Origin of the sequence: Streptococcus sp. BS35b, assembly GCF_000286475.1 — a bacterium.
Taxonomy (GTDB): domain Bacteria; phylum Bacillota; class Bacilli; order Lactobacillales; family Streptococcaceae; genus Streptococcus; species Streptococcus oralis_W.
On the sequence record NZ_ALKH01000016.1, the window covers coordinates 1 to 46,899 of the forward strand.

The window sequence follows — 46,899 nt, forward strand, 5'->3', positions numbered from 1 at the left end:
GTGTACCAGTTGTCTTGCCAAAGGCATCGCTGGGTAGCTATGTAGGGAAGGGATAAACGCTGAAAGCATCTAAGTGTGAAACCCACCTCAAGATGAGATTTCCCATGATTATATATCAGTAAGAGCCCTGAGAGATGATCAGGTAGATAGGTTAGAAGTGGAAGTGTGGCGACACATGTAGCGGACTAATACTAATAGCTCGAGGACTTATCCAAAGTAACTGAGGATACGAAGCGTGAGGTTTTCTAATTATTTGATAGATATTCAATTTTGAGTAGGTATTACTCAGAGTTAAGTGACGATAGCCTAGGAGATACACCTGTACCCATGCCGAACACAGCAGTTAAGCCCTAGAACGCCGGAAGTAGTTGGGGGTTGCCCCCTGTGAGATATGGAAGTCGCTTAGCTTTTATCCGCCATAGCTCAGTTGGTAGTAGCGCATGACTGTTAATCATGATGTCGTAGGTTCGAGTCCTACTGGCGGAGTACTGACAAAAAACGTTCAATTGAACGTTTTTTTATGTGACTATTAGTCCGTCTTGCTCCGTCAGGTGAAGTACATAGACGGGTAGTTATGACTTTTAAGTGAAGTAGATAGTTGAAAATCTAAGTCTTAGTTTTTGTACCTATAATTACCTCTTTATTTTATTTTTAGTTCGTTTAGCTTTAAATTCTTCTTTTATAGGATTTGAAGCTTTTTTAGTTCCTTTTTTTGTTAGACTAGTGTTACTAATAAGAAAGGGAATTTTTATATGCTTCAGAAATTTTATGATCGAGCATTTGTCTTTTTGAAACTAGTTGAACAAGAATATGCCTCTTTAGGCCAGAGTTGTGCAGAGTGGGAATCACTTCATCTTCGGTTTTTACTATATTACTTAATCCGATTTAAAATTAAAAGTGATAGGGACTTTTCTCTATATCACTTTAGAACAGCTTATCGTCTATATCTAGATAAATTACTGCAAGGTGGTACAAATTTCATCCAATAGGAAACATCTATATCATAATTACGAATGATAGTTATAGATATATTTTAAAAAATATAGAATTAGCTTATAATCAGAGGCTTCTGTATTTAGAAATGAAAGAATTTCCAAATCTTTTCTGCTGTTTCTTCTTGATAAAATAGTGTTTTTTTCTTATAATAAACTGTAAGATATAATTGCGGGTGAAATTCCTGCCATGTATATGAGAAAGGACGAGCTCCTAGTAGCTCAGACGAATTTTATTATGACTTCAGTTGTTGTTGTAGGTACCCAGTGGGGTGATGAAGGTAAAGGGAAAATTACAGATTTTCTTTCAGCTAATGCAGAGGTAATTGCTCGTTATCAAGGTGGTGATAATGCTGGTCACACGATTGTGATTGATGGTAAGAAATTTAAGTTGCACTTGATTCCATCTGGAATTTTCTTCCCTGAAAAAATTTCAGTTATTGGAAACGGTATGGTTGTAAACCCTAAATCACTTGTGAAAGAATTGTCTTATCTGCATGAAGAAGGTGTTACAACAGATAATCTACGTATCTCTGATCGTGCGCATGTTATTTTGCCTTACCACATTGAGTTGGATCGCTTGCAAGAAGAAGCTAAGGGTGATAATAAGATTGGTACTACAATAAAGGGAATTGGTCCAGCATATATGGACAAAGCTGCTCGTGTTGGGATTCGTATTGCAGATCTTTTGGATAAGGATATTTTCCGTGAACGTTTGGAACGCAATCTTGCGGAAAAGAATCGTCTGTTTGAAAAATTATATGATAGTACCCCTATTTCAGTTGACGATATTTTTGAAGAATACTATGAGTATGGTCAACAAATCAAGCAATACGTGACAGATACATCCGTTATCTTGAATGATGCGCTTGATAATGGCAAACGTGTGCTGTTTGAAGGTGCGCAAGGTGTTATGCTAGATATCGACCAAGGTACGTATCCATTTGTTACGTCATCAAACCCTGTCGCTGGTGGTGTGACGATTGGGTCTGGTGTTGGCCCAAGTAAGATTGACAAGGTTGTAGGTGTTTGTAAAGCCTATACGAGTCGTGTAGGGGACGGTCCTTTCCCAACTGAATTGTTTGATGAAGTGGGAGATCGCATTCGCGAAGTAGGTCATGAATATGGTACAACAACTGGTCGTCCACGTCGTGTGGGTTGGTTTGACTCAGTTGTGATGCGCCACAGCCGCCGTGTATCTGGGATTACCAATCTTTCATTGAACTCTATAGATGTTTTGAGTGGTTTGGATACTGTGAAAATCTGTGTGGCCTATGATCTTGATGGTCAACGTATTGATTACTATCCTGCTAGTCTTGAGCAGTTGAAACGTTGCAAGCCTATCTACGAGGAATTGCCAGGTTGGTCAGAAGACATCACTGGAGTCCGTAATTTAGAAGACCTTCCTGAGAATGCACGTAACTATGTTCGTCGTGTAAGCGAGTTGGTTGGTGTTCGTATCTCTACTTTCTCAGTAGGTCCTGATCGTGAACAAACTAATATTTTAGAAAGTGTTTGGTCATAGGAGATTTTTAAGATTAGTTTAAGATAGGTCGGGTATACTATAGACAGTTACAAGAAGACCTCCTAACTTGTTGTAACAAATATCCTAAACTTTTCTTTTTCATAATAATCTCCCTATTAAGTCACCGCATTCGGTGGCTTTTTTTGTGTTGAGAATCATGATATAATAATAAAATCGACAAGTAGGAAAAGAGAAGAACGATGAATTATACAGTTGAAGAAAAAGAAGCCTTTATGAGAGAGGCTTTGAGAGAGGCTGAGATTGCCTTAGAACACGATGAAATTCCAATTGGTTGTGTGATTGTCAAGGATGGAGAAATCATTGGTAGGGGGCATAATGCGCGCGAGGAGTTGCAACGGGCGGTCATGCATGCGGAAATCATGGCCATAGAGAATGCGAACACGAGTGAAGAGAGTTGGCGTCTGCTCGATTGTACGCTTTTTGTGACCATTGAGCCTTGTGTCATGTGTAGCGGGGCCATTGGGCTTGCCCGTATTCCAAACGTAGTCTACGGGGCTAAAAACCAGAAATTTGGTGCAGCTGGGAGCTTGTACGATATTTTGACAGATGAGCGCCTCAATCATCGTGTAGAGGTAGAAACGGGAATTTTGGAAGATGACTGTGCAGCTATTATGCAGGACTTTTTTAGAAATAGACGGAAAAAATAATTTCTCTTTAAAAACAGAAGGGAATGTGGTATAATAAACAGTGGAGCAACAGTTCTGCGTGAAGCGGGTCAGGGGAGGAATCCAGCAGCCCTAAGCGATTTGAATTGTGTGCTCTTTTTTTCGTGCTTTTTCCGAATAAATAAGATAGAATAATCTAGAATAAATGATAATAGAAAAGAGAAAAATATGAAAATTCGTGGTTTTGAATTGGTTTCGAACTTTACAGATAAAAATTTGCTACCTAAGCGTGAGACAGTGCATGCAGCGGGTTACGACTTAAAGGTCGCTGTGCGTACGGTTATTGCGCCAGGAGAGATTGTATTAGTTCCGACAGGTGTTAAGGCCTATATGCAACCGACAGAAGTTCTTTATCTTTATGACCGTTCATCAAACCCTCGTAAGAAGGGCTTGGTCTTGATTAACTCGGTTGGCGTTATTGATGGGGATTATTATGGTAACCCCGGTAATGAGGGACATATCTTTGCGCAGATGAAAAACATTACTGACAAGGAAGTAGTTCTCGAAGTTGGGGAACGTGTTGTCCAGGCTGTCTTTGCACCATTTTTGATTGCAGATGGAGATGCAGCTGATGGCGTGCGAACTGGTGGATTTGGGTCAACTGGGAAATAGAGGAATAAAATGGCAGACTATTTATTAGTTGTAGACATGCAGTCAGATTACGTTGCTGTAGGAAAAGCATATCATGAAGAACTGACTGCAGCTGTAAATGACAAAATTGCTGCTTATCCCAGTGACCGAGTTATCTATATTCTCAATCGTTTTTTCTGGGAGAGAAAAGATAGAAAGAAGAAATTTGCGACCGGCTTGTTACTTGTATCTTCTCGTATCTTTGAGAAGCGTCGGGCTTCTTGCTTTACTAATCCAGATTTAAAAGATTTTTTAGAGGGAAACGGTGCTAAAAGCATAGAGTTTATAGGGGTAGATGGCAATGGCTGTGTTAAGGCTTCCGTTTTGGCAGCTGTCAAGGAGAATTATCAGGTTTCTGTCGATTTGTCTGCTGTCGGAGTTGTCAACCAGAAGAAATTTCAAAATACATTGTATAAGTGGCGCTCTATAGGAGTTGCAGTAGAAGGAGAATCATCATAGCTAAAAAAAAATCAACTTTTATTTGTCAAAATTGTGCTTATAACTCACCCAAATACCTAGGACGCTGTCCAAACTGTGGAGCTTGGTCTTCTTTTGTAGAAGAGGTTGAGGTTGCCGAGGTCAAGAATGCGCGTGTGTCCTTGACAGGTGAGAAAACCAAGCCCATGAAACTGGCTGAGGTGACTTCCATCAATGTCAATCGAACTAAGACAGAGATGGAGGAATTTAACCGTGTACTTGGAGGCGGAGTGGTACCAGGAAGTCTCGTCCTCATCGGTGGGGATCCTGGGATTGGGAAATCAACCCTTCTCTTACAAGTCTCAACCCAGTTGTCTCAAGTAGGGACTGTTCTCTATGTTAGTGGGGAGGAGTCTGCTCAGCAGATTAAGTTACGAGCAGAGCGCTTGGGAGATATCGATAGCGAGTTTTATCTCTATGCCGAGACCAATATGCAGAGCGTTCGCGCAGAGGTGGAGCGGATCCAACCAGACTTTCTCATTATTGATTCCATCCAGACCATCATGTCTCCTGAGATTTCAGGTGTGCAGGGGTCTGTTTCTCAGGTGCGTGAGGTGACTGCTGAGCTCATGCAGCTAGCTAAGACCAACAATATTGCCATCTTTATCGTCGGGCATGTAACCAAGGAAGGGACCTTGGCTGGTCCGCGTATGTTGGAGCATATGGTGGATACGGTGCTTTACTTTGAAGGGGAGCGTCACCATACCTTTCGTATCTTGAGAGCTGTCAAAAACCGTTTTGGTTCCACTAATGAGATTGGCATCTTTGAGATGCAGTCGGGTGGATTGGTTGAGGTGCTCAATCCGAGTCAAGTTTTCCTAGCAGAGCGTTTGGATGGAGCGACTGGCTCATCAATTGTGGTGACTATGGAAGGGACCCGTCCGATTTTGGCGGAGGTTCAGGCTTTGGTAACACCAACCATGTTTGGAAATGCTAAACGTACGACGACTGGACTTGATTTCAATCGTGCGAGTCTGATTATGGCTGTTTTGGAAAAACGAGCAGGGCTTCTCTTGCAAAATCAGGATGCCTATCTCAAATCTGCTGGCGGTGTCAAATTGGATGAGCCTGCCATTGACTTAGCCGTCGCAGTGGCTATTGCCTCTAGTTACAAGGACAAGCCTACCAATCCTCAGGAATGTTTTGTGGGTGAACTGGGCTTGACCGGAGAAATTCGGCGCGTGAATCGTATCGAACAACGTATTAATGAAGCGGCAAAACTGGGCTTTACCAAGATTTATGTACCCAAGAATTCCTTGACAGGAATCACTCCACCCAAGGAAATTGAAGTCATTGGTGTGACAACGATTCAAGAAGTTTTGAAAAAGGTCTTTGCATAATCCGTGACAAATCCTCTTAAAAATGATAAGATAGGAGAAATATTTGATTATCAAATTTTTGAGGAGGGAATCGTGTCGTATTTTGAACAGTTTATGCAAGCCAATCAGGCTTATGTTGCCCTACATGGGCAGTTAAATCTGCCACTTAAACCCAAAACCAGAGTAGCTATCGTGACCTGTATGGACTCACGTCTACACGTTGCGCAAGCTCTAGGTTTGGCCCTTGGGGATGCTCATATCTTGCGGAATGCGGGTGGTCGAGTAACTGAGGACATGATTCGTTCGCTGGTGATTTCCCAGCAACAGATGGGAACAAGAGAGATTGTGGTGCTTCACCATACAGACTGTGGAGCTCAAACCTTTCAAAATGAAAGTTTTCATAAACAGTTGGAACATGAGCTCGGAGTTGATGTGTCTGACCAAGATTTTCTACCATTTCAGGATGTTGAAGAGAGTGTGAGAGAGGATATGCAATTGCTTCGAGAATCTCCACTGATTCCTGATGATGTGGTTATATCAGGTGCTGTTTATGATGTGGATACAGGAAGTATGAGAGAAGTATGCTAACTTTGTCTCGAAAAAATTTCATCCTAGCATAAAATCGATTGTTAAAATGTAGGATTTTTAGTTTTAATATAACTAATATAAAATAGTATAAAACAAGGGTATAAATGTTTACTCTTGTTTTATTTTTGATTGAAAAATAAAGGAAAAAGCGCTACAATGGTAAATGGAAAATGTTGTGAAAAAACAAGTGATACATAAATACCGGAGGAAATCATGTCTTTTTCTGATTTAAAGCTGTTTGCCCTTTCTTCAAATAGAGAATTGGCAGAGCGTGTGGCGCAAGAAATTGGGATAGAGTTGGGGAAATCGACTGTTCGCCAATTTTCAGATGGGGAGATTCAGGTCAACATCGAAGAATCAATCCGTGGAAAACACGTCTTTATCCTACAATCAACTAGTTCACCTGTAAATGATAATTTACTTGAAATTTTGATTATGGTGGACGCATTGAAGCGCGCCAGTGCAGAATCTGTCAATGTTGTTATGCCTTACTATGGCTATGCACGTCAGGATAGAAAAGCGCGCGCGCGTGAGCCAATCACTTCAAAACTTGTTGCAAATATGCTTGAAGTAGCTGGAGTGGATCGTTTATTGACAATCGACTTGCATGCTGCGCAGATTCAGGGATTCTTTGATATTCCTGTAGATCACTTGATGGGTGCTCCTTTGATTGCGGACTATTTTGAACGTCGTGGTATGGTTGGATCTGACTACGTGGTTGTCAGCCCAGACCATGGTGGGGTGACTCGTGCTCGTAAGTTGGCAGAGTTTTTGAAAACTCCGATTGCGATTATTGACAAACGCCGTAGTGTAGATAAGATGAATACCAGTGAAGTGATGAATATCATTGGTAAAGTAGAAGGTAAGACTTGTATCTTGATTGACGATATGATTGATACTGCTGGAACCATTTGTCACGCGGCGGATGCTCTTGCTGAAGCAGGTGCTGTTGAAGTATACGCAAGTTGTACGCACCCAGTTCTTTCTGGTCCTGCTATGGATAATATCCAAAAATCAGCTATTAAGAAATTGGTTGTTTTGGATACCATCTACCTACCAGAAGAGCGTTTGATTGATAAGATTGAACAGATCTCTATTGCCCACCTCTTAGGGGATGCCATCGTTCGTATCCACGAAAAACGTCCTCTTTCGCCCCTATTTTGTATTGAGAAAAAGATTTAATCTTTCACTTGAAATAGATAGCTCTCCTAGCAAGTTTCTTTTCTTGCTAGGAGATTTTTATAGTCAAAACCTGCAAGCCTTTTCAAAATATGCTATACTGAGAAAAAAGGAGGATCTCTATGAGCCAAGAATTTATCAATCCAAGTGATGGTGTGATCCGCCAGTATCTGGCGACCAGTAAAACGTTAGCGGTAGTGGGCTTGTCCGATCGTGAGGAAACAACCAGCAATCGAGTGACCAAGGAAATGCAGGCTCGGGGCTATAAAATCATTCCAGTTAATCCCAAGGCTGCAGGTGGGGAAATCTTGGGAGAAAAGGCTTATGCGAGTCTAGCTGAGATTCCTTTTCCTGTGGATATTGTCAATGTATACCGACGGAGCGAGTTTTTACCAGATGTGGCGCGTGATTTTCTCCAGGCTGATGCCAAGATTTTTTGGGCGCAATTAGGACTTGAAAATCTAGAAGCGGAAGAAATCTTGCGTGCTGGAGGATGCGATGACATCGTGATGAATCGCTGTATCAAGAGAGAACATACTCGCTTAATTCTTGAGCAATAAAAAGGTAGCCTATGGCTACCTTTTTGTATTATAAAGTACCAATCAATGCTTGCATGCCAAGACTGGTAAGGATGATGGCAATCCAGCAAAGGGCTCCGAGGACAATAGATTTGCCACTGGATCTAACCATGGCAATCAGATTGGTTTTGAGACCGATAGCACTCATGGCCATGATAATAAAGAATTTAGAGAGTTGTTTGAGAGGGGTAAAGAAGCTACTGGACACACCGAGAGAGGTAAGGAGAGTCGTTAAGAGAGAGGCCAGGATAAAATAAAGGATAAAAAGTGGGAAAACTTTTTTCAGTTGTAGGCCTTGTTTATTTTCTTGCTGGCGACTTTGCCAGTAGGAGAGAAAGAGAGTGATGGGAATGATCGCTAAGGTGCGCGTGAGTTTAACAATGGTTGCCGATTCGAGGGTATTGGTCTGGTAAAGACTATCCCAAGCACTAGCTGTGGCCGTTACAGAAGAAGTATCATTGACCGCAGTTCCTGCAAAGAGAGCAAAGCCGTCATTAGATAGATGAAGCCAGGTTCCTAGAGTTGGAAAGATGAGCGCAGCCAAGATATTGAAGAAAAAGATAACGGAAATGGCTTGGGCGACTTCCTTTTCCTTAGCATGGATAACAGGCGCTGTCGCCGCAATGGCAGAACCTCCACAGATCGAAGATCCCACTCCAATCAAGGTAGCCAGTTTTGTATCCAGTGCAAAGAAGCGCTGGAAGAGGTAGGCAACAATCAAGGAAATTGAAATTGTTGATAGGATGACAGGGAGTGAAGTTTGTCCAACTGCAAAGACTTGCGAGATATTGAGACCAAAACCAAGCAAGATAACAGCATACTGGAGTAATTTTTTGGAACTAAAGGTCAAACCTGCATCTAGTTGTTTGTAGGGGGAGAGCCAGGGGTGTAGGAGCATTCCTATAAAGATTGCAAAAACGGGTGCACCCACGACGGGGAAAAGTCCTCCTAGAAACCAAGAAATGATAGAAATGAGAAGGCAGGCCAAGATGCCTGCTCCATTTTTTGATAGAAATGACATAAAAACCTCCAATCATAATCTGTTACCATTATAGACCTGTAAACAGGAAAAGTAAAATAGAAAGTGGAAAGATATTATATAATGTATTTTTGCGGTCGGGGGGCTTTTGTAGTATAATAGAGATACGTTTTGAGAGTAGGAGGTATCTATGGACTTAACTAAGCGCTTTAATAAACAATTAGATAAGATTCAAGTTTCGTTGATTCGCCAGTTTGACCAGGCTATTTCGGAGATTCCTGGGGTCCTGCGTTTGACCTTGGGGGAACCTGATTTTACAACGCCAGATCATGTTAAGGAAGCGGCTAAGCGGGCCATCGACCAGAACCAATCCTACTATACAGGGATGAGTGGTCTGTTAACATTACGTCAGGCAGCCAGTGATTTTGTAAAAGAAAAATACCAGCTAGATTATAATCCTGAAAATGAGATCTTGGTTACAATTGGGGCGACAGAGGCTTTATCGGCTACTTTGACAGCTATTTTGGAAGAGGGAGATAAGGTGCTCTTGCCAGCTCCTGCCTATCCAGGTTATGAGCCGATTGTCAATCTAGTTGGGGCAGAGGTTGTCGAGATTGATACGACTGAAAATGGTTTTGTCTTGACTCCTGAGATGTTGGAAAAGGCCATTTTGGAGCAAGGCGACAAGCTCAAGGCGGTCATTCTCAACTATCCAGCCAATCCGACAGGAATTACCTATAGTCAGGAGCAGTTGGAAGCCTTGGCGGACGTTTTACGCAAGTATGAGATTTTCGTTGTCTGTGATGAGGTTTACTCAGAATTAACCTATACAGGCGAAGCCCATGTATCTTTGGGAACTATGCTGAGAGATCAGGCTATTATTATCAATGGTTTATCTAAGTCTCATGCTATGACAGGTTGGCGTTTAGGCTTTATCTTTGCTCCTGTGGCCTTTACAGCTCAGTTAATCAAGAGTCACCAGTACTTGGTAACTGCCGCAAACACTATGGCTCAACATGCTGCGGTGGAGGCTTTGACGGCGGGTAAAAACGACGCGGAGCCTATGAAGAAGGAGTACATTCAGCGTCGTGATTATATTATCGAGAAAATGACTGCTCTTGGTTTTGAGATTATTAAACCAGACGGTGCCTTCTATATCTTTGCTAAGATTCCTGCTGGCTACAATCAAGATTCCTTTGCTTTTCTGAAGGATTTTGCTCAGAAGAAGGCTGTTGCCTTTATCCCTGGTGCCGCCTTTGGACGCTACGGAGAAGGCTATGTTCGCCTATCTTATGCAGCTAGCATAGAGACTATCAAAGAAGCCATGAAACGACTTGAGGAGTACATGAGAGAAGCATGATTCAGTCTATCACGAGTCAAGGCTTGGTGCTCTACAATCGTAATTTTCGTGAGGATGACAAGTTAGTCAAGATTTTTACCGAGCAGGCTGGCAAGCGCATGTTTTTCGTCAAACACGCTGGCCAGTCCAAACTAGCTCCGGTTATTCAGCCCTTGGTGTTGGCGCGATTTCTCTTACGAATCAATGATGATGGGCTCAGCTATATCGAGGACTACCATGAGGTGATGACCTTTCCTAAGATTAATAGTGATCTCTTTGTCATGGCTTATGCGACCTATGTTGCTGCTCTTGCAGATGCTAGTTTGCAGGATAACCAGCAGGATGCTCCCTTGTTTGCTTTTTTGCAAAAGACTTTGGAGTTGATGGAAGAGGGTTTGGATTATCAGGTTTTGACCAATATTTTTGAAATTCAAATCTTGACCCGATTTGGGATTAGCCTTAATTTTAATGAGTGTGTCTTTTGCCATCGGATCGGTCAGGCTTTTGACTTTTCTTTCAAATATGGAGCCTGCCTCTGCCCAGAGCATTATCATGAAGATGAGAGACGTTGCCATCTCAATCCCAATATCCCTTATCTACTCAATCAATTTCAAGCCATTGATTTTGAGACCTTGGAGACCATTTCGCTCAAGCCTGAAATCAAGCAAGACTTGCGCAAGTTTATAGACCAAATCTACGAAGAGTATGTTGGAATTCACCTGAAATCAAAGAAATTTATTGATTCCCTAGCAGACTGGGGACAATTACTAAAAGAGGAAGACAAATGAAAAAAATCGCAGTAGATGCTATGGGGGGCGATTATGCACCTCAAGCCATCGTTGAGGGTGTCAATCAAGCCCTAGCTGACTTTTCAGATATTGAGGTTCAACTCTATGGAGACGAAAGCAAAATCAAGCAATATCTAACAGCGACAGAACGTGTCAGCATTATCCATACGGATGAGAAGATTGATTTTGATGATGAACCTACAAAAGCTATTCGTAAGAAGAAAAATGCCAGTATGGTATTAGCGGCTAAGGCAGTCAAAGAAGGAGAGGCAGACGCTGTCCTCTCGGCTGGGAATACAGGTGCCTTGTTGGCTGCAGGATTCTTCATTGTAGGTCGTATCAAGAATATCGACCGTCCTGGACTCATGTCGACCTTACCGACCATTGATGGCAAAGGCTTTGACATGCTAGACCTTGGAGCCAATGCGGAAAATACAGCCCATCATCTGCACCAATACGCTGTTTTGGGTTCCTTTTATGCGAAAAATGTTCGTGGGATTTCGAAACCACGTGTTGGTTTGCTTAACAATGGAACAGAAAGTAGCAAGGGCGATCCCCTTCGTAAGGAAACCTACGCCTTGCTAGCAGCTGATGAAAGCTTGAATTTTGTCGGAAACGTGGAAGCGCGTGATTTGATGAATGGCGTTGCGGATGTTGTTGTGGCAGATGGTTTCACGGGAAACGCTGTGCTCAAATCTATTGAAGGGACAGCCATGGGTATCATGGGCTTGCTTAAGACAGCTATCACAGGTGGTGGTCTTCGAGCGAAACTAGGTGCTCTTCTTCTCAAGGATAGCCTTAAAGGTTTGAAAAAGCAACTCAACTATTCAGATGTTGGTGGAGCGGTCTTGTTTGGTGTTAAGGCACCGGTTGTCAAGACTCATGGCTCAAGTGATGCCAAGGCTGTGTATAGTACGATTCGCCAGATTCGTACCATGCTAGAAACAGACGTAGTCGCCCAGACTGCGCGTGAATTTTCAGGAGAATAAAAAGATGACAGAAAAAGAAATTTTTGACCGTATTGTAACCATTATCCAAGAGCGACAGGGAGAGGACTTTGTCGTAACAGAAGCCTTGAGTTTGAAAGATGACCTAGATGCGGACTCGGTGGACTTGATGGAGTTCGTCTTGACACTAGAAGATGAATTCGGAATTGAAATCAGTGATGAGGAAATTGACCAACTGCAAAGTGTAGGAGATGTGGTAGCAGTTGTCAAAAGTAAAGGATAGCAAAAAGCAACATGCAAGTCATGTTGTTTTTTATTTGCAGAAAAAGGGAAACTTTTAGTAGAAATTGCGAATAAAGATATGAGAAAGAAAAAGGAGGAACGTTTATGTATGTGACTGGTCTTTATCCGTGGTTCATTAAGTGGCTTTTAAAATAAAAATGAATGAATTGTTCATTTTCGAATTGTTTTTCGAATAGATAGATAAGGAAAAAGGAAGGAGACTACGCGATGTATTTACCAATCTTATTGCCATGGTTGATCAAATGGTATTTAAAATAAATGAAATTTACTTGTTCATTTTAAATTACTTCTCGAATAGATAAGTGAGATAAAAGGAAGGAGAGAAGAAAATGATTTCAGTAATTTACCCAATCTGGCTATTTAAGTGGCTTAGAGGTTAAGGATTAAATATATAAAAAAATAAGGAGAAAACAAATGACAAATTTTGACAACATGGAACAGAACTTTGTAGCTCTTACAGAAGAAGAGTTGACGGATGTGAATGGGGGAGCATGGCCGATTGTAGCTTGGGTGATTGCTAATCCTGTGACAGCAGCTAAAATTGCTGGTGGAATTACTGCAGCAGGAATTGCAGGTTATAATTATGTGACGAGTAGATGGTAATAGAAGGAGGAGATGATATGGAAAAATCTATTTTAAAATTTGAAACAATGACTGATATGGACTTGCAGGAAATTCAAGGGGGAGCCTTTCCCCTTCTTATCCCTGTGGCAGTCGGTTTTGTAAAAGGTTTTGTATATACAGGTGGAGCTATTTTAACAACTCGAGCACTCTTGTCAGGTAAATAGGAGTCTACCATGAAAAAATTCTTATTAGGATTTGCTGAGGGATATTTTATTGTATCACTCATTATCTACATCGCAACGTATTTGATTTTGAAAAAACCGCTCAATACCTTGTTTTATCCAGAAACCTATCCAATTCTGCTTGGTCTGTTTTATGTAGGATACAAGTACAAAACAAAAGAAAGTACGATTGGAAATTGATGAACCATCAGATCGGAGTTTGAGATGAAAGTCGTTCAATTACTACAAAAAGCTTGGTCAGAGTTTATTGTATTGTTTAGCTCTATAGCTTATCTAATGATTAGAATTGTGGCTGATGTAAACAAAATAAATCTACCTACGTGGTTTGAATGTTTTGATATACCTACGATTTCATTATTTTTGATGACATTTATCTCACTTTATAGAAGTAAAGAGAATATCATTTCAGAATAGTTTATTTCTGGACGTTCATTTTTTAACGGTTACTTTAAACAGGCAGAACTTTTGTTCTGCTTTTTTACATTTAAATGATAGTTTATGCTTTTTAAAGTGCGTTTTAGGCGCGAAAATGGTTTATTTGGGAATATTCTCCTGTTTTTATCCTTATTTGGTTAAAATAATCTTACAAATTTTTAAAGAGATTGTTAGAAAAAGGAGAAGATATGAAATTTAGGAAAAGGCACTATCGTCCCCAGGTGGATCAGATGGATTGCGGCGTGGCTTCCTTGGCTATGGTCTTTGGTTACTACGGTAGTTATTACTCCTTGGCTCATCTACGAGAGTTAGCCAAGACGACCATGGATGGGACGACCGCTTTGGGACTTGTAAAGGTGGCAGAGGAGATTGGGTTTGAGACGCGGGCTATCAAGGCGGATATGACGCTCTTTGATCTGCCAGATTTGACCTTTCCTTTTGTGGCTCATGTGCTCAAGGAAGGGAAGTTGCTCCACTACTATGTGGTGACAGGTAAGGATAAAAAGCACATTCATATCGCTGATCCGGATCCTGGTGTCAAGCTGACTAAGATTTCCCGTGAGCGATTTGCGCAAGAGTGGACAGGGGTTAGTATTTTTATGGCACCATCACCGGACTACAAACCTCATAAGGAGAAAAAACAGGGACTCCTATCCTTCTTGCCGATCTTACTCAAGCAGCGTGGCTTAATTACCAATATCGTCCTAGCGACACTCTTGGTAACCTTGATCAATATCGTGGGTTCCTACTATCTTCAGTCTATCATTGATAGTTACGTGCCAGACCAGATGCGCTCGACACTGGGTATTATCTCTATTGGGCTGGTCATCGTCTATATCCTCCAGCAGATTTTGTCTTATGCCCAGGAATATCTCCTACTGATACTTGGGCAACGCTTATCGATTGACGTGATTTTGTCCTACATCAAGCATGTTTTTCACCTGCCAATGTCCTTTTTTGCGACACGCAGGACAGGAGAAATCGTGTCTCGTTTTACAGATGCCAATAGTATCATCGATGCGCTGGCGTCGACCATTCTGTCGATTTTCCTAGATGTGTCGACGATTTTGATTATCTCGCTTGTCCTGTTTTCACAAAATATGACACTCTTTTTCATAACTTTATTGGCACTTCCTATCTACACAGTGATTATCTTTGCCTTTATGAAGCCGTTTGAAAAGATGAATCGGGACACCATGGAAGCCAATGCAGTTCTGTCTTCTTCTATCATTGAGGACATCAACGGCATTGAGACCATTAAATCTTTGACCAGTGAGAGTTCGCGCTATCAAAAGATTGACAAGGAATTTGTGGCTTATCTGAAAAAATCTTTTACCTATAGTCGGGCAGAAAGCCAGCAAAAGGCTCTGAAAAAAGTTGCCCAGCTCCTGCTAAATGTTGCCGTTCTCTGGCTAGGAGCTATTCTGGTCATGGATGGGAAAATGAGTTTGGGCCAGCTGATTACCTATAATACTTTGCTTGTTTACTTTACCAATCCTTTGGAAAATATCATCAACCTGCAAACCAAGCTTCAGACAGCGCAGGTTGCCAATAATCGCTTAAATGAGGTTTATCTAGTAGCTTCGGAGTTTGAGGAGAAGAAAACGGTAGAAGATTTGAGCATGATGAATGGAGATATGACCTTTAAGCAGGTTCACTACAAGTATGGCTATGGTCGTGACGTCTTGTCGGATATTAATTTGACCATTCCCCAAGGGTCTAAGATGGCTTTTGTGGGGATTTCAGGTTCGGGTAAGACCACCTTAGCCAAGATGATGGTTAATTTCTACGATCCAAGTCAGGGAGAGATTAGTCTGGGTGGTGTCAATCTTAATCAGATTGACAAAAAGGCTTTGCGCCAGTACATCAACTATTTGCCTCAACAGCCCTATGTCTTTAACGGAACGATTTTGGAGAATCTTCTTCTTGGAGCCAAGGAGGGGACAACTCAGGAAGATATCTTACGGGCAGTTGAATTGGCCGAGATTCGAGAGGATATCGAGCGCATGCCACTGAATTACCAGACAGAATTAACTTCGGATGGAGCTGGAATTTCAGGTGGACAACGTCAGCGAATCGCTCTGGCGCGTGCTCTCTTGACAGATGCGCCTGTCTTGATCTTGGACGAGGCGACCAGCAGTCTGGATATTTTGACAGAGAAGCGGATTGTTGATAATCTCATGGCTTTGGACAAGACCTTGATTTTCATCGCCCACCGCTTGACCATCGCTGAGCGGACAGAGAAGGTTGTTGTTTTGGAACAGGGCAAGATTATCGAAGAAGGAAAGCATGCAGACTTGCTTGCACAGGATGGATTTTACGCCCATTTGGTGAATAGCTAGAAAGAGGAGAGGATGAAACCAGAATTTTTAGAAAGTGCGGAGTTTTATAATCGTCGTTACCATAATTTTTCCAGTCGGGTGATTTTACCTATGTCACTTCTGTTCGTGTTTTTACTAGGATTTGCAGTTTTTGCAGAGAAAGAGATTAGTTTGTCTACCAGAGCGACTGTCGAACCTAGTCGGATCATTGCCAATATCCAGTCGACTAGCAATCAACGCATTGTGGCAAATTATCTGGAAGAAAACAAACTAGTCAAGCAGGGGGAACTCCTCGTTCAGTACCAGCAAGGTGCGGAAGCTGTCCAGGTTGAGGCATATGCCAGTCAATTGGAGATGTTAAAGGATCAAAAAAAGCAGTTGGGGTATTTGCAATCCAGTTTGAAAGAGGGGAGTGATCAATTTCCAGAGGCGGATAAGTTTGGTTATCAGGAGATGTTTCGAGACTATCTCAGCCAAGCTAGTAGTCTTAGGAGTAATGTTTCTCAACAAAATGCCAGCATCTCTTCTCAAAATGCGGCAGCAAGTCAGAGCCAGGCCGAGATTGGCAATCTTATCAGCCAAACAGAGGATAAAATTCGAGACTACAAAACAGCTAAGTCAGCGATTGAAAAGGGAGATCAACTGGATAGTCAGAATCCAGCCTACTCTTTTTACCAGACCTATAAAAATCAAGGTGAAGAAGATCCGCAAGCTAAATCGCAAGTTATTGCGCAAGTGGATGCACAAATTGCTCAGCTAGAGTCTAGTCTAGCTACGTATCGTGTACAGTATGCGGGTTCTGGAGCTCAACAGGCCCACGCAACGGGACTGGATAGTCAACTGGAATCGCTCAAGTCTCAGCACTTAGTCAAAGTTGGCCAGGAATTAACTCTTCTAGATCAGAAAATTTTGGAGGCGGAATCTGGTAAGAAGGTACAGGGAGGTCTCCTAGATAAGGGGAAGATTACAGCAAGTGAGGATGGGGTGCTTCACCTTAATCCTGAGACTAGTGAATCTACGATGGTCGCAGAAGGAACCTTGCTAGCCCAACTCTACCCATCTTTGGAAAAAGAAGGAAAAATCAAACTCACAGCCTATCTCAGTTCAAAAGATGTTGCTAGAGTCAAGATTGGGGACTCTGTCCGTTATACTACGACTAATGATGCGAAGAATCAAATTTTCCTGGATTCTACGATTACAAGTATTGATGCGACAGCTACAAAGACTAAACAAGGAAATTTCTTTAAAATTGAGGCGGAGACCCACCTGACTTCTGAGCAAGCTGCAACACTTCGTTATGGTTTAGAAGGTCGCCTGCAGATGATTACGGGAAAGAAAAGCTATCTCCGTTATTTTTGGGATCAATTTTTGAATAAAGGGTAATATTCGTGTTTTTCAGAGGATAAATGATTTTAAAACTGTAAGAAGAGCCTATCTTGCAGTTTTTCTTTACGCTTGAAATAGGAAAACGTTATTTATTCGTAAAAATCTTGAATTTTTCATACTTTTATGGTAGAATGTGCTCAAGTAAAACGAAAGGCGAACTTTAAAATGTCAAAACAACTAATCTATTCGGGAAAAGCCAAGGATATCTATACAACTGAGGATGAAAATCTCATTATTTCAACTTACAAGGACCAGGCGACTGCTTTTAACGGTGTCAAGAAGGAGCAGATTGCGGGCAAGGGAGTCTTGAATAATCAGATTTCATCTTTTATTTTTGAGAAATTAAATGCGGCTGGTGTGGCGACTCACTTTGTGGAGAAAATTTCGGACACGGAACAGCTCAATAAAAAAGTTGAGATTATTCCTTTGGAAGTCGTGCTCCGCAACTACACGGCTGGTTCCTTTTCAAAACGTTTTGGCGTAGATGAAGGTATCGCTTTGGAAACTCCAATTGTCGAATTTTACTATAAAAATGATGATTTGGATGATCCCTTTATCAATGACGAGCATGTGAAATTCCTTAAAATTGCGGATGACCAGCAGATTGCTTACTTGAAGGAAGAAACCCGTCGTATCAATGAGCTCTTGAAGGCTTGGTTTACTGAGATCGGCCTTAAATTGATTGACTTTAAGCTAGAGTTCGGTTTTGACAAGGATGGTGAGATTATCTTGGCAGACGAGTTTTCACCCGATAACTGCCGTTTGTGGGATGCAGATGGCAACCACATGGACAAGGATGTTTTCCGTCGTGGCTTGGGAGAACTAACTGATGTTTACGAAGTTGTCTGGGAAAAGTTGCAGGAATTGAAATAATCTGTTTGTAAGACTCTCAAGGTCGTTTGGGAACATTGCAAGAGCTGAAATAAAGGAATAAGAATTGATGGATAAACGTATTTTTGTTGAGAAAAAGGCTGATTTTCAGGTTAAATCAGAGAGTTTGGTAAGGGAGCTCCAGCATAACTTGGGACTGTCAACTTTGAAAAGTATTCGCATTGTGCAGGTTTATGATGTCTTTGATTTGGTAGAGGACTTGTTTGCACCTGCGGAAAAACACATCTTCTCTGAGCAGGTAACAGACCATGTCTTGGATGAATCAGCCGTGCAAGCGGATCTTGCTAACTATGCTTTCTTTGCCATTGAAAGCCTGCCAGGACAGTTTGACCAGCGTGCAGCTTCTTCACAGGAAGCCTTGCTTTTGCTGGGAAGTTCGAGTGACGTGACGGTCAATACAGCTCAACTTTACTTGGTTAATAAAGATATTGATGCGACTGAGTTGGAAGCAGTCAAGAACTATTTACTCAACCCAGTTGATTCTCGTTTCAAGGACATCACGACAGGGATTGCCAAGCAGGAATTTTCAGAGTCGGACAAGACCATTCCTAAATTGACTTTCTTTGAAAGTTATACGGCAGAAGACTTTGCTCGCTACAAGGCCGAGCAAGGGATGGCAATGGAAGTGGATGATTTGCTCTTTATCCAAGACTACTTCAAGTCAATCGGGCGCGTGCCGACTGAGACTGAGCTCAAGGTGTTGGATACTTACTGGTCTGACCACTGCCGTCACACGACTTTTGAGACCGAGTTGAAACACATTGATTTCTCAGCTTCTAAATTCCAAAAGCAATTGCAGGCGACTTATGACAAGTATATTGCCATGCGTGAGGAACTAGGTCGGTCTGAAAAGCCACAAACCTTGATGGATATGGCGACTATTTTTGGTCGTTATGAGCGTGCTAATGGTCGTTTGGACGACATGGAAGTGTCTGATGAAATAAACGCCTGCTCAGTAGAAATCGAAGTGGAGGTTGATGGTGTCAAGGAACCTTGGCTCCTCATGTTCAAAAACGAAACCCACAACCACCCAACGGAAATTGAACCATTTGGTGGAGCGGCTACTTGTATCGGTGGAGCCATTCGTGACCCGTTGTCAGGCCGTTCATACGTTTACCAAGCTATGCGTATCTCAGGCGCTGGTGATATTACAGCTCCGATTTCGGAAACTCGCGCTGGTAAATTACCACAACAAGTCATTTCGAAGACAGCGGCTCACGGTTATTCTTCATATGGTAACCAGATTGGTCTGGCGACGACTTACGTTCGTGAATACTTCCACCCAGGTTTTGTAGCCAAACGCATGGAGCTAGGTGCAGTTGTCGGTGCGGCTCCCAAGGGCAACGTTGTCCGTGAAAAACCGGAAGCAGGCGATGTGATTATCTTGCTCGGTGGTAAGACTGGACGTGATGGTGTCGGTGGTGCAACGGGATCTTCTAAGGTTCAAACAGTTGAGTCTGTAGAGACTGCTGGTGCTGAGGTTCAAAAAGGGAATGCCATCGAAGAACGCAAGATTCAGCGCCTCTTCCGTAATGGCGATGTCACTCGTCTCATCAAGAAATCCAACGACTTTGGTGCTGGTGGTGTCTGTGTAGCCATTGGTGAATTGGCAGATGGTCTTGAAATCGACCTCAACAAGGTTCCTCTTAAATACCAGGGCTTGAATGGTACAGAAATTGCTATCTCTGAATCACAAGAACGGATGGCAGTTGTGGTGCGTCCTGAAGACGTAGATTCCTTCGTTGCAGAATGTAATAAAGAAAATATTGACGCTGTTGTGGTTGCGACAGTGACTGAAAAACCAAATCTAGTCATGCACTGGAATGGTGAAATCATTGTGGACTTGGAACGTCGTTTCCTTGATACAAACGGTGTGCGCGTGGTCGTCGATGCCAAGGTGGTGGACAAGGACGTCAAGCTTCCAGAAGAACGCACAACAAGCACTAACACACTTGAAGCTGATACCCTTGCGGTATTGTCTGACCTCAACCATGCGAGTCAAAAAGGTTTACAAACTATCTTTGACTGTTCGGTCGGTCGTTCAACGGTCAATCACCCACTTGGTGGTCGCTACCAACTCACACCAACTGAGGGATCTGTGCAGAAATTGCCAGTTCAGCACGGTGTAACTCACACTGCGTCTGTCATGGCCCAAGGATTCAATCCATATGTGGCAGAATGGTCTCCATATCATGGCGCTGCTTATGCGGTTATCGAAGCAACTGCTCGTTTGGTTGCTGCTGGTGCAAACTGGTCCAAGGCTCGCTTCTCTTACCAAGAGTATTTTGAGCGCATGGATAAACAAGCAGAGCGTTTTGGTCAGCCGGTAGCGGCTCTTCTAGGTTCTATCGAAGCACAAATCCAACTTGGCTTGCCATCTATCGGTGGTAAGGACTCTATGTCTGGTACTTTTGAAGAATTAACCGTACCACCAACCTTGGTTGCCTTTGGGGTGACAACAGCAGATAGCCGGAAGGTCCTCTCTCCAGAGTTCAAGACTGCTGGTGAAAACATCTACTACATCCCAGGTCAAGCCCTCTCCGCAGAGATTGATTTTGACTTGATTAAGTCTAATTTTGCTCAATTTGAAGCCATCCAAGCTGATAACAAAGTAACATCTGCATCAGCTGTTAAATATGGTGGTGTTCTTGAAAGCTTGGTTCTTGCTAGCTTTGGGAACCATATTGGTGCAGAGGTAAACTTGCTTGAACTTGAAACAGCTTTGACAGCTCAATTGGGTGGATTTATCTTCACATCTCCTCAAGAAATCGCTGGAGTAGAGAAAATCGGTCAAACAAGCACAGACTTTACACTCGTTGTCAACGGTGTGAAGCTAGATGGACACAAACTTGACAGTGCCTTTCAAGGGAAACTGGAAGAAGTTTACCCAACAGAATTTACCCAAGCTAAAGAACTGGAAGAAGTTCCAGCTGTCGCTTCTAACACAGTCATCAAAGCTAAAGAAACTATTGAAAAACCAGTAGTTTACATCCCAGTCTTCCCAGGAACAAACTCAGAATATGATTCAGCAAAAGCTTTTGAAAAAGAAGGTGCAGAAGTCAACTTGGTGCCATTCGTGACCTTGAATGAAGAAGCAATTGTCAAGTCAGTTGAAACCATGGTTGACAATATCGGCAAGGCAAACATTCTCTTCTTTGCAGGTGGATTCTCAGCTGCGGATGAGCCGGATGGATCAGCTAAGTTTATTGTCAATATCTTGCTCAATGAAAAAGTGCGTGCAGCCATTGATGGCTTTATCGCTCGTGGTGGCTTGGTTATCGGTATCTGTAATGGATTCCAGGCCTTGGTCAAATCAGGTCTTCTTCCATATGGTAACTTTGAAGATGCAAGTAGCACTAGCCCAACCCTTTTCTACAATGATGCCAACCAACACGTGGCTAAGATGGTGGAAACTCGGATTGCCAATACCAACTCGCCATGGTTGGCTGGAGTGCGAGTGGGTGATATCCATGCCATCCCAGTATCGCACGGTGAAGGGAAGTTTGTTGTGACGGCCGAGGAATTTGCGGAGCTCCGCGACAATGGCCAAATCTTTAGCCAATACGTTGACTTTGACGGCAAACCAAGTATGGATTCTAAGTACAATCCGAATGGTTCCGTAAATGCCATCGAAGGAATTACCAGCAAGAACGGTCAAATCATCGGTAAAATGGGACACTCAGAACGTTATGAAGATGGTCTTTTCCAAAACATCCCAGGAGATAAAGACCAGCATCTGTTTGCGTCGGCGGTTAAATACTTTACTGGAAAATAAGACTTACAGATTTTCTAATAGATAGTATCAGTAATGTAAAAGTCATGTAGATTTAGCTCTTGGTGATACACAAATAAAAATTAGGTATAAAAAATGACATACGAAGTAAAATCTCTTAATGAAGAATGTGGCGTTTTTGGTATTTGGGGACATCCAGATGCTGCTAAATTGACCTATTTTGGTCTCCACAGTCTTCAGCACCGTGGTCAGGAGGGGGCAGGAATCCTCTCCAATGATCAGGGACAATTGAAGCGTCATCGTGATATGGGGCTTTTATCAGAAGTCTTCAAAAATCCAGCTAATTTGGATAAATTGACTGGTACGAGCGCGATTGGGCATGTTCGTTACGCGACTGCTGGCGAAGCTTCTGTGGATAACATCCAGCCCTTCCTTTTTCGCTTTCATGATATGCAGTTTGGACTTGCTCATAACGGAAATCTGACCAATGCCGAATCGCTCAAGAAAGAATTGGAACAAAGTGGCGCTATTTTCAGTTCAACTTCGGACTCGGAAATCTTGGCTCACCTCATTCGTCGGAGTCACAATCCGAACTTGATGGGTAAAATCAAGGAAGCACTTAGTCTCGTCAAAGGTGGCTTTGCTTATATCCTGCTATTTGAGGACAAGTTGGTTGCGGCCCTTGACCCTAATGGTTTCCGTCCACTTTCTATTGGGAAAATGGCCAACGGAGCGGTGGTGGTTTCGTCAGAAACCTGTGCTTTTGAAGTCATTGGTGCCGAGTGGATTCGCGATGTAAAACCAGGAGAGATTGTAATCGTGGATGACAATGGCATCCAGTACGATAGCTATACGAATGATACCCAGCTGGCGATTTGTTCTATGGAGTATATCTACTTTGCTCGTCCTGATTCTAATATCCACGGTGTCAATGTCCATACAGCTCGCAAACGTATGGGGGCCCAATTAGCGCGTGAGTTCAAGCACGAAGCGGATATCGTGGTTGGTGTGCCAAATTCCTCGCTCAGCGCAGCCATGGGATTTGCAGAAGAATCAGGTCTGCCAAATGAAATGGGTCTCATCAAAAACCAATATACCCAACGCACCTTTATTCAACCGACTCAAGAATTGCGGGAGCAAGGGGTGCGGATGAAACTATCTGCTGTTTCGGGTGTCGTTAAAGGCAAACGTGTGGTTATGGTGGATGATTCCATTGTTCGTGGGACAACCTCTCGCCGTATCGTTCAGCTTTTGAAAGAAGCAGGTGCGTCTGAGGTTCACGTTGCTATTGGCAGTCCAGCGCTAGCTTATCCATGTTTTTACGGGATTGATATCCAGACGCGTCAGGAGCTGATTGCGGCCAATCATACGGTAGAAGAAACCTGCCAAATCATTGGTGCGGATAGCCTGACCTATCTTTCTATTGAAGGCTTGATTGATTCTATCGGGATTGAAACAGATGCGCCAAATGGTGGTCTCTGTGTCGCTTATTTTGACGGCGACTACCCAACTCCTCTCTACGACTATGAGGAAGACTATCAAAGAAGTTTGGAAGAAAAGACCAGTTTTTACAAATAGACGGATAAAGACTCCCCATTAAAGGAAAGGAAGAGGAGACAAAGATGACAAATAAAAATGCTTATGCTCCACGTCTCGCTACTGACTAAAAGCTAAAGCATTTGTCAGTAGACGCTTTCTCCTATGGGACCAAAGCTAGAGACCTGACTAGTATTTTTAGATAAAATGATTGTTTATCTAAAAATACGTCGCAGTCTTTCTCAAAAAAAGAAAAGGATTAAAAAATGACAAATAAGAATGCATACGCTCAATCGGGTGTGGATGTTGAAGCGGGTTATGAAGTTGTTGAGCGGATCAAAAAGCACGTGGCTCGTACGGAGCGTGCAGGTGTCATGGGAGCTCTAGGTGGCTTTGGTGGCATGTTTGATCTTTCAAAAACAGGTGTCAAAGAGCCGGTCTTGATCTCAGGGACTGACGGTGTCGGGACCAAGCTCATGCTGGCTATCAAATACGATAAGCATGATACCATCGGTCAGGACTGTGTGGCCATGTGTGTTAATGACATCATCGCTGCAGGTGCGGAGCCTCTTTACTTCCTTGACTACGTCGCGACTGGCAAGAATGAACCAGCTAAACTAGAACAAGTGGTTGCTGGTGTGGCAGAAGGTTGTGTGCAGGCAGGCGCCGCCCTCATTGGCGGGGAAACGGCTGAAATGCCTGGTATGTATGGCGAAGATGACTACGATCTGGCTGGTTTTGCAGTCGGTGTGGCTGAAAAATCTCAAATCATAGACGGTTCAAAAGTAGCAGAAGGTGATGTCCTTCTCGGACTTGCTTCGAGCGGGATTCACTCAAATGGTTACTCACTCGTGCGTCGTGTCTTTGCCGACTATACAGGTGAGGAAGTTTTGCCAGAATTGGAAGGCAAGCAACTCAAGGAAGTCCTTCTTGAGCCGACTCGTATCTATGTCAAAGCTGTCTTACCACTCATCAAGGAAGAGTTAGTCAACGGCATTGCCCACATCACAGGTGGCGGCTTTATCGAGAATGTTCCTCGTATGTTTGCGGCTGACCTAGCTGCGGAAATTGAAGAAGACAAGGTTCCAGTCCTTCCTATTTTCAAAGCTCTTGAAAAATACGGTGAAATCAAGCATGAAGAAATGTTTGAAATCTTCAATATGGGTGTGGGACTCATGCTGGCAGTTAGCCCTGAAAATGTAGGTCGCGTCAAGGAATTGTTGGATGAACCAGTCTATGAAATTGGTCGCATCGTCAAGAAAGAAAACGAAAGTGTCATCATCAAATGAAAAAAATAGCGGTTTTTGCCTCTGGTAACGGCTCAAACTTTCAGGTGATTGCCGAAGAATTTCCGGTAGAGTTTGTTTTTTCAGACCATCGTGACGCCTATGTGCTGGAGCGGGCAGAAAAGCTCGGCGTCCTGTCCTATGCTTTTGAACTCAAGGAGTTTGAGAACAAGGCGGACTACGAAGTTGCTCTTGTCGAGCTCTTGGAAGAACACCAGATTGACTTGGTTTGCCTCGCCGGCTATATGAAAATCGTTGGGCCAACTTTATTAGCAACTTATGAGGGTCGAATTATCAACATTCATCCAGCCTACCTTCCAGAATTTCCAGGAGCTCAGGGGATTGAGGATGCTTGGAATGCTGGTGTTACTGAGAGTGGCGTGACCATTCACTGGGTGGACTCGGGTGTGGATACAGGAAAGGTTATTAAACAAGTACGCGTACCACGACTAGCTGATGATACCATCGAAAGCTTTGAAGCTCGCATTCATGAAGCAGAGTACAAGTTGTATCCAGAGGTTATTAGAGAATTGTTGTATAAGTAAATGAAAGGAAAAAACATGACTAAACGCGCCTTAATCAGCGTCTCAGACAAAGCGGGCATTGTTGAATTTGCCCAAGAACTCAAAAAAATTGGTTGGGATATTATCTCAACAGGTGGGACCAAAGTTGTCCTTGACAATGCTGGGGTGGAGACCATTGCGATTGATGATGTGACTGGGTTCCCAGAAATGATGGACGGTCGTGTCAAGACCCTGCACCCGAATATCCATGGTGGTCTCCTTGCTCGTCGTGATTTGGATAGCCATCTTCAAGCGGCTAAGGACAATAATATCGAATTGATTGACCTTGTGGTGGTAAACCTTTACCCATTCAAGGAAACGATTCTCAAACCAGATGTGACGTACGCTGACGCAGTTGAAAATATTGATATCGGTGGGCCATCCATGCTTCGTTCAGCAGCGAAAAACCACGCTAGCGTAACGGTTGTAGTAGACCCTGCTGACTATGCTGTGGTGCTTGATGAATTGGCAGCAAATGGTGAAACAAGTTACGAAACTCGCCAACGTTTGGCAGCCAAGGTTTTTCGTCACACAGCGGCTTATGACGCCTTGATTGCAGAATACTTCACAGCTCAAGTGGGCGAAAGCAAACCTGAAAAGCTCACTTTGACCTATGACCTCAAGCAACCAATGCGTTATGGGGAAAATCCTCAGCAGGATGCGGACTTCTACCAAAAAGCTTTGCCGACAGACTATTCGATTGCATCCGCTAAACAGCTTAACGGTAAGGAATTGTCATTCAACAATATTCGTGACGCTGATGCGGCGATTCGTATCATTCGTGATTTCAAAGACCGTCCAACCGTTGTGGCTCTCAAACACATGAACCCATGTGGAATTGGTCAAGCTGATGACATCGAAACAGCTTGGGATTATGCTTATGAGTCTGACCCAGTGTCTATCTTTGGTGGAATTGTCGTCCTTAACCGCGAGGTGGATGCTGCGACTGCTGAGAAGATGCACGGTGTATTCCTCGAGATCATCATCGCACCGAGCTATACGGATGAAGCGCTAGCCATTTTGACCAACAAAAAGAAAAACTTGCGTATCCTTGCCTTGCCATTTGACGCTCAAGAGGCTAGTGAAGTGGAAGCAGAATACACAGGTGTAGTAGGTGGACTTCTCGTGCAAAATCAAGACGTGGTCAAGGAAAGCCCAGCTGACTGGCAAGTGGTGACCAAACGCCAGCCAACCGAGACAGAAGCGACTGCTCTTGAGTTCGCTTGGAAAGCAATTAAGTACGTCAAATCAAACGGTATCATCGTGACCAATGACCACATGACACTCGGTGTTGGCCCAGGACAAACCAACCGTGTGGCTTCTGTTCGTATTGCGATTGACCAAGCTAAAGACCGCCTTGACGGCGCTGTGCTTGCTTCTGATGCCTTCTTCCCATTTGCAGATAACGTGGAAGAAATTGCTAAAGCAGGCATTAAAGCCATCATCCAACCAGGTGGCTCAGTTCGTGACCAAGAATCCATCGAAGCAGCGGATAAATATGGCTTGACCATGGTCTTCACAGGAGTAAGACATTTTAGACATTGATGGGTATTTAAAAATTAGCTCATTATCAACTGTGATAAATGATTTATCGCTAACAACGAGAGAAGACGTAAGTTGTCTTCTCTTTTTGTATGTCTAAAACAATAAGCATTTTAGTGTTAGAAATTATTAAAATGATTTGTCAGAGCTGTTCATGACTAATCTCGAAAAACTCAGTTTCTCACTTAACTATTTTTCATACGTTTTATGGTGTTTAAGGTTGTTGTGACTAGCTTGTTAACAGGCATGGCTTTATAATCTCCTTTTAACCATTCATCAAAAATATTGTAGAGACCTCCAATAATGAATCTACTATCATAGGTGATTTGCCTTTGATTACTGTTTGTGATATGCCAAGGTGCCATGACAGTAGTATAAGCAGCAGGAAGCTTATCATAAGACCTTTGCAAGATAAGCACTAGCAGGTTTGCGTCTTGCAAGATTTTTAATGGCTCAGTGTACTGGCTCCAATACTGAAAGAAAAGGTTCACTAAATCTTCAAAATTAGTCAGTTTTGCTGTTTGAAGTTCGATAATATAGTCTTGAATTAAGCGGTCTAAATAGTTCGTAAGAACTTCCTCTTTTGAATGGTAATAACGATAAAACGTTCGTCTAGCAATTTGAGCATGCTCGCTGAGTTCAGCAATGCTGATATTTTGGAGAGACTTCTTAGTTGCTAATAAATCGAACAAGGCTTCTTCCAGCCATTGCCGCATTTGATATTCCATGATATTTTTCCTTTCCTGTCACACTTTTGGTCAAACTGTGCCAATTTCTCTTAACCTCTTGTTTTTGTAACAGTTTATCTTTATACTAAAAGTGTTGCGCGTGATATATGATTATCATTTATTCTTAACATTGTACAATTGTTAGTTGTTATTAAGGAGGTAAAGATATGAGCATTCTTTTTAATGTTTGGATGCTACCTATTTTATTTATTTTACACGATTTTGAAGAAATGATTTTTATGCCCTTGTGGAAAACACGGCATCATCAAAAATTAGAAACTTTTAAGAAACCGTTCTTTGGTTCCGTTACGCAAGGCTCCGCTTTTGCAGTAGGTGTGTTGGAGGAATTTATCATCCTGGTGTTTATTTCTGGATTCTGCCAAATAACTCACAACACTTTACTCTATTTATCTTTTGTAATAGCTTATACATCTCATTTCATAATCCATTATATCATGTGCATGCGATTTAGGGGTTATGTTCCTGGAGTCGTCACAGTAACTCTAGAATTGCCAATGGTTCTAATGATTATTTCCCACTATTGGTCTTCTGACGTTCCTTTGTTATCAGTCTTTGTCTATCTTTTATTAGCCATGATAATAGCTTTTACGAATCTTAAAATAATGCATCTCATTATGCCAAAAATCCAAACACATCTAGAAAAATATGCGAAATGAAAAATGATTAAATGAGAGTTACTTTTTAACCTTTCTGATATAACTGGTTAATGAGTAGCCAAGAATCCATCGAAGCAGCGGATAAATACGGCTTGACTATGGTCTTCACAGGCGTAAGACATTTTAGACATTAAAAATATAAAAGGGAAGAAAACAGTTTCTTTCCTTTTTTGGCTTAAAATGCTAAGTGAAACAAGATTAAAACGAACGTTTGTGATATAATGTTAGTAAATAATTCGCAAAAGAGGTTGAGAGATGAAGCTGTTAGTTGTCGGTTCGGGTGGTCGTGAACATGCGATTGCTAAGAAGTTGCTTGAATCAAAAGACGTTGAAAAGGTCTTTGTAGCTCCTGGAAATGACGGGATGGTTCTGGATGGGCTGGGGTTAGTAAATATCTCTATTTCCGAACATTCTAAGTTAATTGAATTTGCAAAGGTCAACGATATCGCTTGGACCTTCATTGGGCCGGATGATGCTCTTGCCGCTGGAATAGTGGATGATTTCAATGCAGCAGGCCTCAAGGCTTTTGGTCCGACTAGAGCTGCAGCGGAGCTGGAGTGGTCCAAGGATTTTGCTAAGGAAATCATGGTCAAATACGACGTTCCGACAGCAGCCTATGGCACATTTTCGGATTTCGAGGCAGCTAAGGCTTATATCGAAGAGAAAGGCGCTCCAATCGTTGTTAAGGCGGATGGATTGGCGCTCGGGAAAGGTGTCGTCGTTGCGGAGACGGTTGAGCAAGCAATCGAAGCAGCCCATGAGATGCTTTTGGACAATAAATTTGGTGACTCAGGCGCGCGTGTGGTCATCGAGGAATTCCTTGAAGGGGAGGAATTTTCATTCTTTGCCTTTGTCAATGGGGACAAGTTCTACATCATGCCGACGGCTCAGGATCATAAACGTGCCTATGACGGCGACAAGGGCCCTAACACGGGCGGTATGGGTGCCTATGCGCCAGTTCCTCACTTGCCACGGAGCGTGGTTGACACAGCAGTGGAGACCATTGTTAGGCCGGTCCTTGAAGGGATGATTAAAGAAGGTCGTCCTTATCTTGGTATTCTTTACGCAGGGCTTATTTTAACAGCTGACGGCCCTAAAGTTATCGAGTTCAATGCTCGTTTTGGAGATCCTGAAACGCAAATCATCTTGCCTCGTTTAACATCTGACTTTGCACAAAATATTACAGATATCCTAGATGGCAAGGAGCCGAACATCACGTGGACGGACAAGGGTGTGACTCTGGGTGTGGTTGTCGCATCCAATGGCTACCCACTAGACTATGAAAAAGGTGTCAAGTTGCCAGCCAAGACCGAGGGTGACATCATTACCTACTATGCAGGGGCTAAGTTTGCGGAAAATAGCAGAGAACTGCTATCCAACGGCGGACGTGTCTACATGCTCGTCACCACAGCTGATACTGTCTCAGCTGCGCAGGAAAAAATCTACGACCAACTAAAAAAACAAGACACAACAGGTCTTTTTTATAGGCATGATATTGGTGGTAAGGCTTTGTAAATCAAATCTATGAAACTTTTAGCCGTGAGACTTAAAAATAGACTTCAGGTGTTTGAAAAATGAAAAATAGATTGCTATTTTTAGAAGGTTCAAGCTTGACCTCACGAGAAACTTTGACAGTTTTGTTGAAAGAAAGCTATAAAATTGATGTGTTATCTCCTAGAAGATTTTCCATTGCATACTTCAGTCGTCTAACCCATAGAGTTCCGATAGTTGATGTGAATCGTTTTCCTGTAGATTATCTGAGACAGGTTAGTCAGTTGCTTCATAAAACCAATTACAAGGCCATTTTGCCAACACATGAAGAAGGCTGGTTATTGGCAAATGGGAAACAATTTTTGCCTCAATCGCTACCAATCGCCCTTGCTGATAAAGAGCAGTTTAAAATGTTGGCTGGAAAGATTGCTTTTGCTGAAACTGCGGATTTATTAGGACTTCCCACACCTAAGTGGGAGTACGTGAAAGATGCAGACTCTATACTGTTAGACTATCCTTATTGGCTGAAAGCAGATTATGGTACTGCCGGTCGCTCGGTTTATAAGATTTCAAGTAAGAAAGATTTGGCTGAAGTGACGAGCAAATTAACAGCGAGTGATGAGGAATGGATGGTTCAGCAAGACATAGTTGGAGACTATGGTCAGGTTCAAGCAGTGTTTGATCATGGAGAATTACTCGCAGTGCATTCTAGCGTAAAAGTAGGTTCTGGCGCGGGTGGTTCGGCTGCGGCAAGATTAAGCATAGAATCTAAAATAACGAGAGAGCATGTTGAAAAATTAGGACAATACATACAATGGCATGGTTGCCTAACCCTAGATTTTATACGTAGGGGAGATCAATTTTACTATATAGAGTGTAACCCTAGAATGGTAGAGCCTGCTAACGCTTATAAAGCAGGAGTTAATTTTCCAAAAATCATGATAGAACTAGCCAGTCATAGCTACGCTAAATCTGAGGTCATTCTTGGTCAAGCAGGCGTTGAGACGCATAGTCTGATGGCTTTGATTATTGGAACAGCTGAGAAGACGAAAAGTAGAAGAAAAATATTGCAGACAATAAAGTACTGGCTTTTAAGATGTGATAGTGAAGAAGTGTTGACACCTATATGGAAGGATTTGCCGAGCATTATACCTCTTGTGACAATTATACTTCGTTTATTGATAAAACCTAAGAGCGTTGAAAATCTGGTTAATCAGACTGTTCAACATTATAGTGTTGAATCAGCTACTGTAAAAAATATTGAGCAAAAGAATTAGTTTATTCAGAGGAGAAAATATGAAACCAATTATTTCCATCATCATGGGCTCTAAATCCGACTGGGCAACCATGCAAAAAGCCGCTGAAGTCCTCGACCGCTTCGGTATAGTCTACGAAAAGAAGGTTGTCTCTGCCCACCGTACACCAGACCTCATGTTCAGACATGCGGAAGAAGCACGTAGCCGTGGCATCAAGGTCATCATTGCAGGTGCGGGTGGCGCAGCCCATTTGCCAGGGATGGTAGCTGCCAAAACAACCCTTCCTGTCATTGGTGTGCCTGTCAAATCGCGTGCCCTTAGTGGCGTGGACTCACTCTACTCTATCGTGCAGATGCCGGGAGGCGTACCTGTTGCAACCATGGCTATCGGTGAAGCAGGAGCGACAAACGCTGCCCTCTTTGCCCTCCGTCTCCTGTCAGTAGAGGATCAGGCTATCGCGACAGCTTTGGCAGATTTCGCAGAAGAGCAAGGAAAAATCGCAGAGGAGTCTACCAATGAGCTCATCTAAAACAATCGGAATTATCGGTGGCGGTCAGCTTGGTCAGATGATGGCCATTTCTGCTATCTACATGGGGCACAAGGTCATCGCGCTGGATCCTGTGGCGGATTGTCCAGCCTCTCGTGTGGCGGAAATCATCGTGGCTCCCTATAACGATGTGAACGCTCTCCGTCAGCTGGCTGAGCGATGTGATGTCCTCACCTATGAGTTTGAAAATGTCGATGCTGACGGTCTGGATGCGGTTATCAAGGAAGGACAACTCCCTCAAGGGACAGGTCTGCTCCGCATTTCTCAAAATCGCATCTTTGAGAAGGACTTCCTCTCAAACAAGGCCAAAGTCACCGTTGCACCTTACAAGGTTGTGACCTCAAGCCAAGATTTGGCAGATATCGACCTTTCTAAAAACTATGTCCTCAAGACGGCGACAGGCGGTTACGATGGGCATGGACAAAAGGTTATTCGTTCGGAAGCAGACTTGGAGGGAGCCTATGCGCTAGCTGACTCAGCAGACTGCGTTTTGGAAGAATTTGTCAACTTTGACCTTGAAATTTCTGTCATTGTATCAGGGAATGGCAAGGATGTTACGGTTTTCCCAGTTCAGGAAAATATTCACCGAAACAACATCCTTTCAAAAACTATTGTGCCTGCTCGCATTTCAGAAAGTTTAGCAGCCAAAGCCAAAGCTATGGCCGTGCGAATTGCTGAGCAGCTCAACCTGTCTGGAACCCTTTGCGTGGAAATGTTTGCGACGGCTGATGACATCATTGTCAATGAAATTGCGCCACGTCCACACAACTCAGGACACTACTCTATTGAAGCCTGCGACTTCTCGCAATTTGACACCCATATCTTAGGTGTTCTCGGAGAACAATTACCAGCCATCAAACTGCATGCCCCAGCTGTCATGCTTAATGTCCTCGGTCAGCACGTCGAGGCCGCTGAAAAATATGTCACAGAAAATCCAAGCGCCCACCTCCACATGTATGGTAAAATAGAAGCGAAGCACAACCGCAAGATGGGACATGTGACCTTGTTTAGTGATGTGTCGGATGAAGTTGAAGAGTTTGGGAAAGGGATTGATTTTTAGGTGAGAATAGCAATTTTAGGTCTTGGGGTTATCGGGACCATTTATGCCTATGCTTTTCAAAAAGCAGGTCATCAGGTAGAGCACGTGCTGAGAGAAAGTAAGAAAAGTACAGCACCAAACGTTTTGCCAGTTGATTTGCTAGATGGCCGTTATGTTTCCAAAGGTGAAAATAAACGGGATACCTATGTGGTTCATGTGGCGGAAGATCATGCGGAATATGATTTTATTTTTATCAGTGTGCGTCATGGTTTTGTAAAAGAAGCCGTGGAAACCTTGCGAGAAAATCGGATTAAAGGAACTCTCGTTTTCTTCTGTAATTTCTGGAATACGCGAGAGGAAGTAGAGAAATGGCCAGGGGAGTATGACTATATTCTCGCATTTCCTACAGCTGGTGGTCATATGAATAAGGATCATTTAGATGGCGTCTTGTTCGACCATTTAATGTTAGAAGGGGAGAAAAAAGCACACATCCCCAATTATGCTGACTTGACGGATTTGCTGACTTCAGCAGATTTGAAGTGGGAGGTTCCCCATGATATGGTCGAGTGGATTTGGATTCACATGGCGATTAATGCGGGTGTCACCTCGACAGCTGCACGCTCGGGAAATCTAGAAAATCCAGAAAAATTGGCTTTGAACTTGATGAACAGTTCTTCGGAATTATCATTAGCCATCAAGGCCATTCGAGAGGCTTTGAAAGTCGTAGAAGCGCGTGGTGTGAATTTGAAACTTTACAAAGCAGAACTCTTGCCTTATAAAATTCCCGCTTGGATTGCAGGGAAGGCCATGAAAGCTATGTTTGCGAAAAATGAGCTGACCCGAAAAATCATGACCTTGCATAATGATAAACAAGATATCTTTTACTGTTGTCAAAGTGTCTATCTGACAGGTCAGGAGTTGGGTGTTGAGATGCCTATTCTGGAAGCCAATATGAAGGGGGCTTCTGTCTAGAGTATTCTGGTTGTGCAATGGTTTTATTGAACAAGATAAGACTGTGGAGCAGTCGTCTAGGTCTTGTATGCTAGTGGGGATCACGAAAAGGTGAAAGACAAGTATGAAGAGCTAGTAGCTCAGCACCCAGAAAACTATTTGGCGATTTGTGATTTGGCACTTAACACTAATCTCTATATTTTATCATGTTGCTTATTGTGTTTATTGGGAAAGAGGAGTCTGGGTTACTTAGATAGCTTATTTCCCAAAGGTTAAGAAGAAAGGAAAAATTAACAATATGATCAACCGTTACTCTCGCCCTGAGATGGCGAACATTTGGAGTGAAGAAAATAAATACCGTGCTTGGCTTGAGGTGGAAATCTTGGCTGATGAGGCATGGGCTGAGTTGGGGGAAATCCCTAAGGAAGATGTGGCTTTGATTCGCGAGAAGGCGGACTTTGACATCGACCGTATTTTGGAGATTGAGCAGGAGACACGTCACGATGTGGTGGCTTTCACGCGTGCGGTTTCTGAGACTCTTGGTGAAGAGCGTAAGTGGGTTCACTATGGCTTGACTTCTACTGACGTTGTGGACACGGCCTACGGTTACCTTTACAAACAGGCTAACGACATCATTCGTCGTGACCTTGAAAACTTCACCAACATCATCGCTGATAAGGCTAAGGAACACAAGTTCACCATCATGATGGGGCGTACCCACGGTGTGCACGCTGAGCCAACAACTTTTGGTCTTAAATTGGCGACTTGGTACAGCGAAATGAAACGCAATATCGAGCGTTTCGAGCATGCAGCTGCTGGTGTGGAAGCTGGTAAGATTTCTGGTGCGGTTGGGAACTTTGCCAACATTCCACCATTTGTAGAGAAATACGTCTGCGACAAATTGGGTATCCGTGCTCAGGAAATCTCTACACAGGTTCTTCCTCGTGACCTTCATGCTGAGTACTTTGCAGTTCTTGCCAGCATCGCGACTTCTATCGAGCGTATGGCAACGGAGATTCGTGGTCTTCAAAAATCAGAACAACGCGAAGTGGAAGAGTTCTTTGCCAAAGGGCAAAAAGGTTCATCTGCAATGCCTCACAAACGCAACCCAATCGGTTCTGAGAACATGACAGGTCTTGCGCGTGTCATCCGTGGTCACATGGTGACAGCTTATGAAAATGTCGCTCTCTGGCACGAACGTGATATTTCCCACTCATCAGCTGAGCGTATCATCACACCAGATACGACTATTTTGATTGACTACATGCTCAACCGTTTTGGAAATATCGTCAAGAACTTGACGGTATTCCCAGAAAACATGATCCGCAACATGAACTCTACTTTTGGTCTTATCTTTAGCCAACGTGCTATGTTGACCTTGATCGAGAAGGGAATGACGCGTGAGCAAGCCTATGACTTGGTGCAGCCAAAAACAGCCTACTCCTGGGACAACCAAGTAGATTTCAAACCGCTTCTTGAAGCAGATCCAGAGGTGACTTCTCGCCTGACTCAAGATGAAATCGACGAAATCTTCAACCCTGCATACTACACTAAACGAGTGGACGATATCTTTGAACGTATCGGACTCGGTGACTAATCCTAACAATAAAAAGCGAGATTCAATCTCGCTTTTTTATATGCTTGTCTAAGGGGGTTAATCTTCTTTTCTCTTAGTGAGGCCGTAAGCTGCTAGTGTGGCCAGGAGTCCTGCTGCGACCAAGCCTGCAGAGTCTTGACTTCCTGTTGCAGGAAGTTGTTTTTCTTCTGCTTTGCTAGCAGTTGGTTCAGCTTGCTCAGCTTTCTCAACGGCAGTTCCGACTTCGACCACCTGAGCGACCGCTTCCTGCGATACCGCACTATTGACAAGGGTTCTTTCTTCCTTGCCATCAGCAGTAGTGCTGACAGAGTAGAAAATCGTACGACGACCATTTACACCAGTAACGACGACTTGACTTTGTCCTTTTGGTAATTGAGGATTTTCACGTGTCACGGTAGTGAAAGGAATCTCTTCTTCTTGGATGTCCAGTCTAGGTTTTTCTTCTGCGGCTGGGGCAAGACCGTGTTCATCCCCTACATGGGTAACAAGGGTTCCGACTTCAATGACTTGTGTCACTGCTTCTTGCGTTACAAGGCTATCGACAAGAGTCTTCACTTCTTTACTATCAGCAGTAGTGCTTACAGAGTAGTAATGACTGCGACGACCGTTAATACCTTTGGTAAGGACTTGAGTCTTCCCTTTGAGCAAGAGTGGATTTTCACGTGTCACGGTAGTGAACGGAATCTCTTCCTCTTGGATGTCCAGTCTAGGTTTTGTCTCTGCGGCTGGAGCAAGACCGTGTTCATCCCCTTTGTGAGTAATAGGGGCGCCGATTTCAACCACTTGGGTCACAGGTTCTTTGGTTACTTGGCTATCTAGAACAGTTTCTGTTTGTTTCCCATTTTCAGTAAGGACTGAGATGTAATGAGTGCGTTCGCCCTCTACACCTGGTGTGATGATCTTTTCCTGACCAGCTGGGAGATTTGGATTTTCCTTCTTGATAACTTCAAATGGAATCTTTTCTGCTCTTGTGATGAGTTCAGGTTTGGTTTCAACATTGGCAGCTAGTTCGTTTTCATCGAGGCTTCCTGAGTAGGTTGCTGCTGGTTTGAGGCCTAGGCGGGCTGCTTTGAGTTTGGCTACGAGAGCGTCTAACTCAGCTTGTTTGTTACGGTTGAGGTTGTAGTTGAGAGCTTCTTTAGCTGCATTTAGGGCATCCAAGCTTTCCTTACTGTATCCATCCAAGCTTGCAGGGATTTGAGCAAGTTCCTCGCGGAGGGCGTTGTAGTTAGCGCGGAAGTAGTCTTTGTTATGGTCTGCAAAGGCAGTCATGAGTTCAAAGATTTCTTCTTCCTTGTACTCAGCACTTGGTTTGTCTGCCCAGATGGCAAGCATGCTTCCAACTGTTGGAAGGTCTACCTCAGGATACTTGGTAGATGCAAGCTGGTTAAATGGCACTTTACCAGAGTTTTCAAGTGCTTTTGATAGTGGGTAGGCTTCATCTGGTTTGTGATTACCTAGCACGTAGTACCAGTCTCCGTTGGTGTTGAGGAGTTTATAGCCTTTGCTTGCTAGGTACTGAGGCGTCGCAAGGTTGTAACCCCACCATCCTTTAGACCAGTAAGAGATGATGACATCCTTGTCAAACTCAACATCATCCTTGTCTTCATAGTAGAAACCATCATTGAAGGCCATTGGTTGAAGACCTCTTTCTTTGGCCATAGCAGCAAGGGTGTTAGAGTACTCAGCAAACTTGCCATAGAGTCCATACCATTTGAGGTAGTACCAGCCTTGAGCGTTGGTGGCATCATTGGCATATTCGTCTGTACCGTAGTTGAAGATCTTTGTCTTGCCTGCAAAGAAGTCCATGTACTTGCCGATGAGGGCTTTGACAAAATTCATCGCCTCTTCGTTTTCAAGGTCCATGGTTGTTTTGGATACCTTGTCAAAGTTGGCTTGAGGATTCTTGATTCCAAGTTTTTCCATAGCAACCAGCATGGCATCCATGTGACCTGGGCTGTTGATTGCTGGGATGAGTCCGAGGCCTTTTGATTTTGCGTACTCGATCAATTCAGTGATTTCAGCTTGACTAAGAGTGGTTCCGTTTGGATCATCGTAGTAAGCTTTTGTTCCTTCGATAATGGCCTTCTTGACATCGTCACTTGCATAAGTTTTGCCGTTAGCTGTGATGGTCATGTCATCAAGGAGGAAGCGAAGTCCGTCATTTCCAAGAAGGAGATGGACATCAGAGTAGCCGAGTTCGCTCGCCTTGTCTACGATGCGTTTGAGTTGGTCGAGCGTGAAATACTTACGTCCAGCATCGATGGAAATTACCTTGTTCTTGGCAAGTTTCTCAACTTCGCGTTTCGCGTCTTCTTCTTTTTGAGCTTCTGGTGTGAAGGTCAAATTGTTTACAGCTTCTTGGAGTTTCGCGATTGCTTGATCAATAGTGTCTTGTTGGGCGCGACTGAGGTTGCTATCGAGTGAGCGAATGGCTTTTTCAGCTTCTTTTACAGCTGCGACACTTTCTGCAGTATAGCGTTTAAGGTCTGTTGGGACTTCTTTCAGAGCTTGCTCAGCAGACTCATAATCAGCCGCGAAGTATTCAGCATTGGCATTTGCGAAGCTACGCATGAGTTTGAAGAGGCGTGATGGTGAATAGCGTGCAGATGGGGTGTCCGCCCAAGCAGCTACCATACCCCCGATGAACGGGATATCTGCGCCATCAGATTTTGGTACAGAAGTGATTGGAGTGTTCTTGATACCATTGAGTCCTTGGTCGAGGTTGTACCAGCCTTGACCATCGGCATTTCGTCCGAAAACATAGTACCAAGCATCGTTGGTATTAAGGATTTGGTGTCCTTTTTCAACTAGAAGTTTAGAAGAAGCGACGTCGTATCCGCCCCATCCACCAGTCCACATAGAAACGATGATGTCTTTGTCAAAGGTTCCAAAGCTAGTATCGCTATTGTAGTAGATACCATCGTTAAAGGCCATTGGTTTGAGACCGTGAGATTTGACGATACTAGCAAGGTCATTAGCATAGGCGATAAATTTCTCATATCCTCCTACAGGGTACCCTTCATTTGGATAGTATTTATCAGCCTGGAGAACGCTCCATCCTTTGGCATCTGTAGCATCGTTAGCATACTCGTCCAGTCCAATATTGAAGATGTCAGATTTGCCAGCGAAGTAAGCAGCATACTTGTCAATCAGAGCCTTGGTAAAGGCAACTGCCTCCTTGTTATCAAGGTCAACGGTACGAGCAGATTCCTTGCCAAAGTAGTTGAAGTTCGGTTTTTGGATGCCTAGCTCTTTCATGGCATGCAAAATCGCATCCATATGACCAGGGCTGTTTACAGTTGGGATGAGACCAATGCCTTTGTTTTTAGCGTAGTTGATCAAGTCTGTCATCTGACTTTCTGTCAAATGGTTGCCGTTTGGATCCTTGTAGTAGGCATCGGTTCCGTTTTCGAGTGCACGTTTGACATCGTCACTTGCATAGGTTTTGCCATTGGCTTTGATCGTCATGTCGTCCAACATAAAACGCATGCCATCATTTCCAACTAGTAAATGAAGATCAGTATAACCGTAGTGTTTGGCTTTGTCGATGATTTCTTTGAGTTGCTCTGGAGAGAAGTACTTGCGTCCAGCGTCGATTGAGATCATTTTTCTTTTTGCCAGTTTTTCATTTACTTGAGATACACGTTCAGTGCTAGGAGTGGCCACTGCAGGTGTGACGGCTTCATTTTTCTTTTCTGAAGGAGTACTTTCAGCAGGAGTTTCAGCTGGGGCAGGGCTTTCTTTCTCGGCAGTAGGAGTTGGAGCAGCATTTTCTGTCACAACTGGTGTGCTTGACTCTTCTGTTTTTGGAGCAACTGTTCGAGGAGCCTCCTGGTCTTCCTTGACCTCCTCTTTTACAGGTTTGTCAGCCTTTTCTTCCAGTTTTTCTGGAACCTTGGAGCCTACAGCTTCTTTGACTGCTTGTGGACTCTCCTGAATAGTTTGAACAGTTTCTTCAGCTGTTGGAGCTGGAGTAATCCCGTCGGCAGATACGACTTGTGCGCTAAAAGCAAATCCTATCAGTACAGAAGCTGCCCCAACCGCGTATTTACGGATGGAGAAGCGCTGTTTCTTTTCTAGTTTCATGACAAAACCTCCTTGTTATTATTATGTATGATAGCGTTTACATAAAACCGATTTTATTTTATTATCTAAGGAGTAAAATGTCAAGTGGGTTTATATAAGAACTATAATAAATAGAGGAAATCATAAGATTTAGAAGAAAATTATTTCCAGAAATGAGAAAGAGAAAGCTAATATTTAACTTGTTTTTAGTAAAAACGCTACTAATTAAATAAGAACCTTTCATAGCGTTCTCACAACTTCTTTCTCGTGCTATAATGAATATAGAAAAAGCCTGAGCTGGGCTCAAGCTTTCTCTTAATGACCTCGATTACATGAGAGGAATTTAATTTTGTAGTAGTCTGCTCGCTTATACGTTTCACTATAGGCGAGGACTTGGCCAGTAGCCTCAAGTTTAGTAGTCTTCGTTTGGAAGACAGTTGGAAATTGCGTATCGATTCCAAGTACAGAAGCAACGTGCTCTGGTGTTGGAAATGCGATTTCATTGATTTCCTCAAAATGTTCATCGTTCATGTGAATGCGGTAATCCAATTTGAAACGTTTATAGATAGAACTATAATAGTCAAGATTTGGATAGTTGGCATTGATGTATTGTTCAGGAATATAAGATGTGTGGTAGATGTAAGTTACGCCATTTGTTTGACGGGTACGTTCAATTTTGTAGTAGAACTGATCTCCACGTAATCCAAGCTTCTCTAAGTATTCAAGCTTGTTTCCACGCTCGATAGAAAGGACAGTAACTTTATCATCTTTTGTTTCAAAGATTTCGACATCTGAAAACTCAACGAGTTTGTGCTTGCGGGCACGTGAAACGAAAGTACCTTTACCTTGTTGGCGGACAATATAGCCGTCTTTTGCAAGGTCATTCAAAGCACGCACAACAGTGATTGAACTAACATCATACATCGCGATCAATTCTGCTTCTGTATAAAATTTATCTCCACTTGCAAATTGACCAGAGATGATTTTGTTTTTTAATTCATCTTTAATATATTGGTATTTTGGAATAGCCATAATTTCACCTCGATTCTCTTTCTCCAATTTTGATTCTACCATAAATACAGACAAATTAGTAGTATTTAGGTAAAAAAAATTAAAATAATAGACTAAAAATGTTATGTTACATGTAAAGAATTCCATTTTATAACCTTGTGAATTATCATACATTAAAATATCGCTTTCATGCTATTTTTAGATAATTTTGGTAAATGGTAAGTAAAAAAATAGAAAAATTTTAAAGAATTTTCTAAAACCTATTGACAAATGCAAAAGATTTGATTATATTTAATATTATAATAAATGAAAGCGCAAACTTAATTCGTCAGAGGTGGTAACATGACAAGATTTAAAATTGAGGACGATTTCTATTTAGATGGGAAGCCGTTCAAGATTTTGTCTGGCGCCATTCATTATTTTAGGATTCCAGCAGAGGATTGGTATCATTCTCTCTATAACTTAAAGGCGCTTGGCTTTAATACAGTCGAGACCTATGTGGCTTGGAATTTACATGAACCCGTTGAAGGGGAATTTGATTTTGAAGGTGCCAGAAATTTGGAGAGGTTTCTTCAAATAGCACAAGATTTGGGTCTCTATGCCATTGTACGCCCGTCTCCATTTATCTGTGCGGAATGGGAATTTGGTGGCTTGCCGGCTTGGCTCTTGACCAAGGACATGCGAATCCGCTCGTCCGACCCGGCCTATATCGAGGCGGTTGCTCGCTATTATGACCAATTATTGCCGAGGCTTGTACCTCGCTTGTTGGATAATGGCGGGAATATTCTCATGATGCAGGTTGAAAATGAATATGGCTCTTATGGAGAAGATAAGTCTTATCTACGAGCAATTCGGAAATTGATGGAAGACCGAGGGATTGATTGCCCACTCTTTACTTCAGATGGCCCATGGAGGGCTACTTTGAAAGCCGGAACCTTGATTGAAGATGATCTCTTTGTGACAGGGAACTTCGGTTCTAAGGCTCCTTATAACTTTTCACAGATGCAGGAATTCTTTGATGAGCATGGCAAGAAATGGCCTCTCATGTGTATGGAATTTTGGGATGGTTGGTTCAACCGTTGGAAAGAACCCATCATCACACGGGATCCTAAAGAATTGGCAGAAGCTGTTCGAGAGGTATTGGAGCAAGGTTCTATCAACCTTTACATGTTCCATGGTGGTACAAACTTTGGTTTCATGAACGGTTGCTCGGCTCGAGGAACTCTGGATTTGCCACAAGTCACATCTTACGACTATGATGCCCTTCTCGATGAAGAAGGAAATCCAACTGCTAAATACCTAGCAGTCAAGAAGATGATGGCAACCCACTTCCCAGAGTATCCACAGTTGGAACCACTCTATAAGGAAAGCATGGGGATGGGGTCCATTCCATTGGTCGAAAAAGTTTCCTTGTTTGAAACTCTGGATAGTCTCTCCAGTCCTACTGAAAGCCTCTATCCAAAAGCGATGGAAGAACTTGGTCAAAGTTATGGCTACCTTCTCTACCGCACTGAGGCAAGTTGGGATGCAGAAGAGGAACGTCTCCGCATCATCGATGGACGTGACCGAGCTCAACTCTTTGTAGATGGTAAATGGATTGCTACTCAATACCAGACAGAGATTGGTGAAGATATCTACTGTCAGGGAAATCGAGAAGGCTGTTCAGAGATTGATATCCTGATCGAAAATATGGGGCGTGTTAACTATGGACACAAGTTCTTAGCAGATACGCAACATAAAGGAATTCGTACAGGTGTCTGCAAGGATCTGCATTTCTTACTGAATTGGAAACAATATCCACTGCCACTGGATAATCCTGAGAAGATTGATTTTTCAAAAGGATGGACAGAAGGACAACCAGCCTTTTACGCTTTCGACTTTGCGGTCGAAGAGCCAAAAGATACCTACTTAGACTTGTCTGAGTTTGGTAAGGGAGTTGCCTTTGTCAACGGGCGTCACCTAGGGCGTTTCTGGAACGTCGGCCCGACCCTCTCACTTTATATCCCTCATAGCTATCTCAAGGAAGGTGCTAATCGCATCATCATCTTTGAAACTGAGGGCGAATATAAAGAAGAGATTCACTTAACTCGTAAACCTACACTAAAACACATAAAGGGGGAAAACTTATGACAATTGTAGGATGCCGTATCGATGGACGTTTGATCCACGGTCAAGTAGCCAATCTTTGGGCTGGAAAACTAAATGTTTCACGCATTATGGTTGTAGACGACGAAGTTGTTAACAACGATATTGAAAAGAGTGGTTTGAAGCTTGCGACACCACCAGGTGTGAAACTCAGTATCTTGCCAGTTGAGAAAGCAGCAGCAAATATCCTTGCTGGTAAATACGATAGCCAACGTCTCTTTATCGTTGCACGTAAACCAGACCGTTTCCTTGGTTTGGTCGAAGCAGGTGTTCCGCTTGAAACACTCAACGTCGGCAATATGTCTCAAACACCAGAAACTCGCTCTATCACACGTTCTATCAACGTGGTAGACAAGGATGTGGAAGATTTCCACAAACTAGCAGAAAAAGGTGTGAAACTCACTGCTCAAATGGTTCCAAATGATCCAGTTTCAGACTTTTTGAGCTTACTAAAATAGGAAAAAATTTTTAGGAGGTCATTGTTATGATACAATGGTGGCAAATTTTACTTCTCACTTTGTACTCAGCTTATCAAATCTGTGATGAGTTGACAATCGTTTCATCTGCAGGTTCCCCTGTATTCGCTGGTTTTATTACTGGTTTGATCATGGGAGATGTGACAACTGGTTTGTTTATCGGTGGTAGCTTGCAGTTGTTCGTTCTCGGGGTTGGTACCTTCGGTGGTGCTTCTCGTATCGACGCAACTTCTGGTGCGGTTCTTGCAACAGCATTCTCTATCTCTCAAGGTATTGATACAGATCTTGCAATCACAACAATCGCTGTACCAGTAGCAGCACTTTTGACATACTTCGACGTTCTTGGACGTATGACTACTACTTTCTTTGCACACCGTATTGATGCTGCGATCGAACGCTTTGACTACAAAGGTATCGAACGCAACTACCTACTTGGTGCAGTGCCTTGGGCTCTTTCTCGTGCCCTTCCAGTATTCTTCGCTCTTGCTTTTGGTGGTGCTTTTGTACAATCAGTAGTAGACCTTGTTAAAGAATATCAATGGATTGCAGATGGTTTGACACTTGCAGGACGTATGCTTCCAGGTCTTGGATTTGCAATCTTGCTTCGTTACCTTCCAGTTAAACGTAACCTTCACTACCTTGCAATGGGATTTGGTTTGACAGCTATGTTGACTGTTCTTTACTCATATGTAACAGGTCTTGGTGGAGCTGTTGCGGGTATCCTTGGTACTCTTCCTGCTGATGTTGCTGAAAAGATTGGCTTTGCTAACAACTTCAAAGGTTTGTCTATGATCGGTGTTTCTATCGTAGGTATCTTCCTTGCAGTTGTTCACTTTAAGAACAGCCAAAAAGTAGCTGTAGCAGCACCTTCTACACCATCAGAAAGTGGGGAAATCGAAGATGACGAATTCTAATTACAAACTTACAAAAGAAGATTTTAATCAAATCAACAAACGTAGCTTGTTTACTTTCCAATTAGGTTGGAACTACGAACGTATGCAAGCTTCTGGTTACCTTTACATGATCTTGCCTCAATTGCGTAAAATGTATGGGGATGGAACTCCTGAATTGAAAGAAATGATGAAAGTTCATACTCAATTCTTCAATACTTCACCATTCTTCCACACAATTATCGCTGGTTTTGACCTTGCCATGGAAGAAAAAGATGGTGTAGGTTCAAAAGATGCCGTTAACGGTATCAAGACAGGTTTGATGGGACCATTCGCTCCTCTTGGAGACACAATCTTTGGTTCACTTGTACCTGCTATCATGGGATCTATCGCAGCAACTATGGCTATCGCTGGCCAACCATGGGGTATCTTCCTTTGGATCGCGGTTGCAGTTGCTTATGACATCTTCCGTTGGAAACAATTGGAATTTGCCTACAAAGAAGGGGTTAACCTTATCAACAACATGCAAAGTACTTTGACAGCTTTGATTGACGCTGCATCTGTACTTGGTGTCTTCATGATGGGTGCTCTTGTAGCAACAATGATCAACTTTGACATTTCTTACAAATTGCCAATCGGTGAAAAGATGATTGACTTCCAAGATATCTTGAACTCAATCTTCCCACGCTTGCTTCCAGCAATCTTTACTGCCTTTATCTTCTGGTTGCTTGGTAAGAAAGGTATGAACTCTACTAAAGCGATCGGTATCATTATCGTTCTTGCAGTAGGTCTTTCATTCATCGGTAAATTCTTGCTTGGAATGGGCGCATAATTTATGAGTAAATCATTAATTTTGGTGAGTCATGGTCGTTTCTGTGAAGAACTTAAAGGTAGCACAGAAATGATCATGGGTCCACAGGACAACATTCATGCAGTGGCTCTTCTTCCAGAAGATGGCCCAGAAGAATTTACTGCCAAATTTGAAGCTGCTATCGAAGGATTGGATGATTTCCTAGTCTTTGCGGACCTTCTCGGCGGAACACCTTGTAACGTGGTAAGCCGTTTGATTATGGAAGGTCGCGACATTGAACTCTACGCAGGGATGAATCTTCCAATGGTGATTGAATTTATCAATGCGAGCCTTACAGGTGCAGATGCGGACTACAAGAGCCGTGCTGCAGAAAGCATCGTAAAAGTCAATGACCTGTTAGCGGGCTTCGATGATGACGAAGATGAATAATACTCTTCGAAAATCAAATTCAAACTACGTCAGCGTCGCCTTGCCGTACTCAAGTACAGCCTGCGGCTAGCTTCCTAGTTTGCTCTTTGATTTTCATTGAGTATAAGATGTGACAACGTGAAAATCGTTAGAACAGCTTGTATAGAATATACATGGGAATGGGAGTCACTCCCATTCCCATATTTTCAATAGGAATGAAACAACAATAGATTAGAGGAACTCTATGCTAAATTACACAAAAGAACAATTACTTGAACTGGGTGCAGAAATCACGACTCGTGAAATCTACCAACAGCCTGATGTATGGAAAGAAGCTTTTGAATCTTATCAAGCACAACGTGAAGAAATTGCAGCCTTCCTACAAGGAATTGCGGATAAACATGATTATATTAAGGTTATCTTGACAGGGGCTGGGACTTCTGCTTATGTGGGAGATACCTTGGTACCATACTTTAAGGAAGTCTATGATGAACGCAAATGGAATTTCAATGCTATTGCGACAACTGATATTGTTGCCAATCCAGAAACTTATTTGAAAAAAGATGTGGCAACTGTCCTTGTTTCCTTTGCTCGTAGTGGGAATTCGCCTGAAAGTGTGGCGACGGTTGATTTGGCTAAAGCCTTAGTGGACGACCTTTACCAAGTGACCATTACTTGTGCAGCAGATGGTAAATTGGCTCTTCAAGCTCATGGCGATGACCGCAATCTCTTGCTCTTGCAACCAGCTGCTTCCAATGACGCTGGATTTGCCATGACTTCTAGCTTTACGTCCATGATGCTAACAGCTCTCTTAGTTTTTGATCCTACAGAACTTGCTGTGAAAGCTCAACGTTTTGAAGTTGTGACTAGCCTTGCGCGTAAGATTCTAGACAATGCAGCAGATGTTAAAGAGCTTGTAGACCTTGACTTTAACCGTGTTATCTACCTGGGCGCTGGTCCTTTCTTTGGCCTTGCTCATGAAGCTCAGTTGAAGATTTTGGAATTGACTGCTGGTCAAGTTGCGACTATGTATGAAAGCCCAGTTGGCTTCCGTCACGGTCCAAAATCATTGATCAACGAAGACACAGTTGTTTTGATCTTTGGCACAACGACAGACTACACTCGCAAGTACGACTTGGACTTGGTTCGTGAAGTTGCTGGTGATCACATTGCTCGTCGTGTTGTGCTTTTGAGTGATCAAGCCTTTGGTCTTGAAAAGGTCAAGGAAGTGGCCCTTGGCTGTGGTGGTGTCTTGAACGATATTTACCGTGTCTTCCCTTACATCGTTTATGCCCAACTCTTTGCCCTTTTGACTTCACTCAAGGTAAAAAATAAACCAGATACACCGTCTCCTACTGGTACCGTAAACCGTGTGGTACAAGGTGTGATCATTCATGACTATCAAAAATAAGGAAGTATCTATGAGTAAATTACAATTAAGTTCCAATAAAGTAGCCTGTTTGCAAAAACTCTTTGACGAGAACGGCATTATCTCAGCCCTTGCCTTTGACCAACGTGGTGCTTTGAAACGCCTCATGGCTCAATACCAAACAGAAGAGCCAACAGTGGCTCAAATGGAAGAACTCAAAGTCTTGGTTGCAGATGAATTGACTAAATACGCATCCTCTATGCTTCTCGACCCAGAGTATGGTCTTCCAGCTACAAAAGCGCTTGATGCCAATGCTGGTCTTCTCCTTGCTTATGAGAAAACTGGCTACGACACAACAAGCACTAAACGCTTGCCTGACTGCTTGGATGTTTGGTCTGCCAAACGCATCAAAGAACAAGGCGCAGATGCAGTCAAATTCTTGCTTTACTATGACGTAGACAGCTCTGACGAACTCAACCAACAAAAACAAGCTTATATCGAACGTATCGGCTCTGAGTGTGTGGCAGAAGACATTCCATTCTTCCTTGAAATCCTTGCTTACGATGAAAAAATCGCTGACGCTGGCTCTGCAGAATACGCAAAAGT

The 46,899-nt window shown here is 43.0% G+C and carries 43 protein-coding genes, 1 tRNA gene, 2 rRNA genes, 1 other RNA gene and 2 pseudogenes; 45 read left to right on the plus strand and 4 right to left on the minus strand.

The window, feature by feature from the left end:
- From HMPREF1149_RS0102245 to HMPREF1149_RS10575, 13 genes are all read left to right on the plus strand, one after another.
- A 23S ribosomal RNA gene (locus HMPREF1149_RS0102245) occupies positions 1-215 on the plus strand; the annotation flags it as partial.
- Positions 216-291: 76 nt separating this feature from the next.
- Positions 292-407 (plus strand): 5S ribosomal RNA (rrf, locus tag HMPREF1149_RS10530).
- 5 nt (positions 408-412) lie between these two features.
- Positions 413-486: transfer RNA gene (locus HMPREF1149_RS10535), tRNA-Asn, on the plus strand.
- A gap of 266 nt (positions 487-752) precedes the next feature.
- Positions 753-989 (plus strand): sigma(X)-activator ComW, encoded by a 237-nt coding sequence (comW, locus tag HMPREF1149_RS11595; RefSeq protein ID WP_000939507.1) that lies wholly within the window; start codon positions 753-755, stop codon positions 987-989.
- Positions 990-1,230: 241 nt separating this feature from the next.
- Positions 1,231-2,517, plus strand: a complete 1,287-nt coding sequence (locus HMPREF1149_RS10540; protein WP_000205045.1) for an adenylosuccinate synthase — start codon at positions 1,231-1,233, stop codon at positions 2,515-2,517.
- A gap of 200 nt (positions 2,518-2,717) precedes the next feature.
- Entirely contained in the window at positions 2,718-3,185 is a 468-nt protein-coding gene (gene tadA, locus HMPREF1149_RS10545; protein ID WP_001110097.1) for a tRNA adenosine(34) deaminase TadA, read from the plus strand.
- Between the two features lie 32 nt (positions 3,186-3,217).
- Positions 3,218-3,315, plus strand: an RNA gene (gene ffs, locus HMPREF1149_RS11430) — signal recognition particle sRNA small type.
- Positions 3,316-3,371: 56 nt separating this feature from the next.
- Entirely contained in the window at positions 3,372-3,815 is a 444-nt protein-coding gene (locus tag HMPREF1149_RS10550) for a dUTP diphosphatase (protein ID WP_000701975.1), read from the plus strand.
- A 9-nt stretch (positions 3,816-3,824) separates the two neighbouring features.
- The gene (locus HMPREF1149_RS10555; RefSeq protein WP_000796429.1) at positions 3,825-4,292 is read left to right on the plus strand and encodes an isochorismatase family cysteine hydrolase; all 468 of its coding nucleotides are present in this window, start codon (positions 3,825-3,827) and stop codon (positions 4,290-4,292) included.
- Between the two features lie 20 nt (positions 4,293-4,312).
- On the plus strand, positions 4,313-5,650 hold the full coding sequence (gene radA / locus HMPREF1149_RS10560) for a DNA repair protein RadA (protein ID WP_231288434.1): 1,338 nt from the start codon (positions 4,313-4,315) through the stop codon (positions 5,648-5,650).
- A gap of 72 nt (positions 5,651-5,722) precedes the next feature.
- Positions 5,723-6,217 carry a beta-class carbonic anhydrase gene (locus HMPREF1149_RS10565; RefSeq protein WP_025170471.1) on the plus strand — a complete coding sequence of 165 codons (495 nt, stop codon included), beginning with the start codon at positions 5,723-5,725 and terminating at the stop codon, positions 6,215-6,217.
- Between the two features lie 213 nt (positions 6,218-6,430).
- Positions 6,431-7,399, plus strand: coding sequence for a ribose-phosphate diphosphokinase (locus HMPREF1149_RS10570; RefSeq protein WP_000010182.1), 969 nt, complete (start codon positions 6,431-6,433; stop codon positions 7,397-7,399).
- A 119-nt stretch (positions 7,400-7,518) separates the two neighbouring features.
- A complete protein-coding gene (locus HMPREF1149_RS10575) occupies positions 7,519-7,956 on the plus strand; it encodes a CoA-binding protein (protein WP_000076482.1) in 438 nt (145 codons plus the stop codon).
- 28 nt (positions 7,957-7,984) lie between these two features.
- On the opposite strand, the gene HMPREF1149_RS10580 is transcribed toward HMPREF1149_RS10575, so the two are convergent.
- Positions 7,985-8,995: a YeiH family protein gene (locus HMPREF1149_RS10580; RefSeq protein WP_000009130.1), complete on the minus strand. Its 1,011-nt coding sequence runs from the start codon at positions 8,993-8,995 to the stop codon at positions 7,985-7,987.
- 148 nt (positions 8,996-9,143) lie between these two features.
- Between HMPREF1149_RS10580 and HMPREF1149_RS10585 the strand changes: the two genes are divergently transcribed.
- From HMPREF1149_RS10585 to purH, 16 genes are all read left to right on the plus strand, one after another.
- Positions 9,144-10,313 (plus strand): pyridoxal phosphate-dependent aminotransferase, encoded by a 1,170-nt coding sequence (locus HMPREF1149_RS10585; RefSeq protein ID WP_000366363.1) that lies wholly within the window; start codon positions 9,144-9,146, stop codon positions 10,311-10,313.
- Positions 10,310-11,080: a DNA repair protein RecO gene (recO, locus tag HMPREF1149_RS10590; protein ID WP_000616138.1), complete on the plus strand. Its 771-nt coding sequence runs from the start codon at positions 10,310-10,312 to the stop codon at positions 11,078-11,080. Before HMPREF1149_RS10585 ends, recO begins: the two co-directional genes overlap by 4 nt.
- Positions 11,077-12,069: a phosphate acyltransferase PlsX gene (plsX, locus tag HMPREF1149_RS10595; protein WP_000717447.1), complete on the plus strand. Its 993-nt coding sequence runs from the start codon at positions 11,077-11,079 to the stop codon at positions 12,067-12,069. The genes recO and plsX overlap by 4 nt, the downstream gene beginning before the upstream one ends.
- A 4-nt stretch (positions 12,070-12,073) precedes the next feature.
- The gene (locus HMPREF1149_RS10600; RefSeq protein WP_000136442.1) at positions 12,074-12,310 is read left to right on the plus strand and encodes an acyl carrier protein; all 237 of its coding nucleotides are present in this window, start codon (positions 12,074-12,076) and stop codon (positions 12,308-12,310) included.
- A gap of 434 nt (positions 12,311-12,744) precedes the next feature.
- On the plus strand, positions 12,745-12,933 hold the full coding sequence (locus HMPREF1149_RS10605) for a class IIb bacteriocin, lactobin A/cerein 7B family (RefSeq protein WP_000180835.1): 189 nt from the start codon (positions 12,745-12,747) through the stop codon (positions 12,931-12,933).
- A gap of 17 nt (positions 12,934-12,950) precedes the next feature.
- Positions 12,951-13,118 carry a class IIb bacteriocin, lactobin A/cerein 7B family gene (locus HMPREF1149_RS10610; RefSeq protein WP_000415690.1) on the plus strand — a complete coding sequence of 56 codons (168 nt, stop codon included), beginning with the start codon at positions 12,951-12,953 and terminating at the stop codon, positions 13,116-13,118.
- Between the two features lie 9 nt (positions 13,119-13,127).
- Positions 13,128-13,316 (plus strand): hypothetical protein, encoded by a 189-nt coding sequence (locus HMPREF1149_RS10615; protein WP_000714129.1) that lies wholly within the window; start codon positions 13,128-13,130, stop codon positions 13,314-13,316.
- Between the two features lie 24 nt (positions 13,317-13,340).
- The gene (locus HMPREF1149_RS11600) at positions 13,341-13,550 is read left to right on the plus strand and encodes a hypothetical protein (protein WP_000869801.1); all 210 of its coding nucleotides are present in this window, start codon (positions 13,341-13,343) and stop codon (positions 13,548-13,550) included.
- A 209-nt stretch (positions 13,551-13,759) separates the two neighbouring features.
- Positions 13,760-15,913, plus strand: coding sequence for a peptide cleavage/export ABC transporter ComA (comA, locus tag HMPREF1149_RS10620; RefSeq protein WP_000672147.1), 2,154 nt, complete (start codon positions 13,760-13,762; stop codon positions 15,911-15,913).
- Positions 15,914-15,925: 12 nt separating this feature from the next.
- Complete coding sequence (gene comB, locus HMPREF1149_RS10625) at positions 15,926-17,275, plus strand: competence pheromone export protein ComB (RefSeq protein ID WP_000801580.1); 1,350 nt, start codon at positions 15,926-15,928, stop codon at positions 17,273-17,275.
- Between the two features lie 168 nt (positions 17,276-17,443).
- Positions 17,444-18,151, plus strand: coding sequence for a phosphoribosylaminoimidazolesuccinocarboxamide synthase (gene purC, locus HMPREF1149_RS10630; protein WP_000043277.1), 708 nt, complete (start codon positions 17,444-17,446; stop codon positions 18,149-18,151).
- Positions 18,152-18,218: 67 nt separating this feature from the next.
- Complete coding sequence (locus HMPREF1149_RS10635) at positions 18,219-21,944, plus strand: phosphoribosylformylglycinamidine synthase (protein WP_000361229.1); 3,726 nt, start codon at positions 18,219-18,221, stop codon at positions 21,942-21,944.
- A gap of 93 nt (positions 21,945-22,037) precedes the next feature.
- Complete coding sequence (gene purF / locus HMPREF1149_RS10640; protein WP_000220623.1) at positions 22,038-23,480, plus strand: amidophosphoribosyltransferase; 1,443 nt, start codon at positions 22,038-22,040, stop codon at positions 23,478-23,480.
- 224 nt (positions 23,481-23,704) lie between these two features.
- Positions 23,705-24,727, plus strand: coding sequence for a phosphoribosylformylglycinamidine cyclo-ligase (gene purM / locus HMPREF1149_RS10645; RefSeq protein ID WP_000182572.1), 1,023 nt, complete (start codon positions 23,705-23,707; stop codon positions 24,725-24,727).
- Complete coding sequence (gene purN / locus HMPREF1149_RS10650; protein ID WP_000717495.1) at positions 24,724-25,269, plus strand: phosphoribosylglycinamide formyltransferase; 546 nt, start codon at positions 24,724-24,726, stop codon at positions 25,267-25,269. The genes purM and purN overlap by 4 nt, the downstream gene beginning before the upstream one ends.
- A 15-nt stretch (positions 25,270-25,284) precedes the next feature.
- Positions 25,285-26,832, plus strand: a complete 1,548-nt coding sequence (gene purH / locus HMPREF1149_RS10655) for a bifunctional phosphoribosylaminoimidazolecarboxamide formyltransferase/IMP cyclohydrolase (protein WP_000166532.1) — start codon at positions 25,285-25,287, stop codon at positions 26,830-26,832.
- 182 nt (positions 26,833-27,014) lie between these two features.
- On the opposite strand, the gene HMPREF1149_RS10660 is transcribed toward purH, so the two are convergent.
- Positions 27,015-27,557, minus strand: coding sequence for a TetR/AcrR family transcriptional regulator (locus HMPREF1149_RS10660; RefSeq protein WP_000456530.1), 543 nt, complete (start codon positions 27,555-27,557; stop codon positions 27,015-27,017).
- 167 nt (positions 27,558-27,724) lie between these two features.
- Between HMPREF1149_RS10660 and HMPREF1149_RS10665 the strand changes: the two genes are divergently transcribed.
- The 9 genes and pseudogenes from HMPREF1149_RS10665 to purB all read left to right on the plus strand — a co-directional run bounded on the left by HMPREF1149_RS10665 (position 27,725) and on the right by purB (position 35,115).
- Positions 27,725-28,234 carry an HXXEE domain-containing protein gene (locus HMPREF1149_RS10665; protein ID WP_000025438.1) on the plus strand — a complete coding sequence of 170 codons (510 nt, stop codon included), beginning with the start codon at positions 27,725-27,727 and terminating at the stop codon, positions 28,232-28,234.
- Positions 28,235-28,293: 59 nt separating this feature from the next.
- A pseudogene (locus HMPREF1149_RS11655) lies at positions 28,294-28,368 on the plus strand (IMP cyclohydrolase); the annotation flags it as partial.
- 121 nt (positions 28,369-28,489) lie between these two features.
- Positions 28,490-29,749, plus strand: coding sequence for a phosphoribosylamine--glycine ligase (purD, locus tag HMPREF1149_RS10670; RefSeq protein ID WP_000772232.1), 1,260 nt, complete (start codon positions 28,490-28,492; stop codon positions 29,747-29,749).
- 59 nt (positions 29,750-29,808) lie between these two features.
- Positions 29,809-31,002 (plus strand): ATP-grasp domain-containing protein, encoded by a 1,194-nt coding sequence (locus HMPREF1149_RS10675; RefSeq protein ID WP_000797337.1) that lies wholly within the window; start codon positions 29,809-29,811, stop codon positions 31,000-31,002.
- A gap of 19 nt (positions 31,003-31,021) precedes the next feature.
- Positions 31,022-31,510: a 5-(carboxyamino)imidazole ribonucleotide mutase gene (gene purE, locus HMPREF1149_RS10680; protein WP_000802562.1), complete on the plus strand. Its 489-nt coding sequence runs from the start codon at positions 31,022-31,024 to the stop codon at positions 31,508-31,510.
- On the plus strand, positions 31,497-32,588 hold the full coding sequence (gene purK / locus HMPREF1149_RS10685) for a 5-(carboxyamino)imidazole ribonucleotide synthase (RefSeq protein ID WP_000099069.1): 1,092 nt from the start codon (positions 31,497-31,499) through the stop codon (positions 32,586-32,588). Before purE ends, purK begins: the two co-directional genes overlap by 14 nt.
- Positions 32,589-33,539: a ketopantoate reductase family protein gene (locus HMPREF1149_RS10690; RefSeq protein ID WP_001216939.1), complete on the plus strand. Its 951-nt coding sequence runs from the start codon at positions 32,589-32,591 to the stop codon at positions 33,537-33,539. It begins immediately after the preceding gene.
- 10 nt (positions 33,540-33,549) lie between these two features.
- Positions 33,550-33,775: pseudogene (locus HMPREF1149_RS11605) on the plus strand (phosphoribosylaminoimidazole carboxylase).
- 41 nt (positions 33,776-33,816) lie between these two features.
- Positions 33,817-35,115, plus strand: coding sequence for an adenylosuccinate lyase (purB, locus tag HMPREF1149_RS10700; RefSeq protein ID WP_000610723.1), 1,299 nt, complete (start codon positions 33,817-33,819; stop codon positions 35,113-35,115).
- 57 nt (positions 35,116-35,172) lie between these two features.
- On the opposite strand, the gene strH is transcribed toward purB, so the two are convergent.
- Together strH and HMPREF1149_RS10710 are read right to left on the minus strand one after the other, a co-directional pair.
- The gene (gene strH, locus HMPREF1149_RS10705) at positions 35,173-39,204 is read right to left on the minus strand and encodes an LPXTG-anchored beta-N-acetylhexosaminidase StrH (RefSeq protein ID WP_000764178.1); all 4,032 of its coding nucleotides are present in this window, start codon (positions 39,202-39,204) and stop codon (positions 35,173-35,175) included.
- A gap of 294 nt (positions 39,205-39,498) precedes the next feature.
- Positions 39,499-40,257 carry a GntR family transcriptional regulator gene (locus tag HMPREF1149_RS10710; RefSeq protein ID WP_162281877.1) on the minus strand — a complete coding sequence of 253 codons (759 nt, stop codon included), beginning with the start codon at positions 40,255-40,257 and terminating at the stop codon, positions 39,499-39,501.
- A gap of 279 nt (positions 40,258-40,536) precedes the next feature.
- Between HMPREF1149_RS10710 and HMPREF1149_RS10715 the strand changes: the two genes are divergently transcribed.
- The 7 genes from HMPREF1149_RS10715 to HMPREF1149_RS10745 form a co-directional block, all read left to right on the plus strand.
- Positions 40,537-42,324, plus strand: coding sequence for a glycoside hydrolase family 35 protein (locus HMPREF1149_RS10715; protein WP_000196622.1), 1,788 nt, complete (start codon positions 40,537-40,539; stop codon positions 42,322-42,324).
- Entirely contained in the window at positions 42,321-42,797 is a 477-nt protein-coding gene (locus HMPREF1149_RS10720) for a PTS sugar transporter subunit IIB (protein WP_000156968.1), read from the plus strand. Before HMPREF1149_RS10715 ends, HMPREF1149_RS10720 begins: the two co-directional genes overlap by 4 nt.
- Before the next feature lie 26 nt (positions 42,798-42,823).
- Entirely contained in the window at positions 42,824-43,729 is a 906-nt protein-coding gene (locus HMPREF1149_RS10725) for a PTS mannose/fructose/sorbose/N-acetylgalactosamine transporter subunit IIC (RefSeq protein ID WP_000616992.1), read from the plus strand.
- A complete protein-coding gene (locus HMPREF1149_RS10730) occupies positions 43,716-44,537 on the plus strand; it encodes a PTS system mannose/fructose/sorbose family transporter subunit IID (protein ID WP_000185284.1) in 822 nt (273 codons plus the stop codon). The genes HMPREF1149_RS10725 and HMPREF1149_RS10730 overlap by 14 nt, the downstream gene beginning before the upstream one ends.
- Positions 44,538-44,540: 3 nt before the next feature.
- Positions 44,541-44,945 (plus strand): PTS sugar transporter subunit IIA, encoded by a 405-nt coding sequence (locus HMPREF1149_RS10735; protein ID WP_000045700.1) that lies wholly within the window; start codon positions 44,541-44,543, stop codon positions 44,943-44,945.
- Between the two features lie 223 nt (positions 44,946-45,168).
- Complete coding sequence (locus HMPREF1149_RS10740; RefSeq protein WP_000936019.1) at positions 45,169-46,335, plus strand: SIS domain-containing protein; 1,167 nt, start codon at positions 45,169-45,171, stop codon at positions 46,333-46,335.
- 10 nt (positions 46,336-46,345) lie between these two features.
- Positions 46,346-46,899, plus strand: a 554-nt coding sequence (locus HMPREF1149_RS10745) for a tagatose 1,6-diphosphate aldolase (RefSeq protein ID WP_009068025.1), incomplete at its 3' end; no start/stop codon positions are given.

What these genes read in the sequence shown, in the direction of transcription:
- purN (WP_000717495.1), top strand. Translation starts at nt 24,724, where the DNA reads ATGAAAAAAATAGCGGTTTTTGCCTCTGGTAACGGCTCAAACTTTCAG.
- HMPREF1149_RS10615 (WP_000714129.1), top strand. Translation starts at nt 13,128, where the DNA reads ATGAAAAAATTCTTATTAGGATTTGCTGAGGGATATTTTATTGTATCA.
- HMPREF1149_RS10585 (WP_000366363.1), top strand. Translation starts at nt 9,144, where the DNA reads ATGGACTTAACTAAGCGCTTTAATAAACAATTAGATAAGATTCAAGTT.
- HMPREF1149_RS10720 (WP_000156968.1), top strand. Translation starts at nt 42,321, where the DNA reads ATGACAATTGTAGGATGCCGTATCGATGGACGTTTGATCCACGGTCAA.
- purD (WP_000772232.1), top strand. Translation starts at nt 28,490, where the DNA reads ATGAAGCTGTTAGTTGTCGGTTCGGGTGGTCGTGAACATGCGATTGCT.
- HMPREF1149_RS10570 (WP_000010182.1), top strand. Translation starts at nt 6,431, where the DNA reads ATGTCTTTTTCTGATTTAAAGCTGTTTGCCCTTTCTTCAAATAGAGAA.
- HMPREF1149_RS10635 (WP_000361229.1), top strand. Translation starts at nt 18,219, where the DNA reads ATGGATAAACGTATTTTTGTTGAGAAAAAGGCTGATTTTCAGGTTAAA.
- comA (WP_000672147.1), top strand. Translation starts at nt 13,760, where the DNA reads ATGAAATTTAGGAAAAGGCACTATCGTCCCCAGGTGGATCAGATGGAT.
- HMPREF1149_RS10580 (WP_000009130.1), bottom strand. Translation starts at nt 8,995, where the DNA reads ATGTCATTTCTATCAAAAAATGGAGCAGGCATCTTGGCCTGCCTTCTC.
- purH (WP_000166532.1), top strand. Translation starts at nt 25,285, where the DNA reads ATGACTAAACGCGCCTTAATCAGCGTCTCAGACAAAGCGGGCATTGTT.
- purM (WP_000182572.1), top strand. Translation starts at nt 23,705, where the DNA reads ATGACAAATAAGAATGCATACGCTCAATCGGGTGTGGATGTTGAAGCG.
- purE (WP_000802562.1), top strand. Translation starts at nt 31,022, where the DNA reads ATGAAACCAATTATTTCCATCATCATGGGCTCTAAATCCGACTGGGCA.
- comB (WP_000801580.1), top strand. Translation starts at nt 15,926, where the DNA reads ATGAAACCAGAATTTTTAGAAAGTGCGGAGTTTTATAATCGTCGTTAC.
- comW (WP_000939507.1), top strand. Translation starts at nt 753, where the DNA reads ATGCTTCAGAAATTTTATGATCGAGCATTTGTCTTTTTGAAACTAGTT.
- recO (WP_000616138.1), top strand. Translation starts at nt 10,310, where the DNA reads ATGATTCAGTCTATCACGAGTCAAGGCTTGGTGCTCTACAATCGTAAT.
- HMPREF1149_RS10605 (WP_000180835.1), top strand. Translation starts at nt 12,745, where the DNA reads ATGACAAATTTTGACAACATGGAACAGAACTTTGTAGCTCTTACAGAA.
- HMPREF1149_RS10715 (WP_000196622.1), top strand. Translation starts at nt 40,537, where the DNA reads ATGACAAGATTTAAAATTGAGGACGATTTCTATTTAGATGGGAAGCCG.
- HMPREF1149_RS10740 (WP_000936019.1), top strand. Translation starts at nt 45,169, where the DNA reads ATGCTAAATTACACAAAAGAACAATTACTTGAACTGGGTGCAGAAATC.
- purK (WP_000099069.1), top strand. Translation starts at nt 31,497, where the DNA reads ATGAGCTCATCTAAAACAATCGGAATTATCGGTGGCGGTCAGCTTGGT.
- purC (WP_000043277.1), top strand. Translation starts at nt 17,444, where the DNA reads ATGTCAAAACAACTAATCTATTCGGGAAAAGCCAAGGATATCTATACA.
- HMPREF1149_RS11600 (WP_000869801.1), top strand. Translation starts at nt 13,341, where the DNA reads ATGAAAGTCGTTCAATTACTACAAAAAGCTTGGTCAGAGTTTATTGTA.
- HMPREF1149_RS10665 (WP_000025438.1), top strand. Translation starts at nt 27,725, where the DNA reads ATGAGCATTCTTTTTAATGTTTGGATGCTACCTATTTTATTTATTTTA.
- HMPREF1149_RS10555 (WP_000796429.1), top strand. Translation starts at nt 3,825, where the DNA reads ATGGCAGACTATTTATTAGTTGTAGACATGCAGTCAGATTACGTTGCT.
- HMPREF1149_RS10600 (WP_000136442.1), top strand. Translation starts at nt 12,074, where the DNA reads ATGACAGAAAAAGAAATTTTTGACCGTATTGTAACCATTATCCAAGAG.
- HMPREF1149_RS10540 (WP_000205045.1), top strand. Translation starts at nt 1,231, where the DNA reads ATGACTTCAGTTGTTGTTGTAGGTACCCAGTGGGGTGATGAAGGTAAA.
- strH (WP_000764178.1), bottom strand. Translation starts at nt 39,204, where the DNA reads ATGAAACTAGAAAAGAAACAGCGCTTCTCCATCCGTAAATACGCGGTT.
- purF (WP_000220623.1), top strand. Translation starts at nt 22,038, where the DNA reads ATGACATACGAAGTAAAATCTCTTAATGAAGAATGTGGCGTTTTTGGT.
- tadA (WP_001110097.1), top strand. Translation starts at nt 2,718, where the DNA reads ATGAATTATACAGTTGAAGAAAAAGAAGCCTTTATGAGAGAGGCTTTG.
- plsX (WP_000717447.1), top strand. Translation starts at nt 11,077, where the DNA reads ATGAAAAAAATCGCAGTAGATGCTATGGGGGGCGATTATGCACCTCAA.
- HMPREF1149_RS10575 (WP_000076482.1), top strand. Translation starts at nt 7,519, where the DNA reads ATGAGCCAAGAATTTATCAATCCAAGTGATGGTGTGATCCGCCAGTAT.
- HMPREF1149_RS10730 (WP_000185284.1), top strand. Translation starts at nt 43,716, where the DNA reads ATGACGAATTCTAATTACAAACTTACAAAAGAAGATTTTAATCAAATC.
- HMPREF1149_RS10675 (WP_000797337.1), top strand. Translation starts at nt 29,809, where the DNA reads ATGAAAAATAGATTGCTATTTTTAGAAGGTTCAAGCTTGACCTCACGA.
- HMPREF1149_RS10735 (WP_000045700.1), top strand. Translation starts at nt 44,541, where the DNA reads ATGAGTAAATCATTAATTTTGGTGAGTCATGGTCGTTTCTGTGAAGAA.
- purB (WP_000610723.1), top strand. Translation starts at nt 33,817, where the DNA reads ATGATCAACCGTTACTCTCGCCCTGAGATGGCGAACATTTGGAGTGAA.
- HMPREF1149_RS10550 (WP_000701975.1), top strand. Translation starts at nt 3,372, where the DNA reads ATGAAAATTCGTGGTTTTGAATTGGTTTCGAACTTTACAGATAAAAAT.
- HMPREF1149_RS10610 (WP_000415690.1), top strand. Translation starts at nt 12,951, where the DNA reads ATGGAAAAATCTATTTTAAAATTTGAAACAATGACTGATATGGACTTG.
- HMPREF1149_RS10710 (WP_162281877.1), bottom strand. Translation starts at nt 40,257, where the DNA reads ATGGTAGAATCAAAATTGGAGAAAGAGAATCGAGGTGAAATTATGGCT.
- HMPREF1149_RS10725 (WP_000616992.1), top strand. Translation starts at nt 42,824, where the DNA reads ATGATACAATGGTGGCAAATTTTACTTCTCACTTTGTACTCAGCTTAT.
- HMPREF1149_RS10660 (WP_000456530.1), bottom strand. Translation starts at nt 27,557, where the DNA reads ATGGAATATCAAATGCGGCAATGGCTGGAAGAAGCCTTGTTCGATTTA.